General features: G+C 61.6%; 56 protein-coding genes and 1 tRNA gene (2 of these 57 cut by a window edge). 29 read left to right on the forward strand and 28 right to left on the reverse strand.

Annotated features, from left to right (window positions below):
- The 5 genes from hisB to Q363_RS09320 form a co-directional block, all read left to right on the forward strand.
- Window positions 1–333 carry the 3' portion of an imidazoleglycerol-phosphate dehydratase HisB gene (hisB, locus tag Q363_RS09300; protein WP_035349530.1) on the forward strand. The gene continues 264 nt to the left of window position 1, outside the view, so only the last 333 of its 597 coding nucleotides appear in the window; its start codon lies beyond the left edge, outside the window; its stop codon occupies window positions 331–333.
- A 365-nt stretch (window positions 334–698) separates the two neighbouring features.
- Window positions 699–1,307 carry an imidazole glycerol phosphate synthase subunit HisH gene (gene hisH, locus Q363_RS09305; RefSeq protein WP_035349531.1) on the forward strand — a complete coding sequence of 203 codons (609 nt, stop codon included), beginning with the start codon at window positions 699–701 and terminating at the stop codon, window positions 1,305–1,307.
- Window position 1,308: 1 nt separating this feature from the next.
- Window positions 1,309–1,605 (forward strand): hypothetical protein, encoded by a 297-nt coding sequence (locus Q363_RS09310; RefSeq protein WP_035349532.1) that lies wholly within the window; start codon window positions 1,309–1,311, stop codon window positions 1,603–1,605.
- 49 nt (window positions 1,606–1,654) lie between these two features.
- Entirely contained in the window at window positions 1,655–2,434 is a 780-nt protein-coding gene (hisF, locus tag Q363_RS09315) for an imidazole glycerol phosphate synthase subunit HisF (protein ID WP_035349533.1), read from the forward strand.
- A 400-nt stretch (window positions 2,435–2,834) separates the two neighbouring features.
- Window positions 2,835–3,536: a 1-(5-phosphoribosyl)-5-[(5-phosphoribosylamino)methylideneamino]imidazole-4-carboxamide isomerase gene (locus Q363_RS09320; RefSeq protein WP_035349534.1), complete on the forward strand. Its 702-nt coding sequence runs from the start codon at window positions 2,835–2,837 to the stop codon at window positions 3,534–3,536.
- A 77-nt stretch (window positions 3,537–3,613) separates the two neighbouring features.
- On the opposite strand, the gene Q363_RS09325 is transcribed toward Q363_RS09320, so the two are convergent.
- Window positions 3,614–4,645 carry a VWA domain-containing protein gene (locus tag Q363_RS09325; protein ID WP_035349535.1) on the reverse strand — a complete coding sequence of 344 codons (1,032 nt, stop codon included), beginning with the start codon at window positions 4,643–4,645 and terminating at the stop codon, window positions 3,614–3,616.
- A 243-nt stretch (window positions 4,646–4,888) separates the two neighbouring features.
- Between Q363_RS09325 and Q363_RS09330 the strand changes: the two genes are divergently transcribed.
- Together Q363_RS09330 and Q363_RS09335 are read left to right on the forward strand one after the other, a co-directional pair.
- The gene (locus Q363_RS09330) at window positions 4,889–6,232 is read left to right on the forward strand and encodes a VWA domain-containing protein (RefSeq protein WP_245632131.1); all 1,344 of its coding nucleotides are present in this window, start codon (window positions 4,889–4,891) and stop codon (window positions 6,230–6,232) included.
- Window positions 6,233–6,248: 16 nt separating this feature from the next.
- Entirely contained in the window at window positions 6,249–7,124 is an 876-nt protein-coding gene (locus tag Q363_RS09335; RefSeq protein ID WP_035349536.1) for a DMT family transporter, read from the forward strand.
- 264 nt (window positions 7,125–7,388) lie between these two features.
- Here Q363_RS09335 and Q363_RS45385 read toward each other — a convergent pair whose 3' ends face one another.
- On the reverse strand, window positions 7,389–7,853 hold the full coding sequence (locus tag Q363_RS45385; protein ID WP_051978592.1) for a DUF6640 family protein: 465 nt from the start codon (window positions 7,851–7,853) through the stop codon (window positions 7,389–7,391).
- Between the two features lie 55 nt (window positions 7,854–7,908).
- Between Q363_RS45385 and Q363_RS09345 the strand changes: the two genes are divergently transcribed.
- Entirely contained in the window at window positions 7,909–8,541 is a 633-nt protein-coding gene (locus Q363_RS09345; RefSeq protein WP_035349537.1) for a TetR/AcrR family transcriptional regulator, read from the forward strand.
- 277 nt (window positions 8,542–8,818) lie between these two features.
- Here the strand turns inward: Q363_RS09345 and Q363_RS09350 are convergent, their stop codons facing one another.
- Together Q363_RS09350 and Q363_RS09355 are read right to left on the reverse strand one after the other, a co-directional pair.
- Complete coding sequence (locus Q363_RS09350) at window positions 8,819–9,625, reverse strand: PPK2 family polyphosphate kinase (protein WP_035349538.1); 807 nt, start codon at window positions 9,623–9,625, stop codon at window positions 8,819–8,821.
- 95 nt (window positions 9,626–9,720) lie between these two features.
- Window positions 9,721–9,927, reverse strand: a complete 207-nt coding sequence (locus Q363_RS09355) for a Sec-independent protein translocase subunit TatA/TatB (protein WP_035349539.1) — start codon at window positions 9,925–9,927, stop codon at window positions 9,721–9,723.
- A 425-nt stretch (window positions 9,928–10,352) separates the two neighbouring features.
- Here Q363_RS09355 and Q363_RS09360 point away from each other — a divergent pair, with 425 nt between their 5' ends.
- Window positions 10,353–11,117 (forward strand): hypothetical protein, encoded by a 765-nt coding sequence (locus Q363_RS09360; protein WP_035349540.1) that lies wholly within the window; start codon window positions 10,353–10,355, stop codon window positions 11,115–11,117.
- A 177-nt stretch (window positions 11,118–11,294) separates the two neighbouring features.
- On the opposite strand, the gene glgC is transcribed toward Q363_RS09360, so the two are convergent.
- From glgC to Q363_RS40345, 3 genes are all read right to left on the reverse strand, one after another.
- Window positions 11,295–12,557, reverse strand: a complete 1,263-nt coding sequence (gene glgC / locus Q363_RS09365; RefSeq protein WP_035349591.1) for a glucose-1-phosphate adenylyltransferase — start codon at window positions 12,555–12,557, stop codon at window positions 11,295–11,297.
- Window positions 12,558–12,737: 180 nt separating this feature from the next.
- Complete coding sequence (locus Q363_RS09370) at window positions 12,738–13,031, reverse strand: hypothetical protein (protein ID WP_425387652.1); 294 nt, start codon at window positions 13,029–13,031, stop codon at window positions 12,738–12,740.
- A 182-nt stretch (window positions 13,032–13,213) separates the two neighbouring features.
- Window positions 13,214–13,357, reverse strand: coding sequence for a hypothetical protein (locus Q363_RS40345; protein ID WP_157466690.1), 144 nt, complete (start codon window positions 13,355–13,357; stop codon window positions 13,214–13,216).
- A gap of 120 nt (window positions 13,358–13,477) precedes the next feature.
- On the opposite strand from Q363_RS40345, the gene Q363_RS09375 reads away from it, so the two are divergent.
- The 9 genes from Q363_RS09375 to Q363_RS09415 all read left to right on the forward strand — a co-directional run bounded on the left by Q363_RS09375 (window position 13,478) and on the right by Q363_RS09415 (window position 21,296).
- Window positions 13,478–13,963, forward strand: coding sequence for a hypothetical protein (locus Q363_RS09375; RefSeq protein WP_035349542.1), 486 nt, complete (start codon window positions 13,478–13,480; stop codon window positions 13,961–13,963).
- Window positions 13,964–14,015: 52 nt separating this feature from the next.
- On the forward strand, window positions 14,016–15,641 hold the full coding sequence (locus Q363_RS09380; protein WP_051978593.1) for an acyl-CoA mutase large subunit family protein: 1,626 nt from the start codon (window positions 14,016–14,018) through the stop codon (window positions 15,639–15,641).
- A 102-nt stretch (window positions 15,642–15,743) separates the two neighbouring features.
- A complete protein-coding gene (gene gcvT, locus Q363_RS09385) occupies window positions 15,744–16,871 on the forward strand; it encodes a glycine cleavage system aminomethyltransferase GcvT (RefSeq protein ID WP_035349544.1) in 1,128 nt (375 codons plus the stop codon).
- 10 nt (window positions 16,872–16,881) lie between these two features.
- Complete coding sequence (locus tag Q363_RS09390; RefSeq protein ID WP_035349545.1) at window positions 16,882–17,172, forward strand: muconolactone Delta-isomerase family protein; 291 nt, start codon at window positions 16,882–16,884, stop codon at window positions 17,170–17,172.
- A 68-nt stretch (window positions 17,173–17,240) separates the two neighbouring features.
- Entirely contained in the window at window positions 17,241–17,630 is a 390-nt protein-coding gene (gcvH, locus tag Q363_RS09395; RefSeq protein WP_035349546.1) for a glycine cleavage system protein GcvH, read from the forward strand.
- 3 nt (window positions 17,631–17,633) lie between these two features.
- Window positions 17,634–19,010 (forward strand): aminomethyl-transferring glycine dehydrogenase subunit GcvPA, encoded by a 1,377-nt coding sequence (gene gcvPA, locus Q363_RS09400; protein WP_035349547.1) that lies wholly within the window; start codon window positions 17,634–17,636, stop codon window positions 19,008–19,010.
- Between the two features lie 11 nt (window positions 19,011–19,021).
- The gene (locus Q363_RS09405; protein ID WP_035349548.1) at window positions 19,022–19,366 is read left to right on the forward strand and encodes a hypothetical protein; all 345 of its coding nucleotides are present in this window, start codon (window positions 19,022–19,024) and stop codon (window positions 19,364–19,366) included.
- Between the two features lie 84 nt (window positions 19,367–19,450).
- Complete coding sequence (gcvPB, locus tag Q363_RS09410; RefSeq protein ID WP_035349549.1) at window positions 19,451–21,010, forward strand: aminomethyl-transferring glycine dehydrogenase subunit GcvPB; 1,560 nt, start codon at window positions 19,451–19,453, stop codon at window positions 21,008–21,010.
- Between the two features lies 1 nt (window position 21,011).
- On the forward strand, window positions 21,012–21,296 hold the full coding sequence (locus tag Q363_RS09415; protein WP_245632132.1) for a hypothetical protein: 285 nt from the start codon (window positions 21,012–21,014) through the stop codon (window positions 21,294–21,296).
- On the opposite strand, the gene Q363_RS09420 is transcribed toward Q363_RS09415, so the two are convergent.
- A complete protein-coding gene (locus Q363_RS09420) occupies window positions 21,297–21,824 on the reverse strand; it encodes a DUF2911 domain-containing protein (protein WP_035349550.1) in 528 nt (175 codons plus the stop codon).
- Window positions 21,825–21,936: 112 nt separating this feature from the next.
- Here Q363_RS09420 and Q363_RS09425 point away from each other — a divergent pair.
- Window positions 21,937–22,013, forward strand: a tRNA-Arg gene (locus Q363_RS09425).
- 139 nt (window positions 22,014–22,152) lie between these two features.
- Here the strand turns inward: Q363_RS09425 and Q363_RS09430 are convergent.
- Window positions 22,153–25,485 (reverse strand): TonB-dependent receptor, encoded by a 3,333-nt coding sequence (locus Q363_RS09430; protein WP_035349551.1) that lies wholly within the window; start codon window positions 25,483–25,485, stop codon window positions 22,153–22,155.
- A 227-nt stretch (window positions 25,486–25,712) separates the two neighbouring features.
- Window positions 25,713–26,126: a DUF2237 family protein gene (locus Q363_RS09435; protein ID WP_035349552.1), complete on the reverse strand. Its 414-nt coding sequence runs from the start codon at window positions 26,124–26,126 to the stop codon at window positions 25,713–25,715.
- A gap of 201 nt (window positions 26,127–26,327) precedes the next feature.
- Between Q363_RS09435 and Q363_RS09440 the strand changes: the two genes are divergently transcribed.
- A complete protein-coding gene (locus Q363_RS09440) occupies window positions 26,328–27,446 on the forward strand; it encodes a Gfo/Idh/MocA family protein (RefSeq protein WP_051978594.1) in 1,119 nt (372 codons plus the stop codon).
- Entirely contained in the window at window positions 27,443–28,468 is a 1,026-nt protein-coding gene (locus Q363_RS09445) for an NAD-dependent epimerase/dehydratase family protein (RefSeq protein ID WP_035349553.1), read from the forward strand. Before Q363_RS09440 ends, Q363_RS09445 begins: the two co-directional genes overlap by 4 nt.
- Here Q363_RS09445 and rocD read toward each other — a convergent pair.
- The 11 genes from rocD to Q363_RS43910 form a co-directional block, all read right to left on the reverse strand.
- Window positions 28,465–29,709 carry an ornithine--oxo-acid transaminase gene (gene rocD, locus Q363_RS09450; protein WP_051978595.1) on the reverse strand — a complete coding sequence of 415 codons (1,245 nt, stop codon included), beginning with the start codon at window positions 29,707–29,709 and terminating at the stop codon, window positions 28,465–28,467. The genes Q363_RS09445 and rocD overlap by 4 nt on opposite strands.
- A gap of 51 nt (window positions 29,710–29,760) precedes the next feature.
- The gene (locus Q363_RS09455; protein ID WP_035349554.1) at window positions 29,761–30,906 is read right to left on the reverse strand and encodes an acyltransferase family protein; all 1,146 of its coding nucleotides are present in this window, start codon (window positions 30,904–30,906) and stop codon (window positions 29,761–29,763) included.
- A 123-nt stretch (window positions 30,907–31,029) separates the two neighbouring features.
- The gene (locus tag Q363_RS09460; RefSeq protein ID WP_035349555.1) at window positions 31,030–32,667 is read right to left on the reverse strand and encodes an ABC-F family ATP-binding cassette domain-containing protein; all 1,638 of its coding nucleotides are present in this window, start codon (window positions 32,665–32,667) and stop codon (window positions 31,030–31,032) included.
- Between the two features lie 93 nt (window positions 32,668–32,760).
- Window positions 32,761–33,276, reverse strand: a complete 516-nt coding sequence (locus Q363_RS09465) for a VIT1/CCC1 transporter family protein (protein ID WP_035349556.1) — start codon at window positions 33,274–33,276, stop codon at window positions 32,761–32,763.
- A gap of 99 nt (window positions 33,277–33,375) precedes the next feature.
- Window positions 33,376–34,878: a DEAD/DEAH box helicase gene (locus tag Q363_RS09470; RefSeq protein ID WP_245632133.1), complete on the reverse strand. Its 1,503-nt coding sequence runs from the start codon at window positions 34,876–34,878 to the stop codon at window positions 33,376–33,378.
- Window positions 34,879–35,262: 384 nt separating this feature from the next.
- Window positions 35,263–35,739, reverse strand: coding sequence for a peptide-methionine (S)-S-oxide reductase MsrA (gene msrA / locus Q363_RS09475; RefSeq protein WP_211256154.1), 477 nt, complete (start codon window positions 35,737–35,739; stop codon window positions 35,263–35,265).
- 280 nt (window positions 35,740–36,019) lie between these two features.
- Complete coding sequence (locus Q363_RS09480) at window positions 36,020–36,952, reverse strand: pseudouridine synthase (protein ID WP_051978596.1); 933 nt, start codon at window positions 36,950–36,952, stop codon at window positions 36,020–36,022.
- Between the two features lie 92 nt (window positions 36,953–37,044).
- Window positions 37,045–37,467 (reverse strand): dimethylsulfonioproprionate lyase family protein, encoded by a 423-nt coding sequence (locus tag Q363_RS35950; RefSeq protein ID WP_157466692.1) that lies wholly within the window; start codon window positions 37,465–37,467, stop codon window positions 37,045–37,047.
- A 70-nt stretch (window positions 37,468–37,537) separates the two neighbouring features.
- Window positions 37,538–38,590: an SMC-Scp complex subunit ScpB gene (gene scpB / locus Q363_RS09490; protein WP_035349557.1), complete on the reverse strand. Its 1,053-nt coding sequence runs from the start codon at window positions 38,588–38,590 to the stop codon at window positions 37,538–37,540.
- Window positions 38,591–38,724: 134 nt separating this feature from the next.
- Window positions 38,725–39,750 carry an inorganic phosphate transporter gene (locus tag Q363_RS43905; RefSeq protein WP_245632134.1) on the reverse strand — a complete coding sequence of 342 codons (1,026 nt, stop codon included), beginning with the start codon at window positions 39,748–39,750 and terminating at the stop codon, window positions 38,725–38,727.
- Window positions 39,732–40,328: an inorganic phosphate transporter gene (locus Q363_RS43910; protein WP_245632135.1), complete on the reverse strand. Its 597-nt coding sequence runs from the start codon at window positions 40,326–40,328 to the stop codon at window positions 39,732–39,734. Before Q363_RS43910 ends, Q363_RS43905 begins: the two co-directional genes overlap by 19 nt.
- Window positions 40,329–40,560: 232 nt before the next feature.
- Between Q363_RS43910 and Q363_RS09500 the strand changes: the two genes are divergently transcribed.
- The gene (locus Q363_RS09500; RefSeq protein WP_157466694.1) at window positions 40,561–41,565 is read left to right on the forward strand and encodes a choice-of-anchor A family protein; all 1,005 of its coding nucleotides are present in this window, start codon (window positions 40,561–40,563) and stop codon (window positions 41,563–41,565) included.
- A 65-nt stretch (window positions 41,566–41,630) separates the two neighbouring features.
- On the opposite strand, the gene Q363_RS09505 is transcribed toward Q363_RS09500, so the two are convergent.
- From Q363_RS09505 to Q363_RS09515, 3 genes are read right to left on the reverse strand one after another with little or no spacing between them, the layout of a single operon-like run.
- Window positions 41,631–42,650, reverse strand: coding sequence for a segregation and condensation protein A (locus Q363_RS09505; protein WP_035349559.1), 1,020 nt, complete (start codon window positions 42,648–42,650; stop codon window positions 41,631–41,633).
- Window positions 42,651–42,653: 3 nt separating this feature from the next.
- A complete protein-coding gene (trpS, locus tag Q363_RS09510) occupies window positions 42,654–43,823 on the reverse strand; it encodes a tryptophan--tRNA ligase (RefSeq protein WP_035349560.1) in 1,170 nt (389 codons plus the stop codon).
- A gap of 37 nt (window positions 43,824–43,860) precedes the next feature.
- Complete coding sequence (locus Q363_RS09515) at window positions 43,861–44,562, reverse strand: site-2 protease family protein (protein WP_035349561.1); 702 nt, start codon at window positions 44,560–44,562, stop codon at window positions 43,861–43,863.
- Window positions 44,563–44,710: 148 nt separating this feature from the next.
- Here Q363_RS09515 and Q363_RS09520 point away from each other — a divergent pair, with 148 nt between their 5' ends.
- On the forward strand, window positions 44,711–45,913 hold the full coding sequence (locus Q363_RS09520) for a tetratricopeptide repeat protein (RefSeq protein ID WP_035349562.1): 1,203 nt from the start codon (window positions 44,711–44,713) through the stop codon (window positions 45,911–45,913).
- A 56-nt stretch (window positions 45,914–45,969) separates the two neighbouring features.
- Here the strand turns inward: Q363_RS09520 and Q363_RS09525 are convergent, their stop codons facing one another.
- The 3 genes from Q363_RS09525 to Q363_RS43915 are packed head-to-tail and all read right to left on the reverse strand — an operon-like array spanning window position 45,970 to window position 48,185.
- On the reverse strand, window positions 45,970–46,776 hold the full coding sequence (locus Q363_RS09525) for an acyltransferase (RefSeq protein ID WP_035349563.1): 807 nt from the start codon (window positions 46,774–46,776) through the stop codon (window positions 45,970–45,972).
- Between the two features lie 45 nt (window positions 46,777–46,821).
- On the reverse strand, window positions 46,822–47,562 hold the full coding sequence (locus tag Q363_RS09530) for an SIMPL domain-containing protein (protein ID WP_245632136.1): 741 nt from the start codon (window positions 47,560–47,562) through the stop codon (window positions 46,822–46,824).
- A complete protein-coding gene (locus Q363_RS43915; RefSeq protein ID WP_245632137.1) occupies window positions 47,559–48,185 on the reverse strand; it encodes a hypothetical protein in 627 nt (208 codons plus the stop codon). Before Q363_RS43915 ends, Q363_RS09530 begins: the two co-directional genes overlap by 4 nt.
- A gap of 256 nt (window positions 48,186–48,441) precedes the next feature.
- Between Q363_RS43915 and Q363_RS09540 the strand changes: the two genes are divergently transcribed.
- The 6 genes from Q363_RS09540 (at window position 48,442) to Q363_RS09565 (ending at window position 55,154) form a co-directional block, all read left to right on the forward strand.
- Window positions 48,442–48,726, forward strand: coding sequence for a hypothetical protein (locus tag Q363_RS09540; RefSeq protein ID WP_035349564.1), 285 nt, complete (start codon window positions 48,442–48,444; stop codon window positions 48,724–48,726).
- Window positions 48,727–48,801: 75 nt separating this feature from the next.
- A complete protein-coding gene (locus Q363_RS09545; RefSeq protein ID WP_084080185.1) occupies window positions 48,802–50,826 on the forward strand; it encodes a (Fe-S)-binding protein in 2,025 nt (674 codons plus the stop codon).
- A complete protein-coding gene (locus Q363_RS09550) occupies window positions 50,823–51,590 on the forward strand; it encodes an electron transfer flavoprotein subunit beta/FixA family protein (RefSeq protein ID WP_035349565.1) in 768 nt (255 codons plus the stop codon). Before Q363_RS09545 ends, Q363_RS09550 begins: the two co-directional genes overlap by 4 nt.
- Window positions 51,587–52,561: an electron transfer flavoprotein subunit alpha/FixB family protein gene (locus Q363_RS09555; RefSeq protein ID WP_035349566.1), complete on the forward strand. Its 975-nt coding sequence runs from the start codon at window positions 51,587–51,589 to the stop codon at window positions 52,559–52,561. The genes Q363_RS09550 and Q363_RS09555 overlap by 4 nt, the downstream gene beginning before the upstream one ends.
- A gap of 291 nt (window positions 52,562–52,852) precedes the next feature.
- Window positions 52,853–53,935, forward strand: a complete 1,083-nt coding sequence (moaA, locus tag Q363_RS09560) for a GTP 3',8-cyclase MoaA (protein WP_035349567.1) — start codon at window positions 52,853–52,855, stop codon at window positions 53,933–53,935.
- Window positions 53,936–54,074: 139 nt separating this feature from the next.
- Window positions 54,075–55,154, forward strand: coding sequence for a GGDEF domain-containing protein (locus tag Q363_RS09565; protein ID WP_084080187.1), 1,080 nt, complete (start codon window positions 54,075–54,077; stop codon window positions 55,152–55,154).
- Window positions 55,155–55,769: 615 nt separating this feature from the next.
- Here Q363_RS09565 and Q363_RS09570 read toward each other — a convergent pair.
- Window positions 55,770–55,949 carry the final stretch of a hypothetical protein gene (locus Q363_RS09570; RefSeq protein WP_084080188.1) on the reverse strand. It continues 864 nt past the right edge of the window, so only the last 180 of its 1,044 coding nucleotides appear in the window; its start codon lies beyond the right edge, outside the window — the gene reads right to left on this strand; it ends in the stop codon at window positions 55,770–55,772.

The following is a 55,949-nucleotide window of genomic DNA, read 5'->3' on the forward strand; positions in this document are numbered from 1 at the left end:
AAGGGGATTCTGCGCGCCGGGTACTTTGTGATGGCTATGGATGAGACGCTGGCGGTGGCGGCGGTCGATCTTTCGGGCCGTGTTGCTTATGTGGTCGATGACAAAGTGAAGGTGCGGCTGGTTGGAGACTTTCAGTCGGAGCTGCTGGCGGATTTCTTTGATGGGTTTGCTCGTGGCGCGAAGGCAAATGTGCATGTGAAGACGATGTATGGGCGGTCGAATCATCACAAGATCGAGGCGATCTTCAAGGCGTTTGCACGGGCGCTGCGCGGGGCTTGCTCGCGGGATGAGCGGATGGCGGAGATTCTGCCCAGCACCAAGGGATTGCTCTAAATGTCTGACTTCACCGTGCGTCGCTATCGCCTTTTCTGTGCGTCGGTTATCACGACATTTGTTTCATTTGCAATGTACGGGACAACCAATTTCTTTTGGAGAGTGATTGGCGGAATTGAGCGCGGCAATCTCAGGAATCTCGGCTTATGGGCGTGCGTGGGATGCTTTCTTTTTCTTCTAGCACTATCTCTGAGTTTCTTCGGGGAAGGCTGGAAACGAAATATCGCAATTGCTACTAACATGCAATTGCTACTAACATTCTGCTGCTTATCGTTTGGCAGCCGCTATTTCATTGGCTATGGCCAAACATAATCCACGGTAGGGAAGCGCAGCAATTCATCCGAGGTGATTTGTAGGTTAGGGCAATGATCGAAGTCATCGACTACAAAGCGGGAAATCTGACGAGCGTACTCAAAGCGCTGAACTATCTTGGCGCGGAGACTCATGTCACGCAGTCGCCTGATGACGTGCGGAGAGCAAGCAAGATTGTGTTGCCGGGTGTGGGTCACTTTCAGGCGACGCAGTTGCTGCATGATCTTCGGCTCACCGAGGCTACGCGGGAGGCGATTGCGCGTGGGGTTCCGTTTTTGGGGATCTGCGTGGGGTTGCAGTGGCTCTATGAGGGGTCGACCGAGGCGGAGTCGACGGATGGGCTCTGCCACTTTGCTTCGAAGTGCGAGCGCTTCCCTGCTGCCTACAATGGCGCGGAGCTGAAGTCGCCTCATGTGGGGTGGAACTCGCTTGAGGAGATTCGCCAAGACTCGCGGCTGCTGCGGGGTGTCGAGAGTGGGAGTTTTGTGTACTACACGCACTCGTGGCGTGCGCCGGTTGGTGCGGACACGGCTGCGACTACGGAGTACGGCGGGCGGTTTACGGCGGCTGTGGAGCGCGACAACGTGATGGGCGTGCAGTTTCATCCGGAGAAGTCGAGCGCCACCGGACTGCGGATTTTGACGAACTTTCTGGAGCTATAGGATGCCATTTGTTTATGAACTGACGCTCGCCGAGGAGACTCCGCAGCCGGAGTACACGCTGGTGCAGCAGCTTGTTCCTGAGGGAACGCTGGTTGGGACCGGCCAAAACCTCGCCGTGCTCTCGGACGGTGCGGCTGAGTTTCATCTGCGGGCGCCGCTGCAGGGGCTGCTGGTGGAGTGGTTCCTTCACAGCGGCGAGTTGGTTGATCCAGACTTTGCCTTGGCGCGCATCGTCGCGGAGGGCGCCGAGCGGCCTGTCTCCTCCGTCACCCCTGCGAGGTTTGCGCAGCCATGCTGACGAAACGCATCATCGCCTGCCTAGACGCTAAGCGCGGGAGGAACATCACTTGCTGACGAAGAGAATCATCGCCTGCTTAGACGTGCGTGACGGGCGCGTCGTGAAGGGCGTGCGGTTTGTCGACATCATCGACGCCGGCGATCCGGCGGAGCTTGCTCATCGCCATGCTGCAGCGGGCGCGGACGAGATTGTTCTGCTCGACATCACGGCGACGCACGAGGGGCGCGGCACTCTGCTCGACACGGTGAAGCGTACGGCGGCGGAGCTGTTTGTGCCGTTCACGGTAGGTGGGGGAATTCGCAGCGCGGAAGATGCTGCGGCAGTCTTTGATGCAGGCGCGGATAAGGTGAGCATCAATTCATCCGCGATTGCGCGGCCGGAGCTGATCGGCGTGATCGGTTCGAGCTTTGGGGCGCAAGCTGTGATTGTGGCGATCGATGCTCGACGTGCGGTGAACTCCGCTGACCCTGTCGGCGAGGCCGAGGTCTACGTTGCGGGCGGACGCAAGCCTACGGGCCGCAAGGTGATTGAGTGGGCGCGCGAGGCTGAGGAACGCGGTGCCGGCGAGATTCTGCTGACCAGCATGGACACTGACGGCATGCGCTCTGGCTTCGACTGCGAGCTGACGGCGCGGGTCTCGGAGGCGGTGCAGATTCCCGTCATTGCGAGCGGTGGAGCGGGAAGCGCGGCGCACTTTGCGGAGGTGTTTTCGCGCGGTAAGGCGGATGCTGCGCTGGCTGCGAGTATCTTTCACTTCGGCGTGACGGACTCGCGCGAGTTGAAGGCGGAGCTTCAAAAAGTTGGCGTGAGCGTACGGATGCCGTGTTAACCTGATTTCCAAAACAAACCAGTGAAACGTATACGCCTATCTGCTCACGATCTGAGCTTGTTCCGCGCTTGCCAACTCAAAGACCGTTTAGATTGGTGCGCAACTTTCAGCACGGAGCCCCATGGTGAGGTCTACCCCTTTGTGACATGGGGATGGACTAAACCCAACGATAGATTTTACCTACGCAGTCAATTCCCCAAACTCGCCGAAATTGCAGACATATATCTAATGCATCGATCGACGGGGGGCCGCTTCTTCATTAACAGCCGAGGCGCCTATTTCCATGAATCGGAAGGAGGACCATACGACCAATTTGTTGAGTTTGTGCTCGACGCTGTAGTCTACGTGCCTCCAGCCTCAAAAAAATGAGCACTCAAATTGAGTGCGTAGAGATTACCTAATGCTCATTCCATCCATCGACCTTATGGGCGGCCGTATCGTCCAGCTTGTTCAGGGCGAGAAGCTTAAGCTGGCCTTTGATGATTTTGACTACTGGATCGGACGGTTCAGCAAATATACGTTGGTGCAGTTGATCGATCTTGACGCGGCGATGCGGCAGGGGTCGAACGCGGAGTTGATCTCGCAGTTTACGTCGAAGCTTCCCTGCCAGGTTGGTGGTGGTTTGCGCACTGCGGAGGACGGCAAGCGGATGCTCGACCTTGGAGCGAAGCGGGTGATCTATGGCTCTTCGCTGTTCGGCGGCGATAACGAGGTTGATCGCAAGCGGCATCCGATGATCAATCTCGACTTTGCACAGAAGCTGCGGGATGAGCTGGGTGAGGAGCAGCTGGTGTTCTCGGTCGATACCAAGGGGGGACAGGTCGCTGTGCGCGGTTGGAAGGAGAGCGTCGCACTGACTCCGGAGGAGGCGGTGACCTGGCTCGAGGACTACTGCGCTGCGTTTCTCTACACGCATGTCGATACCGAGGGCACGATGACGGGCTTCCCGATTGACGTTGCGGCGATCCTGCGGGCGACGACGGCGAAGCAGTTGATCGTCGCCGGGGGCATCAAGGATCGCGCGGAGGTGGATGCGCTCGAGGCGATGGGGGTCGATGCCGTGGCGGGGATGGCGGTGTACTCCGGGGCGATGGAGGCTTGAGAGCGAGTCAGCAAGTCAGCGAGTCCGCGAGTCGGCGAGTCGGCGAAAACTCATTCTTTGCAGGCTAACTTGCGCGCTCACTCGCTGCCGCTGCTATCTGCCAGAGCGTAGTAGCCCTTGCGCGCCTGCACCTTCATGTCCTTGCCGCAAGTGATGTTCAGAGTGCGGAAGGCTCCGTCGGCCTTCAGATTCGTTGGCGTGTAGCTGGCGAGGTACTGGGTGCGCAGCTCGTCCTGGATCTGGTAGAAGGCCTCCTGCAGCTTCTTGCCGTTGTTGCCGACGTCGATGACGCGGCCGCCGGTCTCCTTTGCGAGCTTGTCCATCTCGCCGGCGCCGGAGTAACCGAAGCCGCCGTAGAAGCCGCGGTCGGCGATGAGGATGACGTAGATGATGGCGTTGGCCTTCTGGGCAGCTTCAACGGCGGTCTTGATCGTCTCCTGGGAGCCATAGTCCTGACCATCGGTGAGCAGGACGAGGATCTTTCGGCCGGCCTCCTGGTGCAGCTTGTCGTGGGCGGCGAGGTAGACGGCATCGTAGAGCAGGGTTCCACGGGGCGTGCTGTTGCCGGTGACCGAACCGGTGCCGGCTCCGGTGTTGATGCTGGCCTTGTCGAGGGCGCGCTTGAGCTCGCGGGGAGAGTTGGTGTAGTCGGCCAGGAGGTCGACGTTGATGTCAAAGGAGATGAGGAAGGCCTCGTCCTTGGGGGTGAGGACGCCCTTGAGGAACTCGGCGCCGGCCTCCTGCTCCATGGGGAGGACGCTCTGCATGCTGCCGCTGGTGTCGAGCAGGATGCCGATGGTGAGCGGCAGGTTCTTCTCCTGGGTGAAGTTCTTGGTCTTCTGGGGCGCCTTGTCTTCGAAGATCTGGCAGTCGTCCTTATGCAGGTTGGTGATGTAGCCGTTCTTGTCGCGCACGGAAAAGTAGACATTCACCAGGTTGACGTTGACCTTGAGGGTCTGGACGTCGCCGATATCGACGGGCTGCTCACCGGCGGCGGAGCTGGCAGGGGGAGGGCCGCCGGGGGAGGGGGCTTCCTGTGCATGGAGGGCGGGCGTAAGGGCGAGGCAGGCGGCGAGAAGGACCGCGGGAGATAAGACGAGGGAACGCATGACTCTATTAGACGGGCGAAGAGCGCTCGAGGTCAGCGAAAATCCCCGCGCCTTGGAGAAATCCAGGCATCTTGAGGGCCGTGGCTTCCGGGGAGGCACAACGTCCGGGGTCCGGGTTCGTCTTAAATTCAGCAAGAGGGTGCCGGTTGGAGATAGCCGTTCGCATCCCGGCACTGGTACTCTAGTAGCTGCAAACTCAGCGCCGCCGTGGCCGCTGGGTGGAAGATTTTGTGGGGGTATCGCGTGGTTCGGCAAAGCGTATTGGCGGGAGCACTGGCGTTTCTTGCGCTGGGCCAGCAGGGGCAGAAGGCGACCGAGGAGGCCTCGGCGGCGCAGCAGCAGATCCCTGACTCGCCTCGACCGCAGGTCGATCTGCCTACGGTCAATTCGCTGAAGCCGGGGATGGGGACGACGCCGATCTCGAACGGCGACCAGCCGCCCGCGGGTCAGGATCAGGCTCCGCCTCCGAGCCAGCCTTCGGCGCCCTCTGCGCCCTCGGAGACGCAAAAGCTGGACGATGGGCCGCCGCCGGAGGTTGGGGCCGACGCCTTCAGGCTGGTGGTGCGGACGAACTTCGTCGAGGTTCCGTTCACCGTGAAGGACAATAAGCAGCGACTGGTTCCGGCAATTCAGTGGCGCGAGGTTCGGGTCTACGAGAACAACCTGCCGCAGCGCATCACCAACTTCACGGTCGATCCGTTTCCGCTCTCGGTCGCGATTGTGATCGATCAGAGCCTGACCTTCGACAATATGGCGAAGGTCAACAACTCCCTGAACGCGCTGCAGGGCGCCTTTGCGCCGTATGACGAGGTGGCGGTCTATACCTACAACAACGGACCGCAGCTGCGGACGGAGTTCACGGGATCGCAGAGCGCCCGGCTGAACTTTGCCCTGACGAACCTGAAGACAACCGGACGCGAACCCTACATGAACATGGGCGGACCGCTGGCCCAGACGACGGTGATCAACGGGAGGAACTTCGATCCAAATACGTCGCCGATCCGCAACAGCCCGCAGATGGAGCTGAAGGTCCCGAAGGAAGTGCATACGCTGAACGACGCGATCCTCGAGGCCGCCAAGGCGACGACCAAGGCGGGCAAGGGCCGCCGGCGCATCGTGTACGTGATCAGCGACGGCAAGGAGTACGGCTCGAAGGCGAAGACCAAGGACGTGATTCACTACCTGCAGCAGAACAAGATCGCGGTATACGGCACGCTGGTGGGCGACTCGTCGCTGCCGGTGATCGGCTTCCTCGACAAGATTCACCTTCCCATGACGATGCGGGACAACGTTCTGCCGGCGTACACGACGGCGACGGGCGGGAACACGGATGCGGAGTTCCGGCAGAAGGGCATCGAGGAGAGCTTCCAGAAGATCTTCGAAGAGGTCCGCACGCAGTACACGATCGGCTACTACACGCACGAGCCGTTTATCGACGGCAAGTTCCGGACGATCGACGTTCGCGTGCTGCGGCCGAATCTGACCGTGATCGCCAAGAAGGGCTACTACCCAACGGCGAGTGATTCTGTACCGGCCAACACCGTGACTCCGGCGAAGCCAGCCGCTGCAGCGCCTCCTCAGAACTAGCTGGGCAGCGGGAGGAATGCTCGAAGCGAATGCATTGCTGGCGCTGGCGTCTGCCGTTTTGTGGGGCGGCGGCGACTTCTTTGGCGGTATGGGGGTCAAGTCTGCGGGCGGCTCGATGCGCGGCGCGCTGCGGGTGGTGCTGACGAGCCACGCTGCTAGTTTTTGCATGCTGGCCTCGATTGCGCTGGTGCGGGGCGACCGCTTCCCTTCCGGCGCTCCTCTGTACTGGGGGCTGATGGCTGGGGTGATGGGCGGGCTTTCGCTGACTGGATTCTATGTTGCGCTGTCGCGGGGGGCGATGGGGGCCTCGGCGGCGATCAGCGGGCTGTTGGCGGCGGCGATTCCCTCGGCGGTGTCGATCGTCCGCGAGGGCTCGCCGGGGTGGCTGCGGATCGTTGGCTTTGTCGTGGCGGGGTGCGCGATCTGGATGATCGCGGCGGGCGAGAATCCGGAGGCGGTGCCGGCCTCGGCGGGAACGATGTGGCTGGCAATCGGCGCGGGTGTCGGGTTTGGGGTTTACTTTGTGGCTCTGAAGTATGCTGCCGCCGCCGGACTGGTGTGGCCGATGGCTACGGCCAGGATCGGCAGTCTGACGGAGTGCTCGGCGATGCTGCTGGCCATGACGCTAGGTTCGGGCACCCGTGACGGCAGGTGGCTGCCTCGGCGGGCAGTGTTGTGGTCGCTGGCTACGGCACTGGGGGATACCACCGGGAACATTTTGTTTATGGCGGCGACGCGAGCGGGACGGCTGGATGTGGCCTCAGTGCTGGCTTCGCTTTATCCGGCGTCGACGATCCTGCTGGCGGCGTGGACGCTGCATGAGCGGCCTACGCGGCGGCAGGGGGTGGGGATGCTGGTGGCTGCGGCTGCGGTGGTGATGATTACGGTTTGAGGGTGCCTCCCCTCCCCTGCTTTTCGTGCAAAGTATTAAAAAATTGCGACTTAGGTTTGTACCTGGCGTCGAAAGTGTTGATTTTTCGGGTTGGTAGCGGCAAAGTATTCCATCTTTTTGGGTTAAGTGGACAAGCCCCGGCAGTTGCCGGGGCTTGTCGGTCTGTTCTGTCTATTTACAGGATAGCGGATTGAAGGGAATCAATCGGCGCTTTTGCGGAGGTTATTTTTGGTAGTTAAGTATTTTGTTTTGTTCGTTCTAAATTCAAGAGATGGTGTTTTGGGGGGCTTGACACGTTTTTGGCGCTGATCCGGCCTGGCCTAGCCACCAGCCGGTGATAGTGAGGAGGGCGAAGAGAGCTACCACGACGAGGTTGGGGTAGATGAGGAGGCCGCGGAAGTGGGGTTCGTGGCCGGGGATTCCGGCCCAGTAGGAGGAGATGGGCAGGAGGGTGGGGACGTAGAAGAAGGGGGTCCAGTAGGCGAGGGAGACGAGGGCGGCGGCGGTAAAGGCGGCGGTGGGCTCCTGGGTGCGGCGCCAGAGGAGCCAGGTGGCGGTGAGGGCAACACCGGCGAAAAGGAAGAGGAGGATGGCGGAGTGGTAGCGGGCGTGGGGGTGCCAGAGGGGGTTGAGGAGGTGGTTGGGGCTCCAGTCGAGGAGGAAGGACATGATGGCTCCGCCGAGGAGGACGAAGGTGAGGAGGAGTTTGCCGGTGAGGATTCGGTTCATGGTGTGCCTCGCTTCGTGACTAAGTGAGTAAGTGCTCACTTTACTATGGAGACGGTTGGCTGGCAAAATCGTTTCCGTGATCTCAGAAAAAAAGGAACAGCCCGGACGTAGAGGCGGCAGGAAGAGTCGTCGAACAGAGATCGTTGCCGCGGCAGCGGGGCTGCTGCGGGAGCGGGGCTTGCAGGGGGTGACGACGCGGGCGATCGCGGAGAGGGTTCCGTGCTCGGAGGGGGCGATCTATGTTCACTTCGAGGACAGGCTGGAGCTGATTCTGGCGGTATTGGAGGAGAGCTTGCCGGAGATGCTGGTTCCTCTGCACGCGCTGAGGGAGAAGGTGGGTAGGGGGACCGTGGAGAAGAACCTGACGGTCGCGGTGGAGGGGCTGGTGCGGTTTCAGGAGAGGGTGGTGGGGATGCTGTGCTCGCTGGTGACGGAGGCGGAGCTGCGGGCGCGGTTTCGCGAGCGATTGGGGACGCAGGGGCACGGACCGGAGAGGGGGATTCGGACGCTGGCCAATTACATTTCTGAGGAGCAAGGGTTGGGGAGGATCTCAGGCGAGGTTGATGCGAAGGTCGCGGCGCGGATGCTGATGGCGGGGGCTTTCTTTCACGTGTTTACCGAAGAGTTGCTGGGGCACGGAGAGAGGCTGGATGCGAGGGAGATGGTGCGTGGGGCGGTGCGGAGGTGAGGGTTTGGGTGGTCACGGCTCGCCACCCTGCGAAGAAATGCAGGTCCTTCGACTGCGCCACTCGCGATAAAGCCGCGCGTGGCTTCGCTGAGGATGACACCGTCGCTTAGGGCGAAGATGGTTCTTCCCAACCCTTCGCGATACGACTGCGAAGGATGGGGCACCCCGACTGCTGGTATCCGGCAAAGCAAAAAGCAAAGGCAACTACTGCGATTCTTCCCCTTCGGCTGCGCTCAGGATCAGAATGACTGGCGGCGGCGGATTAGAGCTGGATGGATTAGAGCTGGATTTTGGTGGGGTCCATGGTGGGCTTGGGGTATTTGAGGTTGAGGCTCTTCATGACGTCGACGAGGATGCTGGAGATGGCGACGTTGCGGTAGCCCTTGTGGTCGGAAGGGATGACGAACCAGGGGGCGTGAGGACGGCTGGTGGCGGGGAGGAGGAGTTCGTAGGCGTCCGTGTAATCGTCCCAGAACTTGCGCTCGCGGAAGTCGGACTCGGAGAGCTTCCAGTGCTTGTCGGGGTCGTCGATGCGGGACTGGAGGCGGCGGGTCTGCTCCTCGTGGGAGATGTGGAGGAAGAATTTGAGGATGACGACGTCGTTGTCGGCGAGCATGGACTCGAACTCGAGGATGTCGGCGATGTGCTGGCGAATCGTCTTCTTCGAGGAGAGCTTGTGAACGTAGGGGACGAGAATGTCCTCGTAATGGGAGCGGTTGAAGATGCCGACCATTCCGCGGGGCGGGACGGCGGCGTGGGCGCGCCAGAGGAAGTCGTGGCGGGCTTCGAGCGGGGTTGGGACCTTGAAGGAGGTGACAGTGCAGCCCTGCGGATTGACTCCGGAGGAGATGTGGCTGATGGTGCCGTCTTTGCCGGCGGTGTCCATGCCCTGGAGGACGATGAGCAGAGTCTTCTTCTGGGAGGCGTAGAAGACGTCCTGCATGTCGATGAGCGTTTTGCGGTGCTTCGCGAGGACAGGCTCGGCGTCCTGCTGGCTCTTGAAGCCGCCGGTCTCGTCGGTAGAGAAGCGCGAGAGTTTGACCTTTGCGTTGGGCCTGACGACGTGCGGCGACTTGATCTTCATGCGGTGGGCTGGGCTTTCGGAGGACGGAGATTGCGGGGGGAACAGTGGGAGCGCTGTGCGAGTGGTCAGGGCGCTCCCGCGTGCGGAGTGTCGTTCTACTTGACCGTCTGCTCGGGCTTCGCGGCGGTCTGGGTGTCGGCAGGCTTGTTGACCTCGTCGGTGACGCCCTTCATGCCTTCCTTGAAGCCACGAAGGCCCTCGCCGAGTCCCTTGCCGAGCTCAGGCAGCTTTTTGCCTCCGAAGAGGATGAGCACGATAATTGCGAGAACGATGAGATGCGTCGGTTGAAATAGCTCGCCCATACAGAAGTCTCCCTTGCGTCGCCGTGCTCGGTTTTGGGGAGCTGGCGGCGGTACCGCTATTGTCGCATAGGAAGGGGAGGGCTGGAGTGGGACGAACGGGTTATGCGCGTTTCTTTCGCGGGCAGGCCGAGGGCATACCCCAGGGGCTGAAAGCCCCTTTGATTCTGGGGCGGCAGAGAGGGCCAGGCCTGAAGGCCTGGCGTACCCAGAAGCGGTTCGCGCTTTCGCGAATGTTCCCACTCATCCGCGATGAAGCCGCAGGGATGGGGCACCCGGCGGAGTGCGAGAAGCAGGTTTCTCCCCTGCGCGATGGACGAAAAAGCTGTCCATCGCTCCGCTCGAAATGACAGTTCCTGGAGCGGGGCAAGGACGCAGAGGCGCGCGGGACGTTATATCTTGAATAAGTAAGCGAAAAGCAGGAGTGGATGTTGGAGAAGAAGACGAAGGGATTTTTGTTGCCGGAAAAGACGAGGGGAGCGCGAGGACGTAACGCGCTGATGGGAATGCTTACCGCCGCCGTGCTGGGGGCCGCTTCCGCAGGGGCCGTTGCGCAGAACGCACAGACGACGCAACCCCCTGCACAGACGACACAGCCTACGCAGACGACCCCGGATACGCAGCCTCCGACGCCGAAGAAGACGAGGTTTGGGCAGTCGGCTCCGGTGACCTACGACAACAAATGGGAGATTTACGGCGGCATCAACTATATGAACTTCCAGGCGGGCCAGGACCTTCCCAAGCTCATGAATCTGGGCGGCGGCGAGGTGCTGGGGACGTACTGGATCACGCCGAAGTGGGGCCTGGGCGCGGAGTGGCGCGGCGAGTGGGGAACGACGCCGGTGAAGCCGAACATTGTCTTCAACGGCCGGGCGCTGGCTTCGCTGAACGGCGCACTGGCCGGGGCGCAGTATCGCGGGCCGAAGAACCAGTATGCGGCGCTGAACTTTCACGGCTACTTCGGCGCGATGTACGGCAAGTTCGACTACACGACCGACGACCCGACGACGCTGGGGATGTACACGAACCGCATGAAGCCGATGGCGGCGCTGGGCGGGAGCGTGGACATCAACAAGTCGAAGAACTGGGCGATACGGCTGTCGCCGGACCTGATCCTGGAGCACTTCGGTACGGAGACGCGGGAGTTTTTTGCGATCTCTGGGGGTGTGGTTTACCGGATTGGGAAACGATAAAGGCAGGGAGTAGGGAGTAGAAAGCGAGCGGGCGCTCAATGTGAGCGCCCGCTCTTTGCTTATGGTTTGGGTTCGCGGCTATACAGCGAACTACTGAGATTCTTCGCCTTCGGCCCAGAATGACGACCTTTGTGCTTTGGCTGTGCTTTCTATTTCCCTACTCCCTGCTCACCGCCTTTAGCTTCCGTTGCCCTGCTGGAGGAAGCCTGGGGAGACGGGGTTTTCGTAGACGGAGTAGTCGCGGGTGACGACGGTGAGGCCGCCGGAGGAGACGAAGTAGTTTTTACGGTCCTCGATGGGGTCGTAGCCGATGACGCAGCCGTCGGGGATGTGGACGTCGCGGTCGATGATGGCGCGACGGATGCGGCAGTGGCGGCCGATGTTGACGTGGGAGAAGACGATGGAGGAGTCGACGTCGGCGTAGGAGTTGACGCGGACGTCCTGAGAGAGGACGGAGTTTCGGACGACGGCTCCGGAGACGATGGAGCCGGCCGAGACGATGGAGTTGATGCCCATGCCGGTGCGTCCAGGCTCGCCGAAGACGAACTTGGCGGGCGGGTACTGGTAGGGACGTGTGCGCATGGGCCAGGACTTGTCGTAGAGGTTGAAGATTGGGGTGACGCCGGCGACGTCCATGTTGGCCTCGTAGTAGGCCTCGAGGGTTCCGACGTCGCGCCAGTAGAGGGCCTTCTGCTTGTTCTCGTCGACGAAGTTGTAGGCCAGCATTCTGAAGCGGCCGAGGAGCTTGGGAAGGATGTCGTGACCGAAGTCGTGCTTGGACTTGGGGTCTTCGGCGTCCTTGATCAGCTCAGGGAGCAGGACGTCGGTGTTGAAGAGGTAGATGCCCATGGAGACGTCGACCATGTCGGGGTTGAAGGGCGAACGGAGCTGGGTCTCTTTGGGCTTTTCGATGAAGCCGATGACCTCGCCATTGCGGGCGACCTCGACGACACCGAAGGCGGAGACCTCGGAGGGGGAGATGGGAAGGGTGGCGAGGGTGACGTCGGCGCCGGAGTCCACGTGCTGCTCGAGCATGCGGGCGTAGTTCATCTTGTAGATGTGGTCGCCGGAGAGGATGAGGACGTGGCGCGGCTGCTCGGAGCCGATGGAGTAGATGTTCTGGTAGACGGCGTCGGCGGTTCCCTGGTACCAGGACTTGGAGACGCGCTGCATGGGCGGGAGGATCTCGATGAACTCACCGAGTTCGGAGCCGACGACGGAGCCCCAGCCCTCGCGGATGTGGCGGTTCAGCGAGAGCGCCTTGTACTGGGTGAGGATGTAGACGCGGCGCAGATCGGAGTTGATGCAGTTGGAGAGGGTGATGTCGATGATGCGGTACTGGCCGGCGAAGGGCACGGCTGGCTTGGCGCGATCGCGGGTGAGGGGAAAAAGACGTTCACCGGCACCACCGGCAAGCAGAACACCAAGCGTATCTCTCATCATGGGACTCCCTCAGACAGGCTGGCCCGATAGGGCTTATCTCTTCGGATGCACAAAGCCCTGTGCGTTGCCGAAGACGAAACGCGAGTCTACCACGTGGAGGTTGAACTTGCTTCGCATGACAGCAAGAACGGACTGCCCGCTATGGCAGCAGGCGGCGAGCGACGGGAGAGGCGGAGGCTATGCCTCTCGGCCGTCCTCGGTCTCGCTGACACTGATGCGGAGCGACTTGAGAAAATTGAGGTCGCTCGAGGTGAAGGGGCCGCCGGCCTCGACGGTATCTTCAGCGGCGTCTTCGTGGCTGGCCTCGACCTCATTGAGGCCGATGGTGGCCTCGAGCATGAGGAGGACGTCGAAGCCCTGCTCGCGAATGTTCTTGACGACGACGGCGATGTCTTCGGATTCGGAGACGGTCTCGTGGATGGCCTCGCCGAGCTTCTGGATGAGATTTTTGACTTTTTGATTCAATGCCACCTCCGGGCTGCCTGGATATCGAAGTACCGCGCAGCGGGTATTCCCGGCTGATTAAGACCGGCGGGGAACGGCATTGCGAGGACTGCTACCAACTCGCTACAGCATAACCCCAGAGGGTCGTTGCCGCAACGAATTTGAACCAGCGCAGATGCGAAGAAAAAGTGCGCCTTCAGGTCGGACGATCAGGCGACAGTATGGTGATCGGACCAGGCGACTTCGAGCCGGCGGGCGAGATCCTGAACAGGACGGGTGCGCTGCGGCCCCCAGACGATTAACCCAACGGCCGCCGCGCAGAATCCGGCGACCATCCAAAGAATTTCCTTCATCTATCCCCCCTTGGGACTGCCAGTCACGTATCGCGTCCTGTCTCCTAAGATGCTCGCAGGCGGTGGGGCGTTTGATGGCGGCGGCTTCCGCCGCAAAGGCCAAGCGGCTACACTTGTGGAATGGACTCGGTACGTTTTGGCCGTGCGCTGGGAGTGGGTGCGCGGGCGGCCGCGAAGACATTGCTGACGGCGGTGGATGCGGCGGCCTCGCCGAATCCTTCGGCGCAGAAGCCGAATACCGGAGCTTCGTCGAGGCCCGCGGCGCAGAGCGGTTCGGCTGCGGTGGCGCAGCAGGTGGTTCGCACGGCGGCTCAGGCCCGGCAGGCGACGGCGGGAGTGGCGCAGGGAGGAAAGCGGTTCGGTGAAGCGGTGTGGCGGCCGCTCGTAAAGCTGTCGGGGGTGTTGTGGCTGGAGTTCACGGGGGTCTTCTTCGGGATCTTCGCGGCGTATGCGGGAGGCGGAGCCTGGAAGCTGCGCGCAGAGTGGCGCGAGACGGCGACGAATCACGATATGCACATGCACTTCCTGATGGCGGCGGGGATGGCGCTGCTGTTTGGGTACTTCTGCGTGACCAGCTTTGTGCGTGCGGGCAGGCGGGGACGCTAGCGATAGTAGGTCTCATCAACAACCCCGTCGCGTGCGGTTACACTTGAGCGTCATGTCGAAGACGGCAAAGCAGAGTACGGTGAGGCAGAGCGAGACGAGCTCGGGGATTCCGGTGGAGCTTGTGTATGGGCCGGAGAGCATGGAGGGATTCGATCCTTCTGTGCGGCTGGGTGAGCCGGGGCAGTATCCGTTTACGCGCGGGATTCAGCCGACGATGTATCGCGGGCGGCTGTGGACGATGCGGCAGTACGCGGGCATGGGGGACGCCGAGGAGTCGAACCGGCGGTACAGGTTTCTGCTTGCGCACGGCACGAAAGGACTGAGTGTCGCGTTCGATCTGCCGACGCAGATCGGGTATGACTCGGACTCGCCGCTGGCGCTGGGCGAGGTGGGCAAGGTCGGGGTGGCGATCGATTCGATCGAGGACATGGAGCGGCTGTTCGATGGGATTCGGCTGGATGGAATCTCGACCTCGATGACGATCAATGCGACCGCGTCGATTCTGCTGGCGCTGTATGTTGCGGTGGCGAAGCGGCAGGGCGCGGACGTGAAGAAGCTGAGCGGGACGGTGCAGAACGACATCCTGAAGGAGTACATCGCGCGGGGGACGTACATCTATCCGGTGAAGCACGCGATGCGGCTGGTGACGGACATCTTTGCATGGGCGGCGGATGAGGTTCCGGAGTGGAATACGATCTCGATCTCGGGCTACCACATGCGGGAGGCGGGGTGCACCGCGGTGCAGGAGGTGGCGTTTACGCTGGCCGATGGGATGACGTACGTGCAGGCGGCGATCGATGCGGGGCTGGACGTGGATGGGTTCGCGCCGCGGCTGAGCTTCTTCTTCAATGCGCATAACAACCTGCTGGAAGAAGTAGCGAAGTTTCGCGCGGCGCGCAGGATGTGGGCGCGGATTATGCGGGAGCACTTCGGCGCGAAGAATCCGCGGAGCTGGATGCTGCGGTTTCATACGCAGACGGCGGGGTCGACGCTGACGGCGCAGCAGCCGGAGAACAATATCGTGCGGACGACGGTGCAGGCGCTGGCGTCGGTGCTGGGCGGGACGCAGTCGCTGCACACGAACGGGTTCGACGAGGCGCTGGCGCTGCCGACGGAGCAGGCGGCGAGGATTGCGCTAAGGACGCAGCAGATTCTGGCGCACGAGAGTGGAGTGGCGGAGACGGTGGATCCGCTGGCGGGGTCGTACTTCGTGGAGACGCTGACGAACGAGATTGAAGCTCGCGCGGATGAGTACATGACGACGATTGCTCGGTTCGACCTCGGCGGCAAATATGGGATGCTGCGGGCGATCGAGCAGGGGTATGTGCAGCGCGAGATTCAGAATGCGGCGTACGCGTACCAGCGAGCGGTGGACTCACACGAGGCGGTTGTCGTGGCGGTGAATGAGTTTGTGAACGAGCAGGAGGCTGCGGTGCCGATCCAGAGGATCGATGAGGCGCTGGAGCAGCGGCAGGTGGAGCGGGTGAGGGCTCTGCGGGTGAGGCGCGATGGGGGGGGTCATGCAGCGTCGCTGAAGGGCGTGGAGGATGCGGCTCGTGGAGGGGAGAACCTGATGCCGCGGATCGTGGCGGCGGTGGAGGCGTACGCGACGGTGGGGGAGATTGCGGATGTGCTGCGCGGGGTGTTTGGGGAGTATCGGGAGACCGTGGTGGTGTAGGGACTACGGTGACGTCTAGTCGGGGGCCCACGGGTCCAGATATTTGAGCGGCTCAGGTGCTATCGTTGAAGTTTGTGGGTTGATGTTTTGAAGGAACCGACTATGGCTGAGACGATAGAGCTTCGCAAGACTGCTTTGAACGCCGTGCATCGCGCCGCGAAGGCGAAGATGGTGGACTTTGGCGGCTGGGATATGCCGGTGGACTGCTGCGGTTTGACGGCCGAGCATATGGCCGTGCGCACGGCGGTGGGCGTCTTCGACGTGTCGCACATGGGCGATATTCAGCTGCGCGGGCCGGGGTCACTGGCGGCGGTGCAGAAGCTTTGCATGAATGATGCGTCGAAGCTGCAGGTTGGTCAGGCGCACTATTCGGCGATGCTGTATCCGAATGGCACTTTTGTTGATGACGTCATAGTCCATAAACTTTCTGACAACGACTACCTGATCGTGATCAATGCGGGGACGCGCGAGAAGGATGTGCAGTGGGTGCGGTCGCAGATTGGATCGATGCCGGGCGTGCACGTGAACGACTTCAGCGACTACTACACACAGATTGCGATCCAGGGGCCTCGGGCGGCGGAGACGCTCAAGAAGCTAACTCCGGTGGACCTGTCGCAGATCAAGAACTACTGGTTCACGTGGGGGCAGGTGTGTGGGCTGTATAACGTGATGATCGCGCGCACCGGCTATACCGGCGAGGATGGCTTTGAAATCTACATCCCGAGCGATGAGCCGACGAGCGCGCGCGTTTGGGGCGAGGTGCTGGAGGCGGGCAAGGAGTTCGGGATTCTGGCCTGCGGCCTGGGAGCGCGGAATACGCTGCGGCTGGAGGCGGCGATGGCGCTGTACGAGCACGAGATCTCGGACACGATCAACGTGTGGGAGGCGGGGCTGGGGCGCTATGCGAAGCTCGACAAGGGCGACTTTGTGGGCCGCGATGCGCTGGTGAAGATTCAGGAAGAGGGCGGGCCGAAGCGGAAGCTTGTGGGGCTGGAGATGATCGAGCGCGGGATTGGCCGCGACGGATATCCGGTGTTCTCACTCGACGGCAAGCGGCTGGGAGAGATTACGAGCGGGTCGCCCGCACCGTTTTTGAAGAAGAACGTCGCGCTGGCGTATGTGCCAGTGGAGAGCTCGGCGCCGGACACCGAGGTTGCGGTGGAGATTCGCGGGCAGATGGTGAAGGCGAAGGTGGTTCCGACGCCGTTCTACAAGCGGGCGAAGAAATAAGGAGCGACGAGTGCAATTTCTTTCTGTAAGCAGACGCCGGACGGAGGCGTTTCCCCCTGAGGCTTGGACACAGGAGCTGCTGGAGGCCGAGGCGCAGCGCGTGCGGGAGCTGTATGTCGCCGGCGTGGTTCGGACGATATGGCGGCGCAAGGATATGCCCGGGGCGGTGATGGTGATTGAGGCTGCGAGCGAGGACGAGGCGCGGGCCGCGGTGGCGAGCCTGCCGCTGGCGCAGCTCGGGATGCTGGAGATTGTGGTGTTCACGGCGCTCGAGCCCTATCCGGCGTTCGGGCCTCGCTGAAACGCCTGAGTTTCGTAGAGTTTTCCGCAAAAGACGCAATACAATGGAAAAGGAGAGACACCCAAGACATGGCTTATCCTGCGAACTACAAGTACACGAAGGAACACGAGTGGATTGACCTCAACGGCGCGAAGGCCCTAGTCGGCATTACGGACTACGCGCAGAACTCGCTGGGCGACATTGTGTTTGTCGACCTGCCAAAGGTGGGCGACATGCTTGAGGCCGGAAAGACCTTCGGCTCCGTGGAGTCGGTGAAAGCGGTCTCGGACCTGTACTCGCCGGTGAGCGGGACGGTGACGGAGATCAACGAGGCGCTGAAGGATGCGCCGGAGAAGATCAACGCCGATGCGAACACGACCTGGATGCTAAAGCTGGACGTGACGAATCCGGCGGAGTTGGAAGGCCTGCTGTCGGCGGCCGACTACGAGAAGTTCATCAGCGAAGAGACCGGACACTAAGAGATGCGTTATTTGCCGAAGTCCCCTGCGGACCGCCAGGAGATGCTCGCCGAGATCGGCGTGGCGTCGATCGACGATCTTTTTTCGACGATTCCTGCGGAGTACCAGTTCAAGCGCGATCTTGCGATTCCCCGCCAGCATGGCGAGTCGGAGATTATCGACAAGTTTCGCGAGTACGCGAACCAGAATGCCACGGGCTATGCGAGCTTTCTCGGCGCGGGCGTGTACCGCCACTATCGGCCGGTGTTGATCGATACGGTTGTCTCGCGGGGCGAGTTTCTGACCAGCTACACGCCTTACCAGCCGGAGATCTCGCAGGGAACCCTGCAGGCGATGTTCGAGTTCCAGACGATGATCTGCGAGCTGACGGGGATGGAGATCGCGAACGCGTCGATGTACGACGGCTCGACTGGCGCGGCTGAAGCGATCATGATGGCGGTGCGAGTAACTGGACGCGATGGCGCAGTGATTGCGCGCACGGTGCATCCGGAGTATCGCGAAGTCGTCGCGACGTATGCGCTGCACCAGGAGATTCCGACGACCGAGGTTGGGTATGGGGAGAACGGCCGCGTTGATCTGGCCGCTCTGGATGCGGCGATTACGGACAACACGGCCTGCGTGCTGATTCAGTCGCCGAACTTCTTTGGAACGATTGAGGATGTTGCGGCGATTGCAGACATTGCTCATAAGAAGGGCGCGCTACTGATCGTCTCGATTGCAGAGGCTGTCTCGCTGGGCATCGTGAGGCCGCCGGCTGAGGCGGATATTGTGTCGCTCGAGGCGCAGAGCTTTGGTGTTGCGCCGAGCTACGGCGGGCCGTTCTGCGGCGTGATTGCGTGCAAGGAGAAGTTCCTGCGGCAGATGCCGGGACGTATCGTGGGCGAGACGAAGGACATGGACGGCAAGCGCGGTTTCGTTCTGACGCTGTCGACGCGCGAGCAGCATATTCGCCGCGAGAAGGCGACCTCGAACATCTGCACCAACCAGGCACTGGTGGCGATGATGACGACAGTCTTCCTGACGGTGTATGGCAGAGAAGGCATGAAGGACCTTGCAGTGCAGAACCTGGCGAAGGCGAGCTACCTGAAAAAGGTCTTGACGGGGAGTCAAGCTGCAAAATCTTTATTTGATGGCGCACCGCAATTTCATGAATTTGTTCTCCAGACATCCTCAGCAGATGCAGAGAAGCTAAATGAATTGCTGCTTGAGAAGAAGATCATAGGGGGTCTGCCGCTGGCGAAGTGGTACCCCGAACTTGGTTCCAATGCGACGCTTTGGTGCGCCACCGAACTGACAACTCGCGCACAAATGGATGAGGCGGCAAAGGTCGTTCATAGCACTTGGTCCGTTTATGAGGATCGTGGACTTATAACCCTTTAGAAGGTTCAGTCTTGGATATTTCCGGCATCGTCGGCGAGGAGCTGGTTGCAGTGGAGTTTGTGCAGGACTATCTGCAGCTTCGCTTCGACACGCCTCTGCTGACGCTGTATTCGTGGCCGCATGTTTTGCTCAGTGAGTTTTCGATTGCGTATGGCGAGCCGGAGTATCGGAATGCGCTGTGCTCGCTGATCGGCGAGAAGGTTGAGGAGGCGACGCTGGAGGTAGGCGATTCGCTGACGCTGAAGTTTGAGAACGACACGGTGATTGCGCTGTCGTTGCGTGAAGAAGATCTGGATGGGCCGGAGGCGGGGGCGTATTCGCCCACGGGCTCCGTTGCAGATCAGATGGAGTTTTAGCGGCGCGAAAATGCGTGGCGCCGCGGACGAAATGCGGGGTTCTTCGCTCCGCTCAGAATGACGGTTTTGGCAGGTGAGAGACGAATGGCAGAGACAAAGTTCATAGGAACGCCGAAGAAGGTAACGACGCACGTCAATCAGAACGAAGACCTGATGTTTGAGAAGTCTTCGCCGGGCAAGAAGGCTTACCGTCTGGCGGAGCTCGATGTTCCTGCGGTGGATGCCGCTGGGCTGCTGGGCGATGCGGTGCGAACGGACCTGGGCGTGATGCCAGAGCTGAGCGAGATTGAGATTGTGCGCCACTTCACGCGGCTCTCGACGTGGAACTATGCGATTGATCTCGGCATGTATCCGTTGGGAAGCTGCACGATGAAGTACAACCCGCGGGTGAACGAGTTGGTGTCCCGCCTCGAGGGGATCGCCGAGGCGCATCCTTATCAGCCCGAGTCGCTGTCGCAGGGCGCGCTGGGCATCATGAAGCTGCTGAGCGAGTGCCTGATCGAGATTACGGGCATGGACACGATCACGCTGCAGCCGGCGGCTGGAGCGCATGGCGAGTTCACGGGCATCCTGCTGGCGCGCGCGTATCACGAGGCACAGGGCAATGCGCGGAAGAAGATTCTGATTCCGGATTCGGCACATGGCACGAACCCGGCGACCGCCGCGGTCTGCGGCTACCAGGTGGCGAACCTGAAGTCGAATGCGCAGGGCATGGTGGATATTGCGGAGCTGGAGCGCATGGTGGATGAGGATACCGCCGCGCTGATGCTGACGAATCCTTCGACGATTGGAGTGTTTGAGAGCGAAATTCACAAGATTGCCGACATTCTGCATGCGAAAGGCGCGCTGCTGTACATGGACGGCGCGAACATGAACGCGCTGGTGGGCAAGACGCGGCCGGGCGACTTTGGTGTGGACGTGATGCACCTGAACCTGCACAAGACCTTCTCGACGCCGCATGGAGGCGGTGGCCCAGGGTCGGGGCCGGTGGCGTGCAAGAAGATTCTGGAGCCGTTTTTGCCGAAGCCTGTGGTCGTCACAAAGGCTGATGGCTCACTCGCGCTCGACTACGACCGCCCGCAGAGCATCGGGCGCGTACGCATGTTCTATGGCAACTTCGGGATGTTTGTTCGGGCGCTCGCGTACATTCTGGCGAATGGGCCGGATGGTCTGCGGCAGACGACCGAGGACGCGGTGCTGAACGCGAACTACATTCGCGCGAAGCTTGCGGACACGTTTGATCTGCCGTACAAAGCTCCGTCGCTCCACGAGGTTGTGTTCTCGGACAGGCGGCAGGCGAAGAACGGCGTGAAGACCGGCGATATGGGAAAGCGGTTGATCGACTACGGTTTCCACGCGTATACGGTCTCGTTCCCGCTGGTGGTGCAGGGCGCGATGATGATCGAGCCGACGGAGAGCGAGAGCCGCGAGGAGCTTGATCTGTTGATCGATGCACTGAAGCAGATTGCGCGCGAGGCCGAGGAGAATCCCGAGGTGGTGACGACCTCCCCGCATACGACGCGGCTGCGGCGTCTGGACGAGACGACGGCGGCGCGCAAGCCGATCCTGCGCTGGAAGCCTGTGCCCAACGGCACGGCGGATTCGAATGCGTTGACGCCGGATACTGCCGCGAAGGAGTGGTAGCGTGACAGACTTTCGCTACCTGGGCGACGATCGACGGGCGGAGCTTGAGAGGTATGAGTTCATGATGGGCGAGGCGAGGGGAAGGCTCGCTGCCAGCATGGACTGCCTGACGGACGCGCTGATCCTGGTGGGCCAGCATGGCGTGTACTGCACGAGCAACCGGAACCCTAGGGTTCCGGCGCTCGACCTGCAGGCTGTGATGGCGAATCTGAACGGGGCGAAGGAGCTGGTCTCGGCGGTGATGGACAAGCTTCGCGCCGAGCGCGAGGCCACGGAGAAGCAGTAGCTACTGCGCGGTGACGGGGACGGACTGGTCGGTGTTCTCCCACTTGAGGTGCAGCTCGGTGGAGTTGCCGCTGGTGTTCTCGAAGGTGATGGACATCTTCTCCTGCGGCGAAGAGAGTTTGGCCGACTTCATGGGGACGCGGGCGAGGTCCTGTTCCTGGTGATACTCGGTTCCCCACTGGCCGCTCTGCTTGCTGATGATGAGCATCCATTGCGAGGCGCCCGGAAGGGTGTAGAGGGTGTAGGTGCCGGCGGGAACGCTGGCGTCGCCGATCTTCAGGATGGTATTGGTTGCCAGGGCGGTCGCCTCGTTCGCGCCTGTGCGCCAGACCTTATCGTAGGGGACGAGGTTTCCCATGATCTTTCGACCGCGCATGGAGGGGGCTCCGTACTTGACGGTGACGGTGTGACCGTTGAGCGTGACGGTGGCGGTCTCGGGCGGGCTGGCTACAGGCTTGTTGCCCTGAGCAAGGCTGGAGGCGGCGAGAACGAGCGTACAGGCGAGCGATACGATAGGACGGTGCAGCATGGGACCTCTCTTTCGTGGAGCGTTTTGAGATGCTGAATCTACGACTTTACGATGCTGAACTGCGCGTGGATGGCTGTCAAACGGCCGCGCGGACGTGCTACGCTAGAGGTACGCGCCCGTAGCTCAGCTGGATAGAGCGGCAGCCTCCGAAGCTGTAGGTCAGAAGTTCGAATCTTCTCGGGCGCACCATTTCCCTTCCCAACATCCTGCGAAATGTGGATCTCCAGTGCGGTCTGTTTGACGGCTCTGCGACCAACGCAAAAAGAAGAGGGGCCACCTTGTAGGGAGCCCCTCCAGGTCTCGTCAGAAGGTTGGTTGAGATTCAGGATTAGAAGAACAGCTTCGCCGTGAACTGCATCTGGCGAGGACCATAGAGCGTGCTCGAGGTTGAGCTGATATTTCCTAGCGAAGTTGGGCCCGTGAACGGGATGATGGAGGTTGTGCCACCGTACTGGTACGCCGTTGTGTAGTACCCGAGAGCCTGCTTACGGTTGACCAGGTTGAAGGCTTCGGCAAAGATCTGGAACTTGATGCCCTCACGGATGGTGAAATCGCGGGAGACGCGAGCGTCGATGTTGCGAACGCCGTTCGATGGGAACGAGTTGCGCTTGAACATCGGAGCACGGCCATTGGCAGGCGACGGGCTGTTGCCCACCGAACCGCCGGTTACGCCGCCCTCGATTCCGCCGGAGGCATTGCCGGTCATGTTTGCGGTGAGCGGGAGGCCAGAGGCCTCGGTTGCTGTCCCGGAGAGGGACCAGCCGTTGACGGCGTAGCGCGCGAGCATGTTGGAGAGCGCGACCCTCGGAGACCAGACGATGCTGCCGACGAACCGGCTGCGCATATCGAGGTCCGAACGACTCCATTCCGAGAGCGTGCCAGGGTTCTTGAGGTTGTAGGGATCGAGGATAGTGTCGGTTCCGTTGAAGGTGCCGAACTGGCCGGGGACCTGGCTCATGTCCATCGCCTTGGCCCAGGTGTAGTTGAGCAGAAGCTCGACCTGGTGGCTGAAGGGCTTGCGGATCGTGAATGCCCCCGAGTGATACCACGAGTTTACCCCGCTAAAGCCGACCAGAATACCGCCATCGTTGGGCGACGGACGCTGAAGGGTGTTGGAGTAGAACGGCACAGTGATGTTGCCGGTGGATCCGCTGGGCGTGGTGTAGGTGTAGGTACGGGTCAGGTTCGTGCGTGGCAGGTTTGCATCAATGAAGTAGGGCAGGCGCATGCCACGAGTGCCGACGTAGGCGATCGTCAGGCTGAAGTTTCCGGGCAGAGCCTGTTCGACGGCGAGGTCAAAGGAGTGGGTATAGGGGTTGGAGAAGCTGGGGTCCTGTCCGCGGAAGGAGAGTTTCTGGAGACCGGCCGATCCGTTGACGGTAGGAGCAGGCGCACCCGCGAAAGGGGCTGCCAGCGGAAGGCCTGGAGGCGTGAAGAGAACGCCGATGTTTCTGGGAGCTCCGGCCGCATAGGTATAGGAAGTTGGAACGGTGGAAGAGCCGGTCGACTGCGTGACACTGAGCGAGTAGGCCTGCTGGTAGACGCCATTTTCAACACGGGTGGCGTAGAAGGTCGAGTTTGACGTCAGTCCGTAGAAGGTTCCATAACCGCCGCGGAACACGGTGCCCTTATAAGGCGACCAGGCAAAACCAATACGCGGCTGAATCATCTTCAGGTTGTTCTTGATGGTCCTCGTGTAGTAGTTGCCTAGCGGAGAAGCCGCGCCGTTGAAGCTGGTCGTGTAAGGGCGCGGAGGCTGGGGCGTGAGCTGCACATCGTAGCGGACGCCCAGGTTCATCGTGAGGTCCTGCGAGATCTTCCACGAGTCTTCTAGGAACCCGGCGAAGTTCTTGCTCCAGAAGTCGTCGGCGCCAATGTGAGTGATGGGGTCGTTGACCTGCTGGAAGCTCGTCCAGTGCTGTCCGCCATTGACGCCATACAGGTCCTGCACCCAGTTCTGGAAGGCGCCGAGCGTGGCGTTGGCAACGGTGGGATGGGCAGGATTGGGATTGGTTGCCGAGGGAGCGACGCAGGGGAAGATTCCCTGATCCGCGGGGTTAGCGCACTGTGCATTGAGCGAGGCATAGGAGTAGACGCCGCCGCCCTGGAAGAGATTGGCAAGGTACTCATGGACCAGGTTGACGTCGATGCCCGCCTTGATAATGTGCCGCCCCATGGCCTTGGAAAGCGTGTCGGCCAGCTGCCAGCGGTGCTCATCCGGGAAAGCCAGGCGCGGCAGAGCGTTGGGCATGCCGTAGCCCTGCAGCCCGGAGATCGTCACCGAAGGTCCAGGAGCGTTGGCCGACGTAACCTCAAGATCGCGTCCCCACTGGAAGCGGGCGGCATTGGTCAGGGAGCTCGAGATCACCGACTCCCAGTTGACGATCAGGTAGCGCTCATGGAAGTCCGCGCGTCCATTCGTGCTGGCCGAGGAGTTGGTGGCGGTTGCGGAGGTGGTATAGCCGTTCGGCAGCTTGTAGTTCTGGAAGAGGAACTCTGCGCTGATGTGGTTGTTGCCGTTGAGCTGATAATCGACGCGAGGAAATAGAATGTCCTGCTTGAGGACGCGGGGCGCCGGGCCCGAGAGTCCGTTGATATACGCCTTGGCAGTGGCGCACTGGTCCGCGCTGATCGGCGAAGGGCAGGTGTACGCGTTGACGGTAGCCGGAGTCACGCCGCTCGAGTAGAGCAGCGGAGCGACGCGACGGAAGCCATCGTAGGTGAAGAAGTAAAAGAGCTTGTCTTTGATGATGGGACCGCCCACCGAACCACCGAACTGCTGCTGCTGGCGTATGGCCGGTTGCAGCAGGGCAGGATTCGCTCCTGGCTGACGCCCCTGGTACTTCGTGAGGGGGTCGAGCGCATTCAGCGAGGGATAACGCAGGTAGTAGAAGAGGTCGCCATGGATGGCATTAGTGCCGTTCTTGGAGATCGCGTTGATCTGTCCGCCGGCGGCCTGGCCGAATTCGGCTGAGTAACCCGATGCCGAGGACTCGAACTCCTTGATGGAATCCTGCGAAAAGACGTAGGGAGCACCGATAGCGCGGCCGCGAGCCTCGGAGAAGAAGGCTTGCTGGTTGTTGGCGCCGTCGATCAGGTTCGTGTTGTACATGCCCGAGATGCCACGGTAGGAGATCAGGCCGGAGTTGCCGTCAGGGACCACGTTGGTGGTGAGCAGCACAAAGTTATCGTAGCGACGGCCGTTGACCGGCAGGTTCGAGACCATCTGCTGGTCGATCGTCTGCGAGACCTGGGTCTTTTCCGTGTCGATCAGGGGAGAGACATCGGTGACGGTAACCTCAGTGGTGGCTGAGGCAGCGGGCAGCGCGACATCGACAGAGAGCACCTGGCCGACGGTGAGGATCAGGTTTTTGCGGTCGACCTTACCAAAACCAGCGCCGGAGGCGATGACCTCGTAATGGCCGGGCTGCAGGAAGGTGGAACTGAACCCACCCGAGTCGTTGCTGCTCAGCGCACGCGTCGCACCGGTGTCGGTATTGATGACGGTGACCGAGGCGTTCGGCACGACGGCGCCGGAGGCGTCGGTAATCGTACCGGAGATGGTTCCGGTTGCCGCGGTCTGTGCGGGCGCGGAGATGGCCACGGAAGCGGCCAGCACAGCGGTTAGGAAGAGGCGTTTGGGTGAAGGGATGAGGCTCATCTATTCCTGGCTCCTGAAAGAACGACACCGGTAAATAGGGTGTGCGAAATGGGTGTTGAACCGGTGTACTCCGGTTGTGCTGTCTGCCGGACCTGGTTCAGATACCGCTCAAAATTGAAAATTAGTAATACTTCTACGGTCGGTCTAAATGGCGGCGCTGTCAAGATGAGATATGTCAAAGTCTCGCAAAATGCTGCGGTTGACACCTCGCGACGACGTTTGAGTCTTTAGTGAAGCGTATCGGGAATCACAGCGTACTGAATGAGAATCTCGAAGGGCACGATGGCGAGCGTGGCCTCGTGGGTAGCTTCGAGCACGACGGGGCAGCCGGCGCCGGCCTGCTGCACCTGGAACCAGCGCGCGGCGCAGACACACCAGCGGTCGCCGGGCTTGAGGCCCGCGAAGCCGAACTGCGGCATCGGAGTGGAAAGGTCGTTCCCCAATTGCTTGGAGACGCGCAGAAACTCCTCGTTGACGATGCAACAGATGGTGTGGACGCCAAAATCGTCGGGGCCGGTCTCGCAGCAGCCGGTGCGGTAGAAACCGGTCATGGGTTCGCAGCCGCAGACCTCGAGCGGCTGGCCGAGGACGTTTCTGCCTCGGGCTTTAACAGGTTCCTTGATAGGTTCAGTGCTTGGCATCGGGCCGACTCGTCATCTCTTGCATTGGGTTTGCTTGATTCTCTTGCACGGATGAATAAGTATCCCACTTTTACGAAGAGCCCGCGAGGAGGAGAACCCATGGAATCGCATCCGGGTGACGGAGTGTTCGCGGCGGTACGGTACGCCAATCCCTGAACGGGGGATCGGCCATGTGCGGCCCGATTCGATAGGCTATGGAGAATGACTGATTTGAGGAAGCTGCGGATTGGGATTGTAGGCTGCGGAAAGATCGCCGACGGACATGCCGAGGTTGTGAAGCATCTTGCGGGGGCAGAGCTTGCGGCGGTGTGCGACCGCGAACCGCTGCTGGCAGAACAGCTCGCCGTTCGCTACGGCGTGCCGGCCTGGTATGGCGACACGGGCGAGATGCTGGCGCGCGAGCGGCTGGACGTCGTGCACATCACGACTCCTCCGGGAGTGCATCTCGCGCTAACGCGGCAGTGCGTTGTAGCGGGAGCGCATGTGTTTCTCGAAAAGCCGCTGGCGCTGACTGCACCTGAAGCAAAGCAGCTGATTGATACCGTGGTTGCAGGCGGGCGGCAGATGACGATCAACTACTGGCCCAACTTCGATCCGCCTGCGATCCAGTTCAGAAAGATGCTGGCCGAGGGCGTGGTGGGAGAGCCGGTGCACGTGGAGGCGTTCATCGGATACGATCTCGCGGGAGCCTACGGGCAGGCGCTGATGAGCGATGCCGGGCACTGGGTGCATCGCCTTCCGGGCAAGCTCTTCCAGAACATGATGGACCACATCGTCAATCGCATCGTTCCACTGCTTCCGGACGTGGAGCCGGAGGTGCACGCGTTCGCATTCAAGCGGCGCGAGGCGGTTCGCGGAGACGCGACTGACGCCATGCTCGATGAGCTGCGGATGTTTCTGCGCGGCGGCGGAGTCACGGCGTATGGGACCCTGTGCTCACATGCGCGCCCAGTGGCGAATACGTTGAAGGTGTATGGAACCAAAGCGACGGTCGAGGTGGACTTCAACAGTCGCACTGTGGTGACCGCGGCCTCGCAACGGTATCCGAGCGCGGTGGGACGACTGGTGCCGCCGTTCCAGATGGCCGGACGCTACATGGCGGAGGCGAAGAAAAACGTAAATCAGTTTCGCCGCAGCGAGTTTCACTTCTTTGCCGGAATGTCGAAGCTGCTGGAGGAGTTCTATGCCGGCATTCGCAATAATGGAACGCCGCCGATTCCCTACACTGAGGTCCTGCGCGTGAACGAGGTGATGGATCGCGTTATCGAACAGGTGTATCCGGCTGCGCACGCTTCCCTGCTGGCGGGAGGCGTGCGATGAAGATTCTTGTGACCGGGGCCGGCGGATTTCTCGGCAAAGCGATTGTGGAACGTCTGCTCGCGCACGGCGAGATGGACCTGCGCTGCATGCTGCGCGACACCTCGAAGGCGCGCGGACTTCAGGAGATTGCGGCGCGGTATCCGGGTGCGCAGCTTGAGTTCATCACGGTGAACCTTCGGAACCTGGCCGAGATCGGCCCTGCCGTCGCCGGTTGCGAGATGGTGATCCACGCCGCTGCGGCGTTGAAGGGATCTCCCGCGGAGATGTTCATGGACTCGGTGGTGGCCTCGCGCAACCTATTGGAGGCGATCGTCAATGAGGTGCGGCCGATGCGCGTGGTGCTGGTCAGCTCCTTCGGTGCGATGGGCGTGGCGGAGCTGGAGCGCGGCGCGATGGTCGATGAGAGCGTTCCGCTTGAGCGGCATCCTGAGAAGCGCGATGTTTACTCGCACTCGAAGCTGCGGCAGGAGCAGCTCTTCTGGGAGTATCGCGACAAGTACGGCTTCGAACTGGTTGTGCTGCGGCCGGGCGTGATCTACGGACCCGGCGGAGGACACTTCTCCAACCGCGTCGGACTGAGCCTCTTCGGCAGGTTTCTGCACCTGGGCGGGAAGAACCTGCTTCCCTTGACCTACGTGGACAACTGCGCCGAGGCGATTGTGGTCGCCGCGCTGCACGAGGGAGCGGACGGACAGGTCTATAACGTAGTGGACGACGACCTGGTGACGTCGGCGCAGTATCTGTCGCTCTACAAGAAGAACGTAAAGCCTGTCCGATCGGTGCCTGTTCCCTACTTCGCGCTGATGTGGGGCTCGCGCATGGTGGAGCGCTACAGCGAGCGCTCGCGCGGACAGCTTCCGGCGATCTTCACTCCATACAAGACGCGCGCGATGTGGGGCGGCAACCAGTTCAGCAACGCGAAGCTGAAGAGCATCGGCTGGCGTCCGCTGATCTCGACGCGCGATGGCCTGGAGCGCGCGTTCGCAGCGTTTCGTGTTGAGCCAGAAAGGCGAAGTAGCTAGAGGTTTTCGAGCACGCTCTGAATGCGGTCGCACGCCCACAGCAGATCCTGCCGCTCAATGACCAGCGGAGGCGCGAGCCGGATGACGTTGTCGTGCGTCTCCTTGCAGAGCAGGCCTTCGCGCATAAGGGCTTCGCAGATGGGGCGTGCCGCGCCGTTGAGCTCGATGGCGACCCAGAGGCCCTTGCCGCGGATCTCGCGAATGTGCGGGCTGCGGACCTGGCGCAGCCGTTCCATCAGAAGCTGTCCGAGTTCGGCGGAACGCTCCGAGAGGCGCTCCTCGACGATGACGCGCAGCGAGGCGCGCGCGACCGCGCAGGCCATCGGGTTGCCCCCGAAGGTGCTGCCGTGATCGCCAGGATGCAGAACGCCGATGACCTCGTGCGATGAGAGGACAGCGGAGACGGGATAGAAGCCGCCCGCGAGCGCTTTGCCGACGATGAGCACGTCCGGCTTTACTCCTTCGTGATCGCAGGCGAAGAGCTTGCCAGTGCGTCCGAGGCCGGACTGGATCTCGTCGGCCATGAAGAGGACGTTGTTCTCGCGGCAGATCGCAGCGGCCTCGCGCAGGAAGCCGTCCGGAGGAATGAGCACGCCGGCCTCGCCCTGGATGGGTTCGACGAGGAAGGCCGCGGTGTTCGGCGTGATCGCCGCGCGCAGAGCCGCGGCATCGCCGAAGGGAATGATCTTGAAACCCGAGAGATACGGACCGAAGCCCTCGCGGTACTGCTCCTCGGTGGAGAAGCTGATGATCGAGATGGTGCGGCCGTGGAAGTTGTTCGCGCAGACGATGATCTCGGCCTTGCCGTCAGGAATGCCTTTGACGGTGTAGCCCCACTTGCGGGCGAGCTTGAGCGCGGACTCGACAGCCTCGGTGCCGGAGTTCATCGGCAGCACCATCTCAAAGCCCGTCAGCTCGGTAAGCTCCTTGTAGAAGAGAGGAAGCTGATCGTTGCGAAAGGCGCGCGAGGTCAGCGTGACGCGCTGCGCCTGTTCGAGCATGGCGGCGAGGATGCGCGGGTGGCAGTGGCCCTGGTTGACCGCTGAGTAGGCGGCAAGCAAATCAAGGTAGCGCCGGCCTTCGACGTCGTAGACCCAGACGCCGGAGGCGCGCTCGACCACGACGTTTAAAGGCTTGTAGTTGTGCGCGCCGTACCTGTCCTCAAGCGCGATGAGGCGCGAGGTGGTGTTGCCGTGAGAGAGATCGTCCGCTGTGTCGCTGTGCAGAAGTGGGCTTGCCATTTCGACCGCCTGAGCGTGATTCGAGAGCTTGGGATGCCTCTCTTCGCCCTATTATTTCACGGCCTCTTCCAAGACCTTCGGCTCCACCGGCGCTCGTCCCATTCTCAGGAAGCGTTCTTCGTAGAAGCGTCTCGAGAGCCATGCCAGCAACACGGATAGTCCAGCGCAGAGAAAAAGGCGAGTCAGCGGCTGCCGCAGAGCGTGTTTCCACGATGCAGCAGGCAGGAGGCGGACCATGTCGTCATACCGCACGAAGATCATGACATGAATCAGATACAGCCCATAGCTGATATCTCCGAAGAAACGCAGGGGTGCCGCAAGACGGCCGGAGAAGAACGGGCTTCGCAGTCCAAGCAGCAGAAGAAGCACGCCGGTGAAGATGATGTTCCACGGCACCGTCTGCAGGCTGTCTCCGACGAGATTGGTCCGGTGAGTGATCCCAAAGGGATAGCCGACCGCAAAGATCATCGCTCCGGCGAGGCAGAGGCCGAGCCCCGCTTTGATCCCGTTCGAGAGCGTGCCGTATCTGGACCTCGCAAAGATCGCCGCCAGCGCACCGATGGCGAGGTTGTCGGCGATCAGATAGGTGGCCGTGTGAACGTTGCCCAGCGGCAGAAGCGACGATGCGCTGAGCAAGCGAAGCAGGGGTTCAACAAGGCAGAGCGCAAGCGACAGAAACGCCAGCCCGCGCACACTGACCCGCGCAACGATCGCAGGCCAGATGAGGTAGAACTGCTCCTCCACCGACAGAGACCAGAAGGGACCGTAAGTGCCCAGATGAAAGTAGCGATACAGCCCTTCATAGTTCGCTAGAAACAAGAGGCAAAGCAGCGCCGACTTCAGCGTAAGCCACCGCACAAGCAGGAGCACGACCAGCATGGCGACGTAGGCGGGCAGGATGCGAAGAACGCGGCGAAGATAGAAACGCCGGTAGTAGTCCGGCCTTCCCTTCGTATCGATCAAAATGCCGGTGATCAGAAAGCCGGACAGGACGAAGAAGAGGTTGACGCCAAGCCAGCCTCCGACCGTCGCCTTTACCAGGACATTGAAGACGCGATTCGGCGAGCTGTCAATCGACCAGTACAGGCCGTGATAGAGCAGCACGGCGAGGATCGCGCAGCCGCGCAGAACGTCGAGCTCGGGCATATGCCTCTGAATCAGGCGATCTGCGCCGTGTTGCGTCATACGGTTGGTCATCAACAATCGCTGGAGGTCCTGAGACAGTGATACTCGATGCGGCGCAGCTGCGGCATATCGTTTAGCGTGGGTGAGACAGGAAGACAACAGCGGCGTCTGCGCGCGAAGCTTGTCTCCGTCACCTCACTTCGCGGCAAGAGCAAGCTGCTGCTGATACTCCTCGTAGGGTCCCTTGTGGTCGGTGATTCGGAAGTCGTTTGGGCCGCCCTCGAAGTTCCAGATGCGCGTGCCGGCCTCTTCGATCAGGTCCTGGTCGTGAGTGACGAGGAAGACGGTTCCCTCGTACTTCTGCAGCGCCTGGTTGAGCGCATTGATGCTCTCGAGATCGAGGTGGTTCGTCGGCTCGTCGAGTACAAGCACGTTGGGCTTCTGCAGCATCAGCTTGCAGAAGAGCAGGCGCGCGGCCTCGCCTCCTGAGAGCGCGTCGGTCTTCTTCATGCCCTCCTCGCCGCGGAAGAGCATCTGGCCGAGGATGCCGCGAATGTCTTCCTTGGTGGCCTGCGGATCAAACTGATGCAGCCAGTCGGCGGCAGTCATACCGAGCTGAATGGAGCCCTTGTGATCCTGCGCGAAGTACCCGATCTGCGCCTCGTGCCCCCACTTGACGGTGCCGGAGTCGATGGCCGACGACTCGGACTCATCGAGCCCGGCGTTGGCCAGCAGCGCCTTGAGCATCGTCGTCTTGCCCTGTCCGTTGCGACCGATCAGCACGACCTTGTCGCCCCGCATGACGGCAGCAGAAAAGTTCCTGATGACGTGCTCGGTCTTGCCATCGGGCTGCGTGTACGACTTGTTGATGCCCTCGACCTCGAGCAGGTGCTTGCCCGAGGGACGCAGCATGTCGAAGCGGATGTATGGGCGCTGGATGTTCGAGCGCGCGAGTTCGGTCGTGGCCAGGCGCTCAACCTCCTTCTTGCGCGAGTTGACCTGCGAGCTGCGCGTACCGGCAGAGAAGCGCGCGATGAAGTCGTTGAGCTGGGCGATCTTCTTCTCGCGCTGCTCGTTCTGACTCTCGATGCGCGCGCGAACCTGCGTCTTCTGCAGCACCATGTCGTCGTAGCCACCGGTGTAGGTGATGATCGTCTCGTAATCGATGTCGGCGATGTGCGTGCAGACCGAGTTGAGGAAGTGGCGGTCGTGCGAGATGGTGATGACCGTGCCGTTGTAGCGGTTGAGGAAGTTCTCGAGCCAGTGGATCGAATCAAGGTCGAGGTAGTTCGTCGGCTCGTCGAGCAGCAGCGCTTCGGGGTTACCGAAGAGAGCCTGGGCGAGCAGCACGCGCACCTTCTGGCCGCCCTGCAGCTCGCTCATCTTGCGCTCGTGCACCTCGTCGGGGATGTCGAGCCCCTGCAGCAGCACGGCGGCGTTGGACTCCGCCTCGTAGCCGTCCTCATCGCCGACGATGCCCTCGAGCTCGCCGAGGCGCGATCCATCCTCGTCGGTCAGCTCGGGCTTCTCGTAGATACGCTCGCGCTCCTCAAGCGCCGCCCACAGGCCCTTGTTGCCCATGATGACGGTGTCGATGACGCGGTAGGCGTCGAACTCATACTGGTTCTGCTTGAGGACGCCGATCTTCTTCGGGCGGACGACCGAGCCCTTCTGGGCGTCGATCTCGCCAGTGAGCACCTTCATGAAGGTGGATTTGCCGGCGCCATTCGGCCCGGTGAGGCCGTAGCGGCGGCCTGTAGTGAAGGTGACCGAAACATCCTCAAAGAGGAGCTTCGAGCCGTAACGCATGGTGACATTGGAGACTGAGATCATGGGATTCCTTTTATTTTACAGGGATTCGCGCATCCCTATGGCTTGAATGACAGCCTGCATCCAGGTTTACGTCGCGCGACGGCAGAGCGCGCGTCAGGACTGCCCGATAAGCACACCTGCCGCGAAGACAAGTCCGCCGCCCACGATCACCTGCATGCAGGAGAGCGCGAAGCTTGTCTTGAAGTAGCGATGGCGGATAAAGGCGATGACGATCAGCTCGATCCCGACGACCACATACGCCAGCGTAAGCGCGCGGTGAACGTTCGAGATAAGAAACGGAAGCGTGTGTAGAAAGCCGCCGATAAAGGTCATCAGGCCGGTGACGATTCCACGAAAGACCGGGTTGCCGCGTCCGGTAAGCGAGCCGTCGTCGGACAGACCCTCGGAGAAGGCCATCGAGATTCCCGCGCCGACTGCGGTCGCCAGGCCGATGAGAAAGACCGTACGTGAGTTGTGCGTGGCAAACGCCGTGGCGAAGATCGGCGCCAGCGTGGAGACCGAGCCGTCCATCAGCCCGGCGAGCCCCGGCTGCACGATCTGGAGGACAAAATTCTTATCGTCGGCAGCGATCTCGTTGATCTCGGTCAGATTGGGAATGTTGGTCGACATGTTTTTTGATCTTGGATGATGGGACCGTTGTGATGGGTACAAACAAAGCTCCGCCTGAGGCTGGTTGGCCATCAGGCGGAGGCTTGCTAGAGGAACTTGTCAGCGGCCCCGGTTGCCTCGGCTGGGCCGGGAACCTGAGTTGCCGCCGCGCGGATGCGAGGCGTTCCGGCCAGGATGCGCGTTGCCGCCGTTACCGTGAGCAGAGTTGCCCTGCGGGCGATTGCCGTGGCCATGGCCCTTGCGACGGCCGCGTCCACCGTTAGACGGTGCGCCGGACTGGCCTGACGCTGAATCGCCGCGCCAGGCGCGGGTCTCGAGCGCCAGCAGTGCCTCGAGAGCGGCGTCCGATGAACCCTGGGCTGCCGGGAGAGCGTTGAGATCGAGGGGTTTGTTGCGCTCCTCTTTCTCAAGATTCTTATCGGCCTCGCGCCAGTCGAACTTTATGTTCAGGCTCCGTTCGAGCTTGCGCGCCTCGTGGCGCTCCTGCGGCATCACGAACGTCGTCGCAACGCCCTTGGCGCCTGCGCGGCCCGTCCGGCCGATGCGGTGGACGAAGTCCTCGCTCGCGTTCGGAAGGTCGTAGTTCACCACGTGCGCGATGTCCGAGACGTCGATACCGCGCGCCGCGACGTCGGTCGCGACCAGCACGCGATGCTTGCCATTGGCGAAGCCCTTGAGCGCAGCGGTGCGCTGCGACTGCGAGCGGTCGCCGTGGATGGCGTTCGAGTCGTGACCCAGCTTCTCCAGCTTGCGCGAGATGCGGTCGGCGCCGTGCTTAGTGCGCGAGAAGACCAGGAAAGTTCCCTGCTCCTCATTAAGCATCTGGGTCAGCAGGCCGAGCTTCTGGTCCTGCATCACCGTGTAGGCGCGCAGCTCAACGCGATCCGACGGCTTCGACGTCGTGCCGATCTCGATGCGGACCGGGTTCTTCACGTAGTCGCGAACGATCTCCTGAATGTTGGCGTCGAGCGTAGCCGAGTAGCACATCGTCTGGCGCGTGCGCGGAACCGCGGTGACGATGCGGCGGATCGCCGGCAGGAAGCCCATGTCGAGCATCCGGTCCACCTCGTCGAGCACGAACATGTCGACCTTCGAGAGATCGATCTCGCGGCGGCGCAGGAAGTCCTCAAGCCGGCCAGGAGTGGCGACCACAAGGCGCGGGCCGCGGTCGAGGTTGTCGAACTGAGTGTTCTCCGACAGTCCTCCGCAGACGAGCGCGGCGTCGTGCTTCGCGCCGGGCATCAGCTTCCAGTAGGCCTCGAGCACCTGCATGGCCAATTCGCGCGTCGGAAGAAGAATCAGCGCGCGGATAGGGTTGCGCTTGCCGCGTGTACTGGGCTGCGAGGTCGTGTCCAGCCGCTCAAGGATGGGGACCAGAAAGCTGAGCGTCTTGCCGGTGCCGGTGGAGGCGGTCGCGAGGATATCGCGGCCTTCGAGCGCCGGCGGGATGGCTCCGGCCTGCACGGGTGTAGGCGTGACGAAGCCCGCGTTAGTGAGCCGGCTCTTCAGGGAGTCGGAGATGTTGAAGTCGGTGAAGCGATTGGATGAGGTTTGGGTATCAGCCTGGGCGGCTGGGGACTGCTCAAGAGTTGCGATCGTCAAGAAATTTCCTTTGGGTGAGTCAAGCGCGAAGAAATGCAGGGGCGCCGTGGGCGCCGTCATGGTTTGGATTCAGCATGGCTCTCGTACTCCGAAAGGGCTGCTGCTGCACGGCGAGGCTCGTGTCCGTTGACGCGGCCTCTAGCCAGAGCAACCAACGCAGCTTCCGTTACTTCGGGAAGACCCGCGGTGGGGAGAAGCGATCGCAGTCTCTGGCCAGATCTCCAAGTTCCACGGCGGATTCTTTGCCTGCGATGCTGTTGCGCAGCGATGGTTTTCAACCTGCGCATCCTTAGAATAGCACACCCACCACAAACAAAACGGCCCTGCCTGAAGAATGCTGGCTCAAACAGGACCGTTCTGGTTCATCAATCGCTTCGTTTTCTGCTAGATGTGGCAGCTCACCATGCCGCGCTTCTCAAGGTAACGCTGGTGGTACTCCTCCGCCTTCCAGAAGATGCGGCTCGGACGGACCTCGGTTGCGATGGGATTGCGGTAGGTTCCGGAGGCATTCAGTTCGGCGATCCTGGCGCGCGCCTCGGCATACTGCCGATCGGAGTGAGTAAAGATGACGCTGCGGTACTGAGAGCCCCAGTCCGGACCCTGCCGGTTCACCTGCGTCGGATCGTGCATCGCGAAGAAAGCATCCAGCAGGGATTCGTACGATAAACGGGAGTTGTCAAAGGTGATTTGAACGACCTCCGCATGGCCGGTGCGGTCGGTACAGACATCCTTGTAAGTTGGGTGCTCGAGGTCTCCGCCTTCGTAGCCTACGGCTGTGTCGATGACTCCTGTGATCTCGTTGAACCTTGCTTCAACTCCCCAGAAACATCCTGCTCCAAATGTTGTCTTTTCGATTGCCACTCGTGTTGCTCCTTTGCTGCTTACTACGGCCCTGTTACGGGTTGCGCTGCGGCCTGACTCGATTTGCAGCCACGCCTATTGGATGCTCTTCCGGGGTCGTTTGTCATCCCCCGCAAGATGAATAGCGCGAGTATTCTGTGCGCGCGAATCAAGATGTGTCAATGGGGGAATGTGGAAACTTTTGGGGGGATGTAAAAGAAACGTTACTGCAAGCCGGAGCGGCGGAAGATCGAGAAGATTTTTCCGGGGGTATCAAGCAAGATTCACGCGATCACCAAACCTAACCGCGTCGGCCAGGCCCCGTTTTGGTGAACGTCCGGCGCTTGCTGGTCTTCGGCGGGACCGGCTTCTTGAGCTGCGCAAACTCAGGCGTCTTCTGCTTCGGGACGACCTTCAGACCGCGGGCCGCACGGCCCAGCGCCGTAACCTCGCCCGGGGTCAGCTCGCGAAACTCACCCGGCGCGACGTCCAGGCGAAGGGCCCCGTAGCCGATGCGGCGGATCTTCTCGACGTGATGCCCGATCTCCTCGAACATCTTCCGAATCTGCCGATTCCGGCCCTCCGTTAGGGTCAGCTCGTACCAGGGATTGTCGCCGCCGCGCACCTGCTCCACCTTCGCCGACGCCGTGATGACGCGGTCGCGGCGTCCGCTGCGCACCTCGTTGAGCCGTCCGCGGTCGATCATGATGCCTCGGCGCAGCTGGTCGATGCTCTCATTCGACGGCACGCCCGAGACCTTCACCAGGTAGGTCTTCTCGACGCCGGCGGCGGCCTTCGACAGCTTGTTGGCCAGATCGCCGTCGTTGGTCATCAGCAGCAGGCCCTCGCTCAGGTAGTCGAGCCGACCGACCGGATAGAGACGGACGTGGTCGCCGTGAGGCCCCTTCTGCCGAGCCATCAGCTCCATCACCGTCGGGCGCTTCTCCGGGTCCGCGAGCGTCGTCACGTAGCCGCGCGGCTTGTTGAGCATGTAGTAGCGCTGCTGTTCCCGCCCGTGGAGCAGCTTGCCGTCGACGCGGATGTGGTCGCGCTCGATATCGGCGCGGGTTCCCAGCTCGGTGATCACCTGGCCGTTGACCTGCACACGGCCTTCGAGGATCAACTGCTCGGCCTTGCGGCGGCTGGCGATACCGGCCTGCGCGAGAATCTTCTGCAGACGCTCGCCGGTGGGGGTTGGTTCAGAATGTTCAGGATTGCGGACGGACTTCGACATGGATGCCGGCTTTCTGACTGCGGAGCTGCTCATCGCGGTCGGGAGATACTGCTCTTCAAGTGTACCGGCTCACGGCGCCAGGCGTTTGGGGTCTATGACGTCGGCAGATGCAGCGACAGGCCGTACTCCGCGAACAACTCCAGAATTCGCGGCATATCTGTAGCCGGCGAGAGCCCGGAGAGTTTCTCAAAGAAAGTCTCTAGTCCTGCCGGCGCGATAAAGACAGCAATCCTGCCCGTCGTCTGGCCGGCGTTGCGGAAGGCATGAACATTGCCGCGCGGAGCAAACAGGATCTCCCCCACCGGCGCCTTGACCCACTGCCCATCTTTCAGCAGCTCGAAGTCACCTTCAAGCACGGTGAACGTCTCATCCTCGCGGCTGTGGCTGTGCGGAGGAGGGCCGCCCCCGGGCGGCGTCGTCTGCACCATCACAAAGGCTGCTCCGTTCGACATCGCTCCGTCGACAAGAACATCGATCTTCTCTCCGAAGACCTCAAGGGTCCTGATTGGCGGCATAGAATCTTCAACTCCCGCAGCACGCTGGCGCTGCGCCAGCACACCAGCTTAGCAGAGAGCTCCTGAAGACCTACTCGACCGGCTCCGCCTCGACCTTCGCCTCCGCCTCGGTCTCCGGTTCGTCGGGCAGCTGATCGTCCAGCGGATCATCGACCGGGTCGGGGCTGCCGTCGGCCTGGGGCAGGTGCGTGTGGCGCTCGGCCTGAAGCTCGTCCGGAGTCTCCGGCGCGTGGTGCTCCGGCGTCTGGTGCTCCGGCGCCTGGTGCTCCGGCGCCTGCTCCATTGGGATCTCCTCCTGCTCCGCCAGCTCGCCGGCCATCTTCTCGAACTCCTCGATCGAAGGAAGCTCGTTGATGTCCTTCAAGCCGAAGCGCAGAAGAAAATCCTTCGTCGTCTTGTAGAGGATCGGCCGTCCGATCACCTGCTTGCGGCCGGCCGTCGTCACCAGCTTGCGCGACATCAGGCTGCCCAGAACACCGCCCGAGTCGACGCCGCGAATCTCGGAGACCTCAGGTGCCGTAATCGGCTGTTTGTACGCGACCACCGCGAGGGTCTCAAGCGCCTGCAGCGAGAGCTTCAGCGGCGGCTTCAGCGACTTCACAAAGCCCCGCACAGCGTCGTGATACTCGGGCTTGGTGGCCAGCCGGTAGCCGCTGGCGACCTCGCGAATCTCCAGGCCGCGGTCGCCGTTCGCATAGTCGGCGATCAACTGGTCGAGCATGGTGCGGAAGTACTCGCGCAGGCGGCGCGTCTTCTCCTTCTCCTCCTTCGCCTCGCGGGCAGACCGCTTCTCAGCATCCTCTTCCTGGGCGGGTTCTGCCTGCTGGGCGGGCGCCTCCTCCGCCGGAGAACTCTCGACGGCCGCGCCTTCGCTCGCGGCGTTCGGCTGCTCTGCCGCAGCCGCCTCGACGGGGCCTTCGAGCACCTCGGCGTTCAGAGCATCGGGATCGATGCCTTGCGCGTCGCCCTCCTCGTTCTGGCTCAGCGCGAGCGCCTGCTGGGCGGCGGCGATCTGGTCAAGCTCGGCCTGGGCCTCGTGCCCAAGCAGTCCCATCAGCTGGGCAAGCGTTACCGGTTCTTCCGACGCGTAGATGACGGCTTCGATCTTGGCTTTAAGACTCATTCCCCTTTGAGTGTATAAGAGCGCGGCGCCAGCATGAACCTGTCTCCGCAGGGGTTTGGGACGCGTTTTGCACAACCCGAGGCGCAAGCTCGAGCCGCCGCAACGTTCTGTCACGGCGACTCAAAAGCAAGCGCCTACGTCGCCAGCAGATTGAAGAGCCAGTACAGGACGCCCGACAGCACAGCCGCAGCCGGCAGCGTGAAGACCCAGGCCAGCGCAATGTCGCGCAGCGTCGAGGTCTGCAAGCCGCTCTTGTTCGCCGCCATGGTTCCAGCTATGCCGGACGACAGCACATGCGTCGTACTCACCGGCAGACCGTAGTTGTCGGCGGCTAGGATGGTGCACATGGCCACCAGCTCGGCCGAGGCGCCCTGCGCATACGTCAGATGCGTCTTGCCGATCTTCTCGCCGACCGTGACGATAATGCGCTTCCAGCCCACCATCGTGCCCAGACCCAGCGCCAGCGCCACCGCCACCTTCACCCACGACGGGATGAACTTCGTATAGCGATCGAGGAAGGTCTTGTAGTTGGCGAAGACCTTTTTGTCATCGTCGGAGAGCTTCGGCCCATACTTCGGTACCAGGCGCATCGTCTCGCTCACCAGGTACATCTGGTTGCGCACGTTGGCCTGCATCTCCGAGGGAACCTTGCTCAGGGTGCCGTACCGCGTCACCTCGTTCTGGATGTCGTTGACCGTCTGCCGCAGCGCCAGCATCGTGTTTGGCGTGAACTGGTGCTTGGAGACGAAGTTCTCCAACTCCGGCTGGGCGTCTGATATCACCGCGTTGGGATCGACGTAGTGCGAGATCGTATCTTGCACCTCATGCGATACCGCTACGAAGGTCTCCACCTGCGACGCGCTCACCGCGTGGTTCAGCGCATAGGCCGTCGGCACCGTGCCCACCAGGATCAGCATGATCAGGCCCATGCCCTTCTGCCCGTCGTTCGATCCGTGCGCGAAGCTGACTCCCGTGCACGTAAGCACCAGCAGCGCCCGAATGTAGAACGGCGGCGGTGCCGCGCCCTTCGGCGCCTCATAGAGCCGCGGATCGCGCAACGCCACCTTGAACAGCACAAACAATAGCGCCGCACCGATAAAGCCGACGATTGGAGAAAACAGCAGCGCCTTGAAGACCTTCGTCACCTGCTCCCATTCCACGCCGTCACGCCGCTTGCGCCGTGCAGGATCTGGTTGGTGATGCCGACGCCGATGATCGAGCCGATCATCGTATGCGAGCTCGAGGCCGGCAGCCCGCGATACCACGTCGCCAGGTTCCACAGGATCGCCGCCACCAGCAGAGCAAAGACCATCGCGAAGCCCGAGCCCTTGCTCACCTTCAGGATCAGCTCCACCGGAAGCAGTGTGATGACCGAGTACGCCACGGCTCCCGAACTGGTCAGCACGCCGATAAAGTTCCACAACCCCGACCAGACCACAGCGACGTGCGGCTCCAGCGAGTGCGTGTAGATCACCGTGGCCACCGCGTTCGCCGTGTCATGGAACCCGTTGACGAACTCAAAGCCCAGCGCGATCAGCAGCGCAATACCGAGCAGGAAATACGGGAAGATCGAACCCGTATGGACGATCGAAAGATCGTTCCAAAGCCAGTTAACGATGTAGATGACGCCACCGATCAGCATCAAACCGAAGATGATCATCCCCATCTTTCCGGGCGAAGACTTCTTCAGCTTTTCATCAAGGAGAGAGCCGGAGGGAAGAGTAGCTGGTGTCGCCATATGGTCACCTTGAAATTGCGGCGTCCGTGTCGACGACCATAGGTGGAAATTACAAACACAGCATTACAGCGACATAAAAATAGAGCCCACCTTCGTCGCCAAAATGGAAGCAACTTAGCGTGTACATGCAAAATCGTGCATAGTTGGCTCGCTCTGCACAGCCAGTTTTCCGGAAATCGCGGCACAGCCGCGACCCTCGCACGTGGTCCTGAACGTGCAGAGAGACAAGCAAATGAAACTCAGGCCCCTTGTTCTCTCCCTTGCAGCACTTGCTGCCCTTCCCTCCGTGTGCAAAGCCGACGGCGTTGCACCCTTCGGCGTAGCCAGCGCGTATAACCTCGTGGCTCTCGGTACGGTCGATTCGCACGGAAACACCCTGATCGCCGGCAACATCAGCACCAGTGCAGACGTTACAGGACGCGTCGCCGCAGCCGGCATGGTGCTCAGCGGCACCACCATTGGCAGTTCGCTCAACGCCGATCCCTGGGGCTCACTCGCAAGCAACGACCTCGTCTCCACCGGCGGCCTGAACTCCGGCGAGCAGTTCAACATCAACAGCCACGGCAACGCCTACGCCCCCGGAGCGAACGGCTCGTTCAACTTCAACGGCGGCGGCCACCGCGTGACCAGCGGCTCCTCAGGCATCGACTTCAATACGTTGCGCACCACGCTCGACGCCCAGTCGCTCGCGCTCGCCGCCCTGACCGCCATCGGCGACGTCCTCGGAACCAATCAGCCCGGCGTCAATCCTTCCTTCTTCGTCCTCAAAGGGACCAGCTCCATCCTGAACGTCTTCACCATCACGGCAGCCGAGTTCGCCGATACCAACCACCCCATCGACATCCAGGCGCCCGCCGGCTCCACCATCATCATCAACGTCACCGGAACCCATCTCACCCTCGGAACCGGCATCTACTACAACCAGAGTCAGAACTCCGGCGACTCGAGCCTCAGCGACAACATCCTCTTCAACTTCGCCGATGCGCAGACAGTCGCCATCAACGGCCAGTTCAACGCCTCGCTCCTCGCTCCCTTCGCCATGCTCACCGGCAGCGCGCAGATGGGAGGCAACTTTATCGCGGCCGCGATCGGCCAGACCGGCGAGGTCCACAACGATGAGTTCACCGGAACCCTGCCACCCACCACATCGCAGGCTCCCGAGCCCGGCTCCCTCGCTCTGATGGGCACCGGCATGACGGCGCTTGCAGGCACGATTCGTCGACGGGCGAAGCGCTAAGTTCACCGGCCCAGCAAACAAAAGCCCCGGCTCGCCGGGGCTTTACTGTCTCAACGTCGAGTCTCCTAGCGCCAGTCGTCGCGGGCCTGCTGCTGGTCGGCAAACACCTGGTCGAAGTTCTCCGTCTTCTTGATAAGAATGTCGCCCTCCTGCATCGGCTGATGCAGCAGTACCGCCTGCAGGCGCACCAGCTCCAGCATCGCCAGGAACATGCAGATCAGCGCGCGCTCCGTGTGCGTGTTGTGCAGCATCCGGCGCAGCGAGACGGGCTTGTCCTCCATCACCAACCGGCGCTTCACGTAGTCGATCATCTGCGCGACCGTCACCGACTCCTCGTCCACGTCGAGCACAGGCCGCTTCCGCAGGCGCCCCAGGATGTCCTGAAAGACCCGCACCAGATCCACCGTATCGGCTGCGATCTCGCGCTCCGCGTCGGCCGACTCGCGAAACTCGCGAATCCCCGGGTTCGTCCACGTCGCCTCTTCGATCTGCTGTTTCTGCAGCAGCATCTGCGCGGCGGCCTTGAATCGCTCGTGCTCAAGCAGCCTCTCCACCAGCTCGCGGCGCGGGTCCTCGGAATCCGCGCCCGCAACATCCGACGGATCGCGCGGCAGCAGCATCTTCGACTTGATGTGAATCAGCAGCGAGGCCATGTAAATGAACTCGCCCGCCGAATCCACATCAGTCTGCTTCAGGTGCTGCGTGTAGGCAAGAAACTGCTCCGTGATCCGCGCAATCGGAATGTCGTAGATGTCGATGTTCTGCTTGCGGATCAGGTCCAGCAGAAGGTCGAGCGGCCCGTCATACACCTGCCCCACCGTCACCGAAAACGGCGACTGCGATGCCTCTTCCTTCTCCTTCTCTTTCGCCGGAGCGCGCTTCGGCTCAGGCGCAGCCGCCGGAACCGGGTGCTTCAGCTCAAACGGCTCGTGAGCTTCGATCGCGGCTATCGGCTCTACGGTTGGTTCTCCCGTTGCCTCGGTCGAGGCATCCGGTTCCCCAACACCGTCGGGGCGAGCCGCTTCCTCAGGCTGCGAACGGCTCTCGTCTTCGGGACTTTCGGGATTGCGGATCTCTTCAGGCATAGGCTACTCGAGTCCTACCGTGGCGCGAACCTCGCGCATCGTAATATTGGCGCGCTCATTGGCACGGGCGTTGCCGTCAGCAAGAATGGCGTTGACTTCTGCCGGGTTCGCTTCAAAGTACGCACGTCGTTCCCGGATAGGCGCAAGCTCTCGAACGACCGCGTCGGCAAGCCAGCCCTTGCACTCAATGCAGCCAATGCCGGCCGTCGTGCACCCCTGCCATACGTTGTTGCGCGTCTCCTCGGTCGAAAAGATCTTGTGCAGATCACCCACCGGGCACACCTCGGGATTACCCGGGTCTTCTCGGCGGACGCGCGCCGGATCGGTGACCATCGTCTTGAGCTTCGATCGAATCTCCGGCTCAGGGTCCGAGATCAGAATCGTATTGCGATAGCTCTTGGACATCTTGCGGCCATCGGTTCCCGGCAACTTGGGCGCGGGCGTCAGCAGAACCTGCGGCTCGGGCAGCACCTCGCGGCGGCAGAACCCTGACAGCTTCTTCGTCTGCAACGCCGCCTCGTACAGCTCATGCGCCGAAAAGACGTTCTTCGTCTTGTCTCCGGCCAGCTTGCGAGCCTTCTCCTTGATGGCCTCCATCTCCCACGGCGCCGCATTGGGAGCAAGCACAAACTCACCGGGAAAGAACTGGTTGAACCGGCGCGCAACCTCGCGCGTCAGCTCGACGTGCGCTGCCTGGTCCTGCCCCACCGGCACAAACGAAGCCTGGTAGATGAGAATGTCAGCCGACTGCAGCAAGGGATAGCCAAGAAAGCCGTAGGTTGCGAGGTCCTTCTCCTTCAGCTGCTCCTGCTGGTCCTTATACGTCGGAACCCTCTCAAGCAGGCTCAGGGGAGTAATCATCGCCAGCAGGTCGTTGAGCGCAAAGTGCGCCGGAACCTTGCTCTGCACGAAGATGGTACACACCTTGGGGTCAAGACCGGCAGCAAGAAAGTCCAGCGCGACCTGCCGGATGTTCTCTTTGAGCGTGCTCGTGTCGGCGTAGTCCGTCGTCAGGGCATGGTAATCCGCGATGAAGAAGTAGCACTCGTACTCGTGCTGCAGCTTCACCCAGTTATGCAACGCACCCATGTAGTTGCCCAGGTGCAGCTTGCCCGTAGGACGCATCCCGCTCAGAACGCGCGGACGTGATGTGGTAGAGGTCGATTCGGTCATTTACGTTCAACTAGAGATGATACGGGAAACGCCCGCGCTAGAGGCTGGCGAGTATGCGGTCAAACGTGAACTGCAGCGGATACAGAAACGTCCGGAAGATAAACCCGCCCGCCAACAGCATGAAGATCCACAGCGCAAAGATGCCCATGCGATCGTAGATCGCCAGCGCGTTGTACGGCAGGTAATGCCGCAAAATCCGGCTGCCGTCCAGCGGAGGAAACGGAATCAGGTTGAAGACAAACAGCAGCAGGTTGATCAGGATGATGAAGTAGAGCAGCAGAGCGATGGGAAACAGCGCCGGCAGGTTCTCCGTCGAAACACCCGGATAGTGCATCGCCAGCGCCATCGCCGTAAACACGGCAACCGCTCCACCCGGCACCGCATGCTTAATGACCAGCAGCAGGATGAGCGCCCCGGTAGCCAGCAGCAGATTGCTCGCCGGCCCAGCCAGCGTCACCAGAATGTCGTCGCGCTTGTAGTTCTGAAAGTTCCTCGCGGTCACCGGAGTCGGCTTCGCCCAGCCGATCAGCGGCCAGTGGTACACCAGCGCAATCAGCGGCATCAGCACCGACCCAAACGGATCAAGATGCTTCATCGGATTCAGCGTCACGCGGCCCAGCATCCGCGCCGTAGGATCTCCCAACTTCCAGGCCGTCCACGCATGCGCACACTCGTGCACGCTGAAAGCAAGAATCAACGCAACGATCTGGAAGAGGATAAGGACGATGTCCTGGTTCATCCCTATAGCTTATCGAAAAGTCCCACGACATATTCTCGGCACCCATCCGGATTCCCCATCGGCGATCCCCTACGCCTAATGCCTCGCTTATTTACTTGCTAAAAACCGGGCCGTCTGCGATTAACAGGGAGATATTTTTGGAGAGTTCATGCGCGTTATTTCCGGCCTGAAGGTCTGTCTGCTTCTCTTATCTTCTTTCCAAGGTTTCGCTCAAACTGGCGTCCCCGCAAAGACCGACGCCGAGATAGCGCAGGAAGACCGCCAGGCGGCTGCCCTCGTCGAGCAGCAGAATCTGGTTGCGGCGCTCCCCCTCTACGAGGACCTCTACCATCAGCGGCCGAACAGCAACCTTTACCGCGAGCAGCTTGCGCTGTGCCGACTCGCCAAGACCGCAACGTTGCCTCCCGAAGAGGCCGCAAAGATGCGCGATAGCGTCAGAACTCTCCTACAAGAAGCCCAGGCCTCCGGCGACAATAGCGGTCTGCTCCAGATTCTCCTGGAAAAGCTGGGACCCAGCGCCGCACCCAACCCAACACCTCCTGCCCCAAAGTCTCCTGCCGAAGAGACACTTGCCAAAGCAGAAAAGGCATTCGCCAGCGGCGACCTTGCCGGCTCCCTCGTGCTCTACAAACAGGCCGCTCAGGAAGACCCAAAGATGTATGAAGCGCCGCTGTTTGCTGGTGATGCCGAATACAAGCTCAAAAACTATGACGAGGCGGGAGTCTGGTACGCCAAAGCGATCGCCATCAATACCAATCGCGAGACAGCCTATCGTTACTGGGGCGACGTGCTAATGCACAAGGGCGATCAAAAACAAGCGCAGAGCAAGTTCACGGATGCCGTCATCGCAGAGCCCTACACCAGGGCGCCCTGGATCGGGCTTCAGCAATGGGCTAATGCCATCCACGCGAAGCTTGTTTTTCCCCCAATCACCCTGCCGGCGCGGCCCGTTCCCGACGAAAAGGGAAATGTCAACGTGTCGATCGACGCCTCCACGCTTGGCAGCCCGACCTCAGGAGCATGGCTCGTCTACCAGATGAATCCCACACTGTGGCACAAGACCGAGTTCCACAAGCACTACCCTCAGGAGAAGGTCTACCGGCACTCGCTCGCAGAAGAGGCCGAAGGCCTGCGATCCGTCATCGCCGTCATTCGCGAGCAGAAGATTCCGGAAGACAAATTAGATGCGACGTTGAAAACCCTTGTCGCCCTCGACAAAGACGGCATGCTCGAGTGTTGGATCCTGCTCAACCAAGCCGATGCCGGAATCGCCCAGGACTACGCAGCTTACCGGTCCACCCACCGCGAACTGCTCCACGCCTACATGGACAAATACCTCGTCCACTTCTAGGCCACGGCGATACACCGGCTTCCGCACGTCGCAGCAAAGCTGACCGCACGTAACTCTCAGTGTTCCGCAGAAGCACCTGGGTCCTTCTGCAGCTTCACCTTCGCCGGAATCCCCACCGCCACCGTCGCCGGAGGAACCGCCTTGGTCGCCAGTCCCATCGCGCCGAGCATCGCGTTCTCCCCAACGTTCGCCCCCGCCAGCACCGTCGCGTGATACGTAATGCGAGCGCGCGGACCAAGCTCCGTCGGCTTGTTCGTCACATCCGCCTGCACGTTGATGTCGTGCGTGTGCGAGTAGATGTTCGCGTAGTCCGAGACGCTCGTCCCCTCATGCAGAATGATCTCCCCACGATCGTCCAGCATCACGTTCTTGTGGACCGTGCAGTTGTCCTCGATCGTCAGGTTGTACCCGAACGTAAACTCCACGTTGTGAAAGATCTTCACGCCCTTGCCCATCTGCCTGAAGATGTGTTTCCCCAGCATGCAGCGAAACTTGAACCCCAGCCAGTGGTTCAGCCCCAGCGGCGAGCGGTCGAACATCTGCCAGAAGAAGATCAGCGGCTTGCGCACCGCATACTTCTCCGCGTCCACATCGCCGTAGTACTCCGGCTCCAGCGTGATATTGCGCGGGTCGAAAGACTCCGTCAGCACATTCGTGGCAAGCTCGGTATCCAGCATCGCGTTCATGCGCCCGCCATGCGGCCTGCCCAGATACATCTGAAAGAGCTCGTCGCGAACAATGTCGGCACGCCGGTCGAACGACTGGTGCCGCGTGAACTCGTCGTTCAGGTGCGCCAGCCATCGGCGATAGATCGCCTCAGCCTCCGGCGTCGGCTTCAACTCGCGATACTTGTACTGGGCCATGGCATCTCACTCGCTTTCACAAAACTGGGTAGGCCGCCTGCAATCTTACTCGATGGCAAACACCGCATACACCGTAGCCGACTTCTCGATCTCCCGCGGATTGATCGCCAACGGCTCAACCTTGTCCATCGGCGCAGCGGATGCCCTCCCATACATCACAGGCCGCGGCACCACCTGCACCTCGTTGCTCGCATACAGCAGCGCACCCAGCTTCGCGCTCAGGCCCGCCGCCATCTGCTCCGCCTGGGCCCGCGCCCGCTTCAGCGCCTTCGACGCCGCCTGCGCATCAGGAGTGTTCTCATCCTTGAACCCCCACTCGATCTGTCCCGAATTGTTCGCCCCCGCCTTTACCGCCGTGTCCAGAATCTTCGCCGCCGCGTCTGCCTCCGTCTTCACCGTCCAACTCTGCGACACCTGGAACTGTCGCTGCGCCCGCTCCGCCGGAGTCAGTTTCTCTACCTGGTAGTTCTGCACAGGCTGCAACTGCTGGCTCTCGCTCTGGATCGTCTCCTTCGCAACGCCGCTCGCCGTCAGCGCCTTCACAATCGCGTTCGACACGCGCGAGCCGCTCGCATACGCCGTATTGCTGTCCGGCCCATACGCGACGAAGCCGATGTGCAGCGTCGCCTGGTCCGCAATCGCGGTCACCTTGTCGGTCGCCGTAATCGCAATCGTGCGATTCTCCTTGTTCACCTGAATCGTCTGGGCAAAGCTCGTCTGCGCGCTCACAACAACCGGCAGTGCAACGAACATAACGACAAGCGCACTCATGCGAATCGAATTCATACCTCTTCTCCTGTCTTGTTGATCAGATCAGCCAACGTCTCTTTATGCTTCGGTTTTACGGCGAGCTTCTGCTTCGGGTCCGGCAGAACGCGCTCCGGCGGCGGCGTCCCCACGCGGTCGCGCGCATTCGACTTCGCCGCCGTCACCTTTGAAAAAATTTTCTTCTTCACTCTGCTCATCCGCGCCTCGGGGCACAGCCATAAGACTGCTGCGAAGCCCTCTGCGATTATGCAATACTCTTCTTCGTGTGGTTCGGTACCCCCCCCGGATCGGCACGGGATGCGCAACACCAACCGCAGCCCGGCGAGGTGCAGGAAATGGAAGAACGTGATTTTTTCGACGAGCGGCCCGAGCAGCGCACGCACACGATGACCTGCCCGCACTGCGGCCAGCAGGCCGAGTACGAGCTCAGCTGGATCGTCCGCAGGAAAAAAAATCAGCTGCCCCGAGGAGCCGACGACCGCGACCGCGCACGCTTCGCCAAAGCCCAGAGCTACATGGTGCGTCGCGACGACCTCGTCGGCTGCAAAAACGTCCGCTGCCGCAAACGCTTCGAGGTAGCCGGCATCCAGTCCGTCGCCTTTCTCTAATCGGAATCCACAAAGATCCTCTTCGGCCACCAACCAAAGAGTGTCATCCTGAGCGGAGCGCAGCGGAGTCGAAGGATCTGCGGTTTCGCTTCATGAGGGCACTCCCCAACCCCCACTTTACGAATGAACGACTATTCATTTATGCTTCCGCCTGCTCGACGAAGACCGCATCTCTTCGCGCTGTGACTCCAAAAGGAAGGCACTGTGTTTTAATAGTGCTCAAAGCCAACGCCTCAGGCCGCGGCCCTTCTCGAACCGGAACAACACGCAGGAGATAAGTACTCAAGCCATGGCAAATACGCTGCTGCCCATCGAAGAACGGATCCTGACCCCCGACCAGGTCGAACTGCTGGACAAGCGCCGCCGTCGCGGCCAGCTCTTCCTGGTGATGGGCTTCCAGTGCCTCATCGTCTGCACGCTCGTGACGGTGTGGGCCGGCCAGGACATCACGCTCTCGCCGGGCTGGGCGCATCCCATGTTCTATTGGGACTGCATCACAGGCATACTTGCCCTGACGTTTCTTTCCATCGGTCTTCGTCTGCGCCGCGGCTCGAACGAGTTCATCAGCTACTAGCTCGTACGGCCTCGGAAGATTGTTCGAAAGAGCGGGTGAAGACCTCCAAGAGGGCGACCACGCGGATAGGTTCGGATGGTTCGAGGGGCAAGCGTGGCGGCGATCAGCACCCGTGGTCTAACGGGAACAATCTTTTTTCTCCAGCAAGGAGGTCTTCGCCTCTCGGCCACGCTCGCCGAGCCGGCGCACTTCTCCGCGCCTGAATCCGTCGCGCTCCTCCTCCTGACGCTCCTCTCCGCCGGGCTCTTCTTCTGGCGCTTCGGCCCCATCCTCCGCAACATCCTCCGCTCCAAAAAAGACGCCGACTTCTCCCTCCACCCCATTGGCCGCCGCGTCTGGGACTTCTTCTGGGAGGTCCTCTGCCAGGCGAAGGTCATCCGCCAGCGCCCGCTCCCCGGCCTCGCCCACGCCTTCGTCTTCTGGGGATTCCTCGCATTCGCCCTCGTCAGCCTCAACCACTTCGCCACCGGCCTCAACCTCGGCTTCCTTCCCCCGGCAAGCATCATCGGCGGCTTCTACTTCTACTTCGCCGCCGCATGGGCACTGTTAGTCGCCGTCGCGATCACCGGCCTCTTCATCCGCCGCTTCTTCGTCCGCCCCATCTGGCTCGGAAAAAAGGTCTCCTACGAGTCCGGCTTCATCGCCTTCCTCATCTTCCTCCTGATGGTCACCTACCTCGGAGCCTTCTTCGTCCCCGAAGGCAGCCCGCAGATCAAGGCCCTCTGGTGGACCCACACCCTCGCACTCCTCGTCTTCCTGCCCCTCATCCCGCACACCAAGCACCTCCACCTCGTGCTCTCGCCCATCACCATCTTCTTCAAGCGCGACGGCTTCTCCAAAATCCCTCCGCTCGCCGGTGACGAAGACTTCGGCCTCGTCGTCGGCAAGGACATCACCCAGCTCATCTCGCTCCAGACCTACAGCTGCGTCGAGTGCGGCCGCTGCACCGAGCACTGTCCCGCCACCACCACAGGAAAGATCCTCAACCCCAAAGAGATCGCCCTCGGCATCCGCACCTACCTCAACGAGTTCGGCCCCGCCTCCAACACTCCGCTCCTGGCCGAACAGCGTCCACCCCAGCGCATCGCTTCCCCCGACAACCCGCCCCTTCCCTACCTCAGCATGGAGGCCGCCTTCCAGTGCACCACCTGCGGCTCCTGCGAGTACCAGTGCCCCGTCGGCATCCAGCACGTCCCCATCATCGTCGGCCTACGCCGCGGAGCCACCAACACCGGCGTCTGGGAGGACGACTACGGCACAAAGCTCTTCCTCGCCCTCGAAAAGAACGGCAACGCCCTCGGCCTCTCCGCCACCGAGCGGGACAAGTTCATCCAGAAGCAGGCCTTCCCCATCTTCGACGGCACCCAGGAGTACTGCCTCTGGCTAGGCTGCATGGGAGGCTACGACCCCAAGGGCCGCGAGATCATCGCCGACTTCGCCCGCGTCATGCAGCACCTCGGCACCACCTTCGGCGTCCTCAAAAAAGAGAAGTGCGCCGGCGACCCCGCGCGCCGCCTCGGCAACGATCTCGTCTTCCAGACCCTCGCCGAATCCGGCCTCAAGTCCTTCGAGACCGCCAAGGTTCGGAAGATCGTCGCCATCTGCCCGCACTGCGTCCGCACCATCGCCACCGACTGGCGCGAGTTCGGCATCGCCCCCGAAATCGAACACCACTCCGAGTTCATGGCCCGCCACCGCGACCGCCTGCCCAAACAGTCCGGCGAGAGCATCGTCTACCACGACCCCTGCTACCTGGGCCGCTACCAGAACATCTACGAAGAACCCCGCGCCGTCGTTGCGCAAGCCGGCACCCTCGTCGAAGCCCCACGTTCGCACGAGCGCAGCTTCTGCTGCGGAGCCGGCGGCGGACTAGCCTTCCTCGGCGAAGAGAAGGGCGAGCGCGTAAGCCACGTCCGCGCCAAAGAGCTTGCAGGCACAGGCGCCCAGATCGTCGGCACCGCCTGCCCCTTCTGCAATACCATGTTTCGCGACGCCCTCACCGCCGTCACCGAAGCCCCACCTCAGCTTCTCGACATCGCCCAGCTCACCGCCCGCGCTCTGCCGGCATCGCAACCACCAGCTTCAGGAGGAACCAATTGAAGATCGTAGTAGCCATCAAACAGGTCCCCGAGCGCGACGCTCCCATCCACATCGCCTCTGACGGCAAGTGGATCGACGACGCCGACCTCAACTACACCATCAACGAGCCCGACGCCTACGCTCTCGAAGAGGCCCTGCAGCTCAAAGAGCGCAACGGCTCTGGCGAGGTCATCGTCGTCTGCGCCGGCCCTGAGCGCGTCCAGTCCACCCTGCGCGAAGCGCTCGCCAAGGGCGCCGACCGCGCCATCCACATCGAAGCCGACGACCTCACCGGACTCGACACCCTCGGCATCGCCCAGATCCTCGCCGACGCCATCAAGCCCGAGTCCCCCGACCTCATCCTCACCGGCCTCCAGTCCGACGACCTCGGCCTCGGCCAGACCGGAGTAGTCCTCGCCGAAGTCCTCAACATCCCACACGCCACCATCATCATGCACGTCGAACCCACCGGCAGCGGCCTGAAGGTAAAGCGCGAGCTCGAGGACGGCTGGTTCCAACACGTTGAGATGCCCCTCCCCGCGCTCCTCACGATCCAGTCCGGCGGCAACAAGCTCCGCTACGCCACCCTCATGGGAATCAAAAAAGCCAAAACCAAAGAACTGAAGACCGTCGCCGCCTCTGCAACCTCCGCCACCCCAGCCATCACCCTCGAGCGCGTCTACCTCCCCGAAAAACAGAAGAAGACCGAGATGCTCACCGGCTCACCCGCCGAGGTCGCCAACAAGATCGTTGAAAAACTCAAGTTCGAAGTGAGGGTCATATGAGCGGAGTACTCGTCATTCTGGAGCAGCGCTCCGGCACCTGGAATCGCATGAGCTTCGAGGCCGTCGCCGCCGCCCAGCAGCTCGCCGAAAAAACAAACCTCCCCCTCACCCTCGCCGCGCCCGCCGGCAAAGACTTCTCCGCCGACGGCTTCGAAGCGCACGGCCGCGCGCCCAGCGCCGCCTACCTCGTCGAGCACGAACTCCTCGAGCCCTACACCTCCGACGCCTACGTCATCGCCCTCGAGCAGCTCATCAAAAAGCTCGGCCCCGCGTACGTTCTCTTCCCCCACACCTACCAGGTCCGAGACTTCGCCCCCGCGCTCGCCACGCGCTTCAAGCAGGTCCTCATCAGCGACGTCATCGCCATCCACGATGGGCCAGTCTTCGTCCGCCAGCTCCTCCAGGGCAAGCTCAACGCCGACTACCGCCAAACCGCCTCCGGCCCCTGCTTCATCTCGATCCAGGCCGGCAGCTTCCGCGCCGAGACCGAATCCGGCACGACCGTCACCCCCGAGACCTTCACCCCCGAGCTAACCCCCGCGCAGATCCGCAACAAACCCGGCGAGCGCTTCCGCGAGTCTGGGCAGACCGTCGACCTCACCGCCGCCCCCGTCATCGTCTCCGTCGGCCGCGGCATCGGCGAGCAGGACAACCTCCCCCTCGTCGAAGAGCTAGCCCAGGCCCTCGGCGCCGAGCTCGCCGCCTCCCGCCCCATCTGCGACAACGGCTGGCTCCCCATGGAGCGCCAGGTCGGGTCTTCGGGGCAAACAGTCTCCCCCAAGCTCTACCTCGCCGTAGGCATCTCCGGAGCCATCCAGCACCTCGTCGGCATGAAGGGCTCCAAGGCCGTCATCGCCATCAACAAGGACGAGAACGCCCCCATCTTCGAGGTCGCCGACTACGGCGTCGCAGGCGACCTCTTCGAGATCGTCCCCGAACTTACCAAAGCCATCAAAGCCGCAAAAGGCTAAGGACAACGAGGCTGATCCGCAACACCACTGTCATCCTGAGCGCGCATCACTGAACTGTCATCCTGAGCGGCGGTTGGCGCCATTTTGCGCCAACCGCAGTCGAAGGACCCGCATTCCCCCCCCGACTACACCCCGCCAGTTCCCACCCACGCCGCAGCCCATCGCGGCATGGGTGGACCACAAATCCCCCACATTCAGCCACTCTCAGCTTGGCCAGGCAAGCTATACTGAAGCCTGCACCACTTGCTCCACTTCTGCCAGCGCAAAAAGCCGTCATCGACCAAAAGGGCTATGGCAACTATCTCTCCTCCTGTGCCAATCAGCGACGAGTCCCTCGGGGCCTCCGCGCATCCCGAACGCCTGCGCGACAGCCACGGCCGCGCCATCACCGATCTCCGCGTCTCCGTCACCGACCGCTGCAACTACAAGTGCGTCTACTGCCGCACCGGCAACGAGGGAGCCCAGTACACCGAGCTGGCCATCGACGACTACCTCCGCATGGTCCGCATCTTCGTCTCCCTCGGCATTGAAAAAATCCGCCTCACCGGCGGCGAGCCTCTCCTCCGCCGCGGCCTCGTCGAGATGGTCCAGGAGCTCTCGCACTACCGCACCGCCTACACCCCCGACGGCGACCCCACCGACAACGGCCACCCCCTCGACATAGCCCTCACCACCAACGGCCACCTCCTCGAATCCCTCGCCCAGCCCCTCAAGGACGCCGGCCTCCACCGCGTCACCGTCTCCATGGACGCCGTCGATCCCGAGACCTTCGCCGCCATCACCCGCGTCCCCCGCAGCTTCCACCGCGTCCTCGCCGGAGTCCGCAAGGCGCAGCAGGTCGGCCTCTCGCCCGTCAAGATCAACTGCGTCCTCCTCCGCGGCTTCAACGACCACGAGATCGAGCGCTTCGCTCAGTTCTCCCGCGAAGAGAACGTCATCGTCCGCTTCATCGAATTCATGCCCCTTGAAGAGGGCCGTACATGGACGCCCGACATCGTCATCCCCATGGACGAGCTCGTCCAACGCTTCAACGCCTTCCGCCCCCTCGTCGAGCTGCCACCCAACGCCGCCAGCGAGACCGCCAGGCGCTTCACCTTCGACGACGGCCTCGGCGAGATCGGCATCATTGCCCCCGTCTCCCGGCCCTTCTGCGGTCACTGCAGCCGAGTCCGCCTCACCTCCGACGGAAAGATCCGCACCTGCCTCTTCTCCCAGTCCGACCACGATCTCTACGGCGAGATGCTCCGCGGAGGAACCGACCGCCAGCTCGCTGCGTATATCCGTCAAATCGTTATGCGAAAAGAAGCCCGTCACCACATTGGAGAGCCCGGCTTCGAGAAACCTTCACGAAACATGGTTCATATCGGTGGTTGAAAGCAAATTTTTGTGGTTGAAAGCAACTTTTGTCACGGACACCGAGTTAAGCAAACCTCAGTCCTCTCTTTGAAGTACAACCATCGCAACTCCTGTTCCGCTATCAATCTCTGCCGATTCAGCTTCTAAGGATCTGTGCTTGAAGGATCGCCAAAAGTTCGAAGTCATTGAGAGCCGCCAGATGGACCAGATCCGGGTCTTCCATGACGTCGCGCGCGCCCTCACCTCCTCGCTCGAACTCGAAGAGATCCTCTCCGCCATCATGAACAAGATGGCCCAGTTCTTCGGTCCCGAGCGTTGGTCCATGCTCATGGTCGATGACTCCGGCAACAACCTCTTCTACGTCATCGCCGTCGGCGAAAACGCCGAGAGCCTCCGAGGCCTCCGCGTCCCCCTGGGCGAAGGTGTCGCTGGCTGGGTCGCCAAGACCGGCAATCCCCTCGTCGTCCCCGACGTCCGCCTCGACCCCCACTGGTCCGTCTTCGCCTCCAAGCACGCCGACCTCAACATCCAGTCCATCGCCTGCGTCCCCGTCCGCTCCGGCGACAAAACCCTCGGCGTCATCCAGCTCCTCAACTCCAAGCTCGACCTGCTGAGTGAGTACTCCATCTCCTTCCTCCGCATCCTCTGCGACTACGCCGCCATCGCGATCCAGAACGCCCGCTCCATGACCCTCATCCAGGAGCTCACCATCACCGACGACTGCACCGGCCTCTTCAACGCCCGCCACCTCTACACCATGCTCGACGAGCAGGTATGCAAGGGCGCCGAGTTCAGCCTCCTCTTCGTCGATCTCGACCGCTTCAAATCCGTCAACGACACCCACGGCCACCTCGTCGGCAGCCGCCTGCTCGCCGAGGTCGGCAACCTCCTGCGCCGTGCCCTCGGCCCCGCCAACGCCGCCTTCCGTTACGGCGGAGACGAGTTCGTCGCCCTGCTCCCCGGCATGGGCAAGGCCGCCGCTACCGGAACCACCCTCGCCCTCTGCGAAGACCTCCGCCGCGCCCACTTCCTCGAAGGCGACGGCCTCTCCCTATCCATCTCCGGAAGCTTCGGCCTCGCCACCTTCCCCGAAGACGGAGCCACCGTAGCCGACATCCTCCGCGCCGCCGACACCATGATGTACGAGGCCAAAATCACCCGCGACAACGTAGCCGTAGCCGGCCGCGGCCTCCTCATGGACCGCCTCCCCCTGGCCGCCTCCCGCTCCTCCCGCTGAACACCCGCCACCCCCACCCACCCTGCGAGCATCCTCAGCGAGCCGGCCTTTGCCTCTGGGTACGCCAAGCCTTGAAAGAGGATGCTGAAAAACTCTGTTTTGCTTAAGGGCACGGCTTCAGCCGTGCCGTAACTGCCTTGTTATGAATGCGGCTTTAGCCGCTGGGGTCACGCTTTTCGCTCGCGAGCCACTTTTTCAGTACCCCCTTGAAGGCTTGGCCCTCTACTTTCAGGCTTTGCCCTCTATATGCCGCGTCAGAATAAGGGCTTTTAGCCTTGGGCACTTGTTGACTCGGGGCAATCGGCTCCGAGCAACCCAAAAAATCCGATGTCAAGCCCACACGCCAACTCAAAAATCACATAACTAAAACAATCCAAATCACTTATACCCAAAAGATAAATTTCAAAAAAACGCCGATTAATTACCCTCATCTCACTAAACTGGAAATAGATAAGAAAAGAGGCCGAGGAGCATAAGAACCCCTCGGTTTATCTCTTTTGAAATCAATATTTTGATACTTAAACAGCTTGTTTTCAATATTTTGCCCTGCAGAAAATGCATAAAACACACAAACAAAAAAAGGGCTTACAAAACAAGGTAAGGGGGAGGGGTACGCTACTCCGGCCTGCGGGGCGCCAGAGCAAACGGCCGCTTCGGCTGCGGCAGAATCGCATCCCGGTTCGCAGAAGCCGTCGGATGAACGCCGAAGTCCCAGACCCCGAGGTTCACCTCCTTGTCCGAGAGAACCTCCATCAGCGCATACTCGCCAAAGCCCAGCGGCTGCTTCGGCGTCAG

This window comes from Edaphobacter aggregans DSM 19364, assembly GCF_000745965.1.
In the GTDB taxonomy this organism is placed as follows: Bacteria; Acidobacteriota; Terriglobia; order Terriglobales; family Acidobacteriaceae; genus Edaphobacter; species Edaphobacter aggregans.

Bases quoted from the DNA above. Each gene is read 5' to 3' on its own strand.
- Q363_RS43910 (WP_245632135.1), bottom strand. From the start codon at position 40,328: ATGGCGACACCAGCTACTCTTCCCTCCGGCTCTCTCCTTGATGAAAAG.
- Q363_RS45385 (WP_051978592.1), bottom strand. From the start codon at position 7,853: ATGAACCGAATCCTCACCGGCAAACTCCTCCTCACCTTCGTCCTCCTC.
- Q363_RS35950 (WP_157466692.1), bottom strand. From the start codon at position 37,467: ATGCCGCCAATCAGGACCCTTGAGGTCTTCGGAGAGAAGATCGATGTT.
- Q363_RS09520 (WP_035349562.1), top strand. From the start codon at position 44,711: ATGCGCGTTATTTCCGGCCTGAAGGTCTGTCTGCTTCTCTTATCTTCT.
- Q363_RS09420 (WP_035349550.1), bottom strand. From the start codon at position 21,824: ATGCTGCACCGTCCTATCGTATCGCTCGCCTGTACGCTCGTTCTCGCC.
- Q363_RS09350 (WP_035349538.1), bottom strand. From the start codon at position 9,625: ATGAAGATCAAGTCGCCGCACGTCGTCAGGCCCAACGCAAAGGTCAAA.
- Q363_RS09310 (WP_035349532.1), top strand. From the start codon at position 1,309: ATGCCATTTGTTTATGAACTGACGCTCGCCGAGGAGACTCCGCAGCCG.
- Q363_RS09325 (WP_035349535.1), bottom strand. From the start codon at position 4,645: ATGCGTTCCCTCGTCTTATCTCCCGCGGTCCTTCTCGCCGCCTGCCTC.
- Q363_RS09320 (WP_035349534.1), top strand. From the start codon at position 2,835: ATGCTCATTCCATCCATCGACCTTATGGGCGGCCGTATCGTCCAGCTT.
- trpS (WP_035349560.1), bottom strand. From the start codon at position 43,823: ATGACCGAATCGACCTCTACCACATCACGTCCGCGCGTTCTGAGCGGG.
- gcvPA (WP_035349547.1), top strand. From the start codon at position 17,634: ATGCGTTATTTGCCGAAGTCCCCTGCGGACCGCCAGGAGATGCTCGCC.
- glgC (WP_035349591.1), bottom strand. From the start codon at position 12,557: ATGAGAGATACGCTTGGTGTTCTGCTTGCCGGTGGTGCCGGTGAACGT.
- Q363_RS09500 (WP_157466694.1), top strand. From the start codon at position 40,561: ATGAAACTCAGGCCCCTTGTTCTCTCCCTTGCAGCACTTGCTGCCCTT.
- Q363_RS09460 (WP_035349555.1), bottom strand. From the start codon at position 32,667: ATGATCTCAGTCTCCAATGTCACCATGCGTTACGGCTCGAAGCTCCTC.
- hisH (WP_035349531.1), top strand. From the start codon at position 699: ATGATCGAAGTCATCGACTACAAAGCGGGAAATCTGACGAGCGTACTC.
- Q363_RS09505 (WP_035349559.1), bottom strand. From the start codon at position 42,650: ATGCCTGAAGAGATCCGCAATCCCGAAAGTCCCGAAGACGAGAGCCGT.
- Q363_RS09455 (WP_035349554.1), bottom strand. From the start codon at position 30,906: ATGACCAACCGTATGACGCAACACGGCGCAGATCGCCTGATTCAGAGG.
- scpB (WP_035349557.1), bottom strand. From the start codon at position 38,590: ATGAGTCTTAAAGCCAAGATCGAAGCCGTCATCTACGCGTCGGAAGAA.
- Q363_RS09540 (WP_035349564.1), top strand. From the start codon at position 48,442: ATGGCAAATACGCTGCTGCCCATCGAAGAACGGATCCTGACCCCCGAC.
- Q363_RS09380 (WP_051978593.1), top strand. From the start codon at position 14,016: ATGTCGAAGACGGCAAAGCAGAGTACGGTGAGGCAGAGCGAGACGAGC.
- rocD (WP_051978595.1), bottom strand. From the start codon at position 29,709: ATGGCAAGCCCACTTCTGCACAGCGACACAGCGGACGATCTCTCTCAC.
- Q363_RS09465 (WP_035349556.1), bottom strand. From the start codon at position 33,276: ATGTCGACCAACATTCCCAATCTGACCGAGATCAACGAGATCGCTGCC.
- Q363_RS09430 (WP_035349551.1), bottom strand. From the start codon at position 25,485: ATGAGCCTCATCCCTTCACCCAAACGCCTCTTCCTAACCGCTGTGCTG.
- Q363_RS09360 (WP_035349540.1), top strand. From the start codon at position 10,353: ATGTTGGAGAAGAAGACGAAGGGATTTTTGTTGCCGGAAAAGACGAGG.
- Q363_RS09525 (WP_035349563.1), bottom strand. From the start codon at position 46,776: ATGGCCCAGTACAAGTATCGCGAGTTGAAGCCGACGCCGGAGGCTGAG.
- Q363_RS09355 (WP_035349539.1), bottom strand. From the start codon at position 9,927: ATGGGCGAGCTATTTCAACCGACGCATCTCATCGTTCTCGCAATTATC.
- Q363_RS09515 (WP_035349561.1), bottom strand. From the start codon at position 44,562: ATGAACCAGGACATCGTCCTTATCCTCTTCCAGATCGTTGCGTTGATT.
- Q363_RS09445 (WP_035349553.1), top strand. From the start codon at position 27,443: ATGAAGATTCTTGTGACCGGGGCCGGCGGATTTCTCGGCAAAGCGATT.
- Q363_RS09435 (WP_035349552.1), bottom strand. From the start codon at position 26,126: ATGCCAAGCACTGAACCTATCAAGGAACCTGTTAAAGCCCGAGGCAGA.
- gcvT (WP_035349544.1), top strand. From the start codon at position 15,744: ATGGCTGAGACGATAGAGCTTCGCAAGACTGCTTTGAACGCCGTGCAT.
- Q363_RS09545 (WP_084080185.1), top strand. From the start codon at position 48,802: ATGGTTCGAGGGGCAAGCGTGGCGGCGATCAGCACCCGTGGTCTAACG.
- Q363_RS09555 (WP_035349566.1), top strand. From the start codon at position 51,587: ATGAGCGGAGTACTCGTCATTCTGGAGCAGCGCTCCGGCACCTGGAAT.
- Q363_RS09440 (WP_051978594.1), top strand. From the start codon at position 26,328: ATGACTGATTTGAGGAAGCTGCGGATTGGGATTGTAGGCTGCGGAAAG.
- Q363_RS09480 (WP_051978596.1), bottom strand. From the start codon at position 36,952: ATGTCGAAGTCCGTCCGCAATCCTGAACATTCTGAACCAACCCCCACC.
- gcvPB (WP_035349549.1), top strand. From the start codon at position 19,451: ATGGCAGAGACAAAGTTCATAGGAACGCCGAAGAAGGTAACGACGCAC.
- Q363_RS09530 (WP_245632136.1), bottom strand. From the start codon at position 47,562: ATGAATTCGATTCGCATGAGTGCGCTTGTCGTTATGTTCGTTGCACTG.
- Q363_RS09335 (WP_035349536.1), top strand. From the start codon at position 6,249: ATGCTCGAAGCGAATGCATTGCTGGCGCTGGCGTCTGCCGTTTTGTGG.
- moaA (WP_035349567.1), top strand. From the start codon at position 52,853: ATGGCAACTATCTCTCCTCCTGTGCCAATCAGCGACGAGTCCCTCGGG.
- Q363_RS40345 (WP_157466690.1), bottom strand. From the start codon at position 13,357: ATGAAGGAAATTCTTTGGATGGTCGCCGGATTCTGCGCGGCGGCCGTT.
- Q363_RS09375 (WP_035349542.1), top strand. From the start codon at position 13,478: ATGGACTCGGTACGTTTTGGCCGTGCGCTGGGAGTGGGTGCGCGGGCG.
- gcvH (WP_035349546.1), top strand. From the start codon at position 17,241: ATGGCTTATCCTGCGAACTACAAGTACACGAAGGAACACGAGTGGATT.